The sequence below is a fragment of the Pseudomonas bananamidigenes genome, from assembly GCF_001679645.1.
GTDB classification, from domain to species: Bacteria; Pseudomonadota; Gammaproteobacteria; order Pseudomonadales; family Pseudomonadaceae; genus Aquipseudomonas; species Aquipseudomonas bananamidigenes.
The window spans coordinates 1-56,056 of the sequence record NZ_LRUN01000026.1 but is presented as its reverse complement, the minus strand read 5'-3'; the positions used below and the strand labels follow the sequence as shown (position 1 = coordinate 56,056).

Annotated in this window: 54 protein-coding genes (1 of these 54 cut by a window edge); 25 read left to right on the top strand and 29 right to left on the bottom strand. The window is 61.8% G+C overall.

Annotated elements, in window-relative coordinates; translation table 11 throughout:
* The 4 genes from BBF94_RS10290 to BBF94_RS10275 form a co-directional block, all read left to right on the top strand.
* Positions 1-769, top strand: partial view of a M16 family metallopeptidase gene (locus BBF94_RS10290; RefSeq protein WP_065258933.1) — the 3' portion only. It extends 719 nt beyond the left edge of the window; the window shows 769 of its 1,488 coding nt (coding positions 720-1,488); its start codon lies beyond the left edge, outside the window; the stop codon is at positions 767-769.
* The gene (gene rsmD, locus BBF94_RS10285; RefSeq protein ID WP_065258932.1) at positions 769-1,377 is read left to right on the top strand and encodes a 16S rRNA (guanine(966)-N(2))-methyltransferase RsmD; all 609 of its coding nucleotides are present in this window, start codon (positions 769-771) and stop codon (positions 1,375-1,377) included. Before BBF94_RS10290 ends, rsmD begins: the two co-directional genes overlap by 1 nt.
* Positions 1,378-1,440: 63 nt before the next feature.
* Entirely contained in the window at positions 1,441-2,439 is a 999-nt protein-coding gene (locus tag BBF94_RS10280) for a hydrolase (RefSeq protein ID WP_065258931.1), read from the top strand.
* Positions 2,440-2,443: 4 nt separating this feature from the next.
* Positions 2,444-3,274 (top strand): AraC family transcriptional regulator, encoded by an 831-nt coding sequence (locus tag BBF94_RS10275; RefSeq protein WP_065258930.1) that lies wholly within the window; start codon positions 2,444-2,446, stop codon positions 3,272-3,274.
* A gap of 6 nt (positions 3,275-3,280) precedes the next feature.
* On the opposite strand, the gene BBF94_RS10270 is transcribed toward BBF94_RS10275, so the two are convergent.
* Positions 3,281-4,135 carry a sulfurtransferase gene (locus BBF94_RS10270; RefSeq protein ID WP_065258929.1) on the bottom strand — a complete coding sequence of 285 codons (855 nt, stop codon included), beginning with the start codon at positions 4,133-4,135 and terminating at the stop codon, positions 3,281-3,283.
* 27 nt (positions 4,136-4,162) lie between these two features.
* Entirely contained in the window at positions 4,163-4,834 is a 672-nt protein-coding gene (locus BBF94_RS10265) for a TetR/AcrR family transcriptional regulator (protein WP_065258928.1), read from the bottom strand.
* Positions 4,835-4,972: 138 nt separating this feature from the next.
* Here BBF94_RS10265 and BBF94_RS10260 point away from each other — a divergent pair, with 138 nt between their 5' ends.
* The 5 genes from BBF94_RS10260 to BBF94_RS10240 all read left to right on the top strand — a co-directional run bounded on the left by BBF94_RS10260 (position 4,973) and on the right by BBF94_RS10240 (position 9,558).
* Positions 4,973-6,403 carry a coniferyl aldehyde dehydrogenase gene (locus BBF94_RS10260; protein ID WP_065258927.1) on the top strand — a complete coding sequence of 477 codons (1,431 nt, stop codon included), beginning with the start codon at positions 4,973-4,975 and terminating at the stop codon, positions 6,401-6,403.
* Between the two features lie 24 nt (positions 6,404-6,427).
* Positions 6,428-6,973, top strand: a complete 546-nt coding sequence (locus tag BBF94_RS10255; protein ID WP_065258926.1) for a twin-arginine translocation pathway signal protein — start codon at positions 6,428-6,430, stop codon at positions 6,971-6,973.
* 40 nt (positions 6,974-7,013) lie between these two features.
* Positions 7,014-8,609, top strand: coding sequence for a GMC family oxidoreductase (locus BBF94_RS10250; RefSeq protein ID WP_065258925.1), 1,596 nt, complete (start codon positions 7,014-7,016; stop codon positions 8,607-8,609).
* A 115-nt stretch (positions 8,610-8,724) separates the two neighbouring features.
* Positions 8,725-9,204 carry a pantetheine-phosphate adenylyltransferase gene (gene coaD, locus BBF94_RS10245; RefSeq protein ID WP_003229157.1) on the top strand — a complete coding sequence of 160 codons (480 nt, stop codon included), beginning with the start codon at positions 8,725-8,727 and terminating at the stop codon, positions 9,202-9,204.
* Positions 9,205-9,306: 102 nt separating this feature from the next.
* Entirely contained in the window at positions 9,307-9,558 is a 252-nt protein-coding gene (locus BBF94_RS10240; protein ID WP_003195146.1) for a YfhL family 4Fe-4S dicluster ferredoxin, read from the top strand.
* Between the two features lie 38 nt (positions 9,559-9,596).
* Here BBF94_RS10240 and BBF94_RS10235 read toward each other — a convergent pair whose 3' ends face one another.
* The 3 genes from BBF94_RS10235 to BBF94_RS10225 form a co-directional block, all read right to left on the bottom strand.
* On the bottom strand, positions 9,597-9,920 hold the full coding sequence (locus BBF94_RS10235; RefSeq protein ID WP_065258924.1) for a multidrug transporter: 324 nt from the start codon (positions 9,918-9,920) through the stop codon (positions 9,597-9,599).
* A gap of 67 nt (positions 9,921-9,987) precedes the next feature.
* Positions 9,988-10,800, bottom strand: a complete 813-nt coding sequence (mutM, locus tag BBF94_RS10230) for a bifunctional DNA-formamidopyrimidine glycosylase/DNA-(apurinic or apyrimidinic site) lyase (RefSeq protein WP_065258923.1) — start codon at positions 10,798-10,800, stop codon at positions 9,988-9,990.
* A 27-nt stretch (positions 10,801-10,827) separates the two neighbouring features.
* On the bottom strand, positions 10,828-11,640 hold the full coding sequence (locus BBF94_RS10225; protein ID WP_176704441.1) for an HDOD domain-containing protein: 813 nt from the start codon (positions 11,638-11,640) through the stop codon (positions 10,828-10,830).
* 227 nt (positions 11,641-11,867) lie between these two features.
* Between BBF94_RS10225 and BBF94_RS10220 the strand changes: the two genes are divergently transcribed.
* The 6 genes from BBF94_RS10220 to ilvD all read left to right on the top strand — a co-directional run bounded on the left by BBF94_RS10220 (position 11,868) and on the right by ilvD (position 19,518).
* Positions 11,868-12,407, top strand: a complete 540-nt coding sequence (locus BBF94_RS10220; RefSeq protein WP_065258921.1) for a type 1 glutamine amidotransferase domain-containing protein — start codon at positions 11,868-11,870, stop codon at positions 12,405-12,407.
* A 112-nt stretch (positions 12,408-12,519) separates the two neighbouring features.
* Positions 12,520-13,716, top strand: a complete 1,197-nt coding sequence (locus tag BBF94_RS10215) for a class I SAM-dependent rRNA methyltransferase (RefSeq protein ID WP_065258920.1) — start codon at positions 12,520-12,522, stop codon at positions 13,714-13,716.
* A 442-nt stretch (positions 13,717-14,158) separates the two neighbouring features.
* The gene (locus BBF94_RS10210) at positions 14,159-15,232 is read left to right on the top strand and encodes a SagB family peptide dehydrogenase (protein WP_065258919.1); all 1,074 of its coding nucleotides are present in this window, start codon (positions 14,159-14,161) and stop codon (positions 15,230-15,232) included.
* Complete coding sequence (locus tag BBF94_RS10205) at positions 15,229-16,185, top strand: diiron oxygenase (protein ID WP_065258918.1); 957 nt, start codon at positions 15,229-15,231, stop codon at positions 16,183-16,185. The genes BBF94_RS10210 and BBF94_RS10205 overlap by 4 nt, the downstream gene beginning before the upstream one ends.
* Positions 16,178-17,410 (top strand): multidrug effflux MFS transporter, encoded by a 1,233-nt coding sequence (locus tag BBF94_RS10200; RefSeq protein WP_065258917.1) that lies wholly within the window; start codon positions 16,178-16,180, stop codon positions 17,408-17,410. The genes BBF94_RS10205 and BBF94_RS10200 overlap by 8 nt, the downstream gene beginning before the upstream one ends.
* 266 nt (positions 17,411-17,676) lie before the next feature.
* On the top strand, positions 17,677-19,518 hold the full coding sequence (ilvD, locus tag BBF94_RS10195; RefSeq protein ID WP_065258916.1) for a dihydroxy-acid dehydratase: 1,842 nt from the start codon (positions 17,677-17,679) through the stop codon (positions 19,516-19,518).
* A gap of 192 nt (positions 19,519-19,710) precedes the next feature.
* Here ilvD and BBF94_RS10190 read toward each other — a convergent pair whose 3' ends face one another.
* Positions 19,711-20,772: an HAD family hydrolase gene (locus BBF94_RS10190; protein ID WP_065258915.1), complete on the bottom strand. Its 1,062-nt coding sequence runs from the start codon at positions 20,770-20,772 to the stop codon at positions 19,711-19,713.
* Between the two features lie 241 nt (positions 20,773-21,013).
* On the opposite strand from BBF94_RS10190, the gene BBF94_RS10185 reads away from it, so the two are divergent.
* Complete coding sequence (locus tag BBF94_RS10185) at positions 21,014-22,405, top strand: L-cystine transporter (protein WP_065258914.1); 1,392 nt, start codon at positions 21,014-21,016, stop codon at positions 22,403-22,405.
* A 104-nt stretch (positions 22,406-22,509) separates the two neighbouring features.
* Here the strand turns inward: BBF94_RS10185 and BBF94_RS10180 are convergent, their stop codons facing one another.
* Positions 22,510-23,022 (bottom strand): dihydrofolate reductase, encoded by a 513-nt coding sequence (locus BBF94_RS10180; RefSeq protein ID WP_065258913.1) that lies wholly within the window; start codon positions 23,020-23,022, stop codon positions 22,510-22,512.
* Between the two features lie 85 nt (positions 23,023-23,107).
* On the opposite strand from BBF94_RS10180, the gene BBF94_RS10175 reads away from it, so the two are divergent.
* Positions 23,108-24,481 carry a DUF2868 domain-containing protein gene (locus tag BBF94_RS10175; protein WP_065258912.1) on the top strand — a complete coding sequence of 458 codons (1,374 nt, stop codon included), beginning with the start codon at positions 23,108-23,110 and terminating at the stop codon, positions 24,479-24,481.
* Positions 24,474-25,850: a GTPase/DUF3482 domain-containing protein gene (locus BBF94_RS10170; protein ID WP_065258911.1), complete on the top strand. Its 1,377-nt coding sequence runs from the start codon at positions 24,474-24,476 to the stop codon at positions 25,848-25,850. The genes BBF94_RS10175 and BBF94_RS10170 overlap by 8 nt, the downstream gene beginning before the upstream one ends.
* A gap of 129 nt (positions 25,851-25,979) precedes the next feature.
* Here the strand turns inward: BBF94_RS10170 and BBF94_RS10165 are convergent, their stop codons facing one another.
* From BBF94_RS10165 to BBF94_RS10135, 7 genes are all read right to left on the bottom strand, one after another.
* Positions 25,980-26,537 (bottom strand): phosphonate degradation HD-domain oxygenase, encoded by a 558-nt coding sequence (locus BBF94_RS10165; RefSeq protein ID WP_065258910.1) that lies wholly within the window; start codon positions 26,535-26,537, stop codon positions 25,980-25,982.
* Positions 26,537-27,670, bottom strand: coding sequence for a TIGR03364 family FAD-dependent oxidoreductase (locus BBF94_RS10160; protein WP_065258909.1), 1,134 nt, complete (start codon positions 27,668-27,670; stop codon positions 26,537-26,539). The genes BBF94_RS10165 and BBF94_RS10160 overlap by 1 nt, the downstream gene beginning before the upstream one ends.
* A 153-nt stretch (positions 27,671-27,823) precedes the next feature.
* Positions 27,824-28,849 carry a putative 2-aminoethylphosphonate ABC transporter substrate-binding protein gene (locus BBF94_RS10155; protein WP_065258908.1) on the bottom strand — a complete coding sequence of 342 codons (1,026 nt, stop codon included), beginning with the start codon at positions 28,847-28,849 and terminating at the stop codon, positions 27,824-27,826.
* Positions 28,850-28,884: 35 nt separating this feature from the next.
* Positions 28,885-30,609, bottom strand: coding sequence for a putative 2-aminoethylphosphonate ABC transporter permease subunit (locus BBF94_RS10150; RefSeq protein ID WP_065258907.1), 1,725 nt, complete (start codon positions 30,607-30,609; stop codon positions 28,885-28,887).
* On the bottom strand, positions 30,609-31,685 hold the full coding sequence (locus BBF94_RS10145; protein ID WP_065258906.1) for a putative 2-aminoethylphosphonate ABC transporter ATP-binding protein: 1,077 nt from the start codon (positions 31,683-31,685) through the stop codon (positions 30,609-30,611). Before BBF94_RS10145 ends, BBF94_RS10150 begins: the two co-directional genes overlap by 1 nt.
* Positions 31,686-31,854: 169 nt before the next feature.
* The gene (locus tag BBF94_RS10140; RefSeq protein WP_064600177.1) at positions 31,855-32,718 is read right to left on the bottom strand and encodes a LysR family transcriptional regulator; all 864 of its coding nucleotides are present in this window, start codon (positions 32,716-32,718) and stop codon (positions 31,855-31,857) included.
* Between the two features lie 16 nt (positions 32,719-32,734).
* Entirely contained in the window at positions 32,735-34,990 is a 2,256-nt protein-coding gene (locus BBF94_RS10135) for a heavy metal translocating P-type ATPase (protein ID WP_065258905.1), read from the bottom strand.
* Between the two features lie 84 nt (positions 34,991-35,074).
* Here BBF94_RS10135 and cadR point away from each other — a divergent pair, with 84 nt between their 5' ends.
* Positions 35,075-35,524, top strand: coding sequence for a Cd(II)/Pb(II)-responsive transcriptional regulator (cadR, locus tag BBF94_RS10130; protein ID WP_065258904.1), 450 nt, complete (start codon positions 35,075-35,077; stop codon positions 35,522-35,524).
* 174 nt (positions 35,525-35,698) lie between these two features.
* Here the strand turns inward: cadR and BBF94_RS10125 are convergent, their stop codons facing one another.
* The 3 genes from BBF94_RS10125 to BBF94_RS10115 form a co-directional block, all read right to left on the bottom strand.
* Positions 35,699-36,670, bottom strand: coding sequence for a thymidylate synthase (locus tag BBF94_RS10125; protein ID WP_065258903.1), 972 nt, complete (start codon positions 36,668-36,670; stop codon positions 35,699-35,701).
* A 50-nt stretch (positions 36,671-36,720) separates the two neighbouring features.
* The gene (gene lgt / locus BBF94_RS10120; protein WP_065258902.1) at positions 36,721-37,536 is read right to left on the bottom strand and encodes a prolipoprotein diacylglyceryl transferase; all 816 of its coding nucleotides are present in this window, start codon (positions 37,534-37,536) and stop codon (positions 36,721-36,723) included.
* An 83-nt stretch (positions 37,537-37,619) separates the two neighbouring features.
* Positions 37,620-38,402, bottom strand: coding sequence for a sulfite exporter TauE/SafE family protein (locus BBF94_RS10115; protein WP_065258901.1), 783 nt, complete (start codon positions 38,400-38,402; stop codon positions 37,620-37,622).
* A gap of 130 nt (positions 38,403-38,532) precedes the next feature.
* On the opposite strand from BBF94_RS10115, the gene BBF94_RS10110 reads away from it, so the two are divergent.
* Positions 38,533-39,279 carry an NRDE family protein gene (locus BBF94_RS10110; protein ID WP_065258900.1) on the top strand — a complete coding sequence of 249 codons (747 nt, stop codon included), beginning with the start codon at positions 38,533-38,535 and terminating at the stop codon, positions 39,277-39,279.
* 31 nt (positions 39,280-39,310) lie between these two features.
* Here the strand turns inward: BBF94_RS10110 and ptsP are convergent, their stop codons facing one another.
* Positions 39,311-41,575 carry a phosphoenolpyruvate--protein phosphotransferase gene (gene ptsP, locus BBF94_RS10105; protein ID WP_065258899.1) on the bottom strand — a complete coding sequence of 755 codons (2,265 nt, stop codon included), beginning with the start codon at positions 41,573-41,575 and terminating at the stop codon, positions 39,311-39,313.
* Positions 41,576-41,597: 22 nt separating this feature from the next.
* Positions 41,598-42,077 carry an RNA pyrophosphohydrolase gene (locus BBF94_RS10100; RefSeq protein ID WP_003229203.1) on the bottom strand — a complete coding sequence of 160 codons (480 nt, stop codon included), beginning with the start codon at positions 42,075-42,077 and terminating at the stop codon, positions 41,598-41,600.
* A 143-nt stretch (positions 42,078-42,220) separates the two neighbouring features.
* Between BBF94_RS10100 and BBF94_RS10095 the strand changes: the two genes are divergently transcribed.
* Positions 42,221-42,877, top strand: a complete 657-nt coding sequence (locus BBF94_RS10095; protein WP_065258898.1) for a histidinol-phosphatase — start codon at positions 42,221-42,223, stop codon at positions 42,875-42,877.
* Between the two features lie 135 nt (positions 42,878-43,012).
* Here BBF94_RS10095 and BBF94_RS10090 read toward each other — a convergent pair whose 3' ends face one another.
* A complete protein-coding gene (locus BBF94_RS10090) occupies positions 43,013-43,438 on the bottom strand; it encodes a DUF2269 domain-containing protein (protein WP_065258897.1) in 426 nt (141 codons plus the stop codon).
* A 39-nt stretch (positions 43,439-43,477) separates the two neighbouring features.
* The gene (gene ilvA, locus BBF94_RS10085) at positions 43,478-44,992 is read right to left on the bottom strand and encodes a threonine ammonia-lyase, biosynthetic (RefSeq protein ID WP_065258896.1); all 1,515 of its coding nucleotides are present in this window, start codon (positions 44,990-44,992) and stop codon (positions 43,478-43,480) included.
* A 146-nt stretch (positions 44,993-45,138) separates the two neighbouring features.
* Between ilvA and rpiA the strand changes: the two genes are divergently transcribed.
* Positions 45,139-45,813 (top strand): ribose-5-phosphate isomerase RpiA, encoded by a 675-nt coding sequence (gene rpiA, locus BBF94_RS10080; RefSeq protein ID WP_065258895.1) that lies wholly within the window; start codon positions 45,139-45,141, stop codon positions 45,811-45,813.
* 147 nt (positions 45,814-45,960) lie between these two features.
* Here the strand turns inward: rpiA and BBF94_RS10075 are convergent, their stop codons facing one another.
* The 4 genes from BBF94_RS10075 to BBF94_RS10060 form a co-directional block, all read right to left on the bottom strand.
* Positions 45,961-46,878, bottom strand: coding sequence for an SdiA-regulated domain-containing protein (locus tag BBF94_RS10075; RefSeq protein WP_065258894.1), 918 nt, complete (start codon positions 46,876-46,878; stop codon positions 45,961-45,963).
* 105 nt (positions 46,879-46,983) lie between these two features.
* Positions 46,984-47,907, bottom strand: coding sequence for an SdiA-regulated domain-containing protein (locus BBF94_RS10070; RefSeq protein ID WP_065258893.1), 924 nt, complete (start codon positions 47,905-47,907; stop codon positions 46,984-46,986).
* A 277-nt stretch (positions 47,908-48,184) separates the two neighbouring features.
* Positions 48,185-48,850 carry a fumarylacetoacetate hydrolase family protein gene (locus BBF94_RS10065; RefSeq protein WP_065258892.1) on the bottom strand — a complete coding sequence of 222 codons (666 nt, stop codon included), beginning with the start codon at positions 48,848-48,850 and terminating at the stop codon, positions 48,185-48,187.
* A gap of 40 nt (positions 48,851-48,890) precedes the next feature.
* Positions 48,891-50,285: an FAD-binding oxidoreductase gene (locus BBF94_RS10060; RefSeq protein WP_065258891.1), complete on the bottom strand. Its 1,395-nt coding sequence runs from the start codon at positions 50,283-50,285 to the stop codon at positions 48,891-48,893.
* 204 nt (positions 50,286-50,489) lie between these two features.
* On the opposite strand from BBF94_RS10060, the gene serA reads away from it, so the two are divergent.
* Positions 50,490-51,719, top strand: a complete 1,230-nt coding sequence (gene serA / locus BBF94_RS10055) for a phosphoglycerate dehydrogenase (RefSeq protein ID WP_065258890.1) — start codon at positions 50,490-50,492, stop codon at positions 51,717-51,719.
* Positions 51,720-51,781: 62 nt separating this feature from the next.
* Here serA and BBF94_RS10050 read toward each other — a convergent pair whose 3' ends face one another.
* Positions 51,782-52,207, bottom strand: coding sequence for a DUF4399 domain-containing protein (locus BBF94_RS10050; RefSeq protein ID WP_065258889.1), 426 nt, complete (start codon positions 52,205-52,207; stop codon positions 51,782-51,784).
* Between the two features lie 134 nt (positions 52,208-52,341).
* On the opposite strand from BBF94_RS10050, the gene BBF94_RS10045 reads away from it, so the two are divergent.
* Entirely contained in the window at positions 52,342-52,926 is a 585-nt protein-coding gene (locus BBF94_RS10045) for a transporter substrate-binding domain-containing protein (RefSeq protein ID WP_065258888.1), read from the top strand.
* 119 nt (positions 52,927-53,045) lie between these two features.
* Here the strand turns inward: BBF94_RS10045 and BBF94_RS10040 are convergent, their stop codons facing one another.
* On the bottom strand, positions 53,046-53,531 hold the full coding sequence (locus BBF94_RS10040; protein WP_065258887.1) for a DUF523 domain-containing protein: 486 nt from the start codon (positions 53,529-53,531) through the stop codon (positions 53,046-53,048).
* Position 53,532: 1 nt separating this feature from the next.
* Positions 53,533-54,165, bottom strand: coding sequence for a 2OG-Fe(II) oxygenase (locus tag BBF94_RS10035; protein ID WP_065258886.1), 633 nt, complete (start codon positions 54,163-54,165; stop codon positions 53,533-53,535).
* Positions 54,166-54,273: 108 nt separating this feature from the next.
* On the opposite strand from BBF94_RS10035, the gene BBF94_RS10030 reads away from it, so the two are divergent.
* Positions 54,274-55,026, top strand: a complete 753-nt coding sequence (locus BBF94_RS10030) for a DUF2059 domain-containing protein (RefSeq protein ID WP_065258885.1) — start codon at positions 54,274-54,276, stop codon at positions 55,024-55,026.
* Position 55,027: 1 nt separating this feature from the next.
* Here BBF94_RS10030 and BBF94_RS10025 read toward each other — a convergent pair whose 3' ends face one another.
* Complete coding sequence (locus BBF94_RS10025; RefSeq protein WP_065258884.1) at positions 55,028-55,978, bottom strand: alpha/beta hydrolase; 951 nt, start codon at positions 55,976-55,978, stop codon at positions 55,028-55,030.
* Positions 55,979-56,056: the final 78 nt, after the last annotated feature.

Genomic DNA, 56,056 nt, shown 5'->3' with positions numbered 1-56,056 from the left:
CAAAGCCTATGCGGCCGGCAACGCGGTCATTGCGCTGGTGGGCGATTTGTCCCGCAGTGAAGCCGAGGCGATTGCCAGTCAGGTCTCTGCCGCCCTGCCGAAAGGCCCGGCACTGGCGAAGATCGCCCAGCCGCAGGAGCCGAAGGCCAGCGTCGGCCACATCGAGTTCCCGTCCAAGCAGACCACCCTGATGCTCGCGCAACTGGGCATCGACCGCGACGACCCGGACTACGCCGCGCTGTCGATGGGCAACCAGATCCTGGGTGGGGGTGGTTTCGGCACCCGTTTGATGAGTGAAGTCCGCGAGAAACGCGGCCTGGCCTACGGTGTTTACTCGGCCTTCAGCCCGATGCAGGCACGCGGTCCGTTCATGATCAATCTGCAGACCCGTGCGGAAATGAGCGAAGGCACCCTTAAACTGGTGCAGGACGTGCTCGCCGACTACCTGAAGACCGGTCCGACCCAAAAGGAACTCGACGACGCCAAACGCGAACTGGCCGGCAGCTTCCCGCTGTCCACCGCGAGCAACGCCGACATCGTCGGCCAGCTCGGCGCCATGGGTTTCTACAACCTGCCGCTGAGCTATCTGGACGACTTCATGCGTCAGTCCCAGAGCCTGACGGTCGAGCAGGTGCGCGACGCCCTGAACAAACACCTGAGCACGGACAAAATGGTCATCGTCAGCGCTGGCCCGACCGTGCCGCAAAAGCCGTTACCGGCCCCATCTGACAAACCCGCCGAGCAGCCGCTCGGGGTTCCGGAGCATTAATGGCCAGTCCGAAAAAACCTGCACAAAAACAGCACAACGGCGTGAACCAGTTGCGCATCATCGGCGGCGAATGGCGCAGCCGCAAACTGAGCTTCCCCGATGTGCCGAGCCTGCGCCCGACGCCGGACCGCGTGCGTGAAACCCTGTTCAACTGGCTCGCGCCGTACGTTGCCGGAGCCAAGGTGCTTGATCCGTTCGCCGGCAGCGGCGCGCTGTTTCTGGAGGCGCTGTCCCGTGGCGCAGCCATGGGTCAGGCGCTGGACGCCAGCCACGTTGCGGTCTCCAGCCTGAAAGAACACCTCGGCACCCTGCGCTGCACCAACGGCCAGGTGCAGACCGCCGATGCCTTGCGCTACCTGGAAACCCAGCCTGCAACCGCGTTCGATCTGGTGTTCCTCGACCCGCCGTTCAACCAGAACCTGCTGCCCTCCGCCTGCACGCTGCTGGAAGAACGCCAATGGCTGGCCGACGATGCGTGGATCTACACTGAAAGCGAAACCGCGCCATCGATCCTCGGTCTGCCAGGCAACTGGCGCTTGCACCGCGAGCAAAAATCCGGGCAGGTGTATTACGCGTTGTGGCAACGTATGGCAGTGATCACCGGTTAACCGACCGGCCTGAAAAAGCAGCGGGCTTCAGCCGAGGCTCGCTGCGCTGCATCGAGAGCCATCGTGTCCCTTTCGTCAAAACCGTTCATCCCCGCCTTCGGCCTTGGCAATCCACACCTGCAAACCCTGTGGGGGCCGTTGTGGCGCAAAACCGTGCACCTTGATCGCCAGCGCGAACGACTGTGGCTGGAAGACGGCGATTTCCTCGACCTCGACTGGCACGGCCCGCACAGCGCCGAAGCACCGCTTGTGCTGGTGTTGCACGGGCTGACCGGTTCTTCCAATTCGCCTTACGTCGCCGGCATCCAGGCGGCGCTCGCCGCTCAAGGCTGGGCCAGCGTCGCCCTGAACTGGCGTGGCTGCTCGGGTGAACCGAACCTGTTGCCGCGCAGCTACCACTCCGGCGCCAGCGAAGACCTTGCCGAAACCATTCGCCACCTCAAGGCCAAACGCCCTTTGGCGCCGCTGTATGCGGTCGGCTACTCCCTGGGGGGCAACGTGTTGCTCAAGCATCTGGGGGAATCCGGTAGCGCCAGCGGCGTGCTCGGGGCGGTGGCGGTGTCGGTGCCGTTTCGTCTTGATCAATGTGCCGACCGCATCGGCAAAGGGTTTTCAAAGGTCTATCAAGCGCACTTCATGCGCGAGATGGTGGCCTACATCAAGAACAAGCAACGCCAGTTCCAGCATGACGGCCGCGAGGACGGTCTCGCCGCACTGGCCGCCCTTGGTTCGCTGGAAAACATGCGCACCTTCTGGGATTTCGATGGCCGTGTGACTGCACCATTGAATGGCTTTGTCGATGCCAAGGATTACTATCGCCGCGCGTCGAGCCGCTACTATCTCGGCGAGATCCGAACGCCGACCCTGATCATTCAGGCGGCAGACGATCCGTTCGTGTTCCCGCACAGCCTGCCACAGGCCGGTGAGCTGTCGGCATCGACGCAGTTCGAATTGCAGAACAAGGGCGGGCATGTCGGTTTCGTCGACGGCTCGTTCCGCCAGCCGGGCTATTACCTGGAACGGCGCATTCCCCAATGGCTGGCCGACACGGCGCGCGGCTGACGTCATGAACGATCAGGGCGAATCGATCCGTTTCTGGCAAACCGCGCCGCTGGCCGGCGTCGAACTGCTTTCGGCACGTTACATCGAGCATCGTTTCGCCCCCCATGTTCATGACGGCTACGTGATCGGCATGATCATGGCCGGCGCCCAGCGCTACCGTTACCGCGGTGCCGAACACCTGGCCGGCAGCGGCACGCTGGTGCTGATCAACCCGGATGAATTGCACACCGGCCACAAAGGCACCGAGGACGGCTGGTTGTATCGGGCGTTCTACCCGGACACCTGCAAGATTGCCTCGCTGCTTGAAGAACTGGAATTGCCGACCGCGCCGATGCCGGCCTTCGGCGCGACGCTGTATCGCGATCCGGATCTGGTCAACGGCTTCAGCCAGTTGCACCGCTTGCTGGAAAGCCCCGCCACCGCCCTGCAACAGCAGACGGTGTGGCGCGAAATGATGATGTTGCTGCTGCAACGCCATGCCGCAGTGCGGATCAACGGCAAACCCGGAAAAGAGCACCGCGCAGTGGTGATGGCCAAGGAGTTGCTGCATGCACAACTGGCGGCCCCACCCTCGCTGGAAGAACTGGCCGCGGCGGTGAACCTGTCGCCCTTCCATTTCGCCCGGGTGTTTCGCCGCACTACCGGCATGCCGCCGCACACCTGGCTGATGCAGCAACGGATCGCCCGCGCACGGGGCCTGTTGCAGAGTGGCTGCCTGCCGGTGGAAGTCGCCGCGCAACTGGGGTTTGCCGACCAGAGTCATCTGAGCCGGCAGTTCAAACAGGTTTATGGCGTGGGGCCGGCGGCCTATCGCAGTGCGCGGCTGGAGCGCTGAACGCGCTTACTCGCCGGTGGCGATCCCGCGCGAAGGCTCGTTGATCCACTCGCTCCACGACCCGGCATACAACGTACCCAACGGATAACCCGCCAGACACAGGGCGAACAGGTTGTGACACGCCGTCACCCCGGAGCCGCAGTACGCCACCAGATCGGCCGGCGACCGCTCGCCGAGTTTCGCGGCGAAACGCTGCCTGAGCTGGTCCGCCGGCAGGAAGCGTCCGTCGCTGCCCAGATTGTCGGTGAACGCCGCGCATTGCGCGCCTGGAATGTGCCCGGCTATCGGATCGATCGGCTCCAGTTCGCCCTTGAAGCGCGGCAAGGCGCGGGCATCGAGCAGGGTCAGGCCGGGCTGACCGAGGCGCTGCTGCAATTGCTCGGCGCCGAGCAGCAGTGTTTTGTCCGGATGACCGCTGAAGTTGCCCCGGACCGTTGCCGGCGGATCGAGACTCAGCGGCAGACCGGCCGCGTGCCAGGCCTTGAGCCCGCCATCGAGAATGAACACGCCGTCGCGCTTGCCCAGCCATGCCAGCAACCACCAGGCCCGCGCCGCATAGGCTCCGGGACCGTCGTCATACAGAACCACGTCGCTGTCGTTGTTGATGCCGAATGACTGAAGACGCTCGATCAACGCCGCCGGCTCCGGCAACGGATGACGCCCGGTCACGCCCTTGGTCACCGGGCCGCTGAGGTCGCGCTCCAGATCCGCGAAACTCGCCCCGGCAATGTGCCCTTCGGCATAGCTGCGCTGGCCGTAGTCCGGGTCTTCGAGGGCAAAACGGCAATCGAGAATCACCAGCCCCGGCTGCTCCTTGCGGGCCTCCAGCGTGGTCGGGCTGATCAGTTGTGCAATCGGCATGGCGAACGACTCCTGTGAGCGGATGGGTCAGGACCTTTCTTCGAGGGCCTGGGCCAACGGTACGTAGAATTCTTCGAACAGTGCGTTGACCTCATCGCGGGCCTGCTCGGTGACAAACCCCGCTTCCAGCACCAGCACCTGATACACGCCGCGTTTGATGGCCTGCTCGCTGAGGTGATTGGAGTTCTCCCGGGTCGTACACAGGAAGCGCACCCACGAGGTGAGGATGATCCACGCGTTGAGGGTCAGGGATTCGATCTGCACCCGGTCCATCTTCAGGATGCCGGCGGCGACGAAACCTTCATAGATCGCCGCGCCCTGAATCACGCAACGCTGGGAAAAGCGCCGGTAACGCGCGGCCAGGTCCGGATCGCTGTCGAGCAGGTGCTCGAGATCGCGGTGCAGGAAACGGTAGCGCCACATCGCCGACAGCAGTTCCTTGAGGTAGAAGCGCTTGTCCTCGACGGTCGCGGCACGGCCCTGGGGCGGGCGCAGAAAGCTGTCCACCAGGCTTTCGTACTCACTGAACAGCACGGCGATGATCGCCTGCTTGTTGGGGAAGTGGTAGTACAGATTGCCCGGAGAAATCTCCATGTGGGCGGCGATGTGGTTGGTGCTGATGCTGCGCTCGCCCTGCTGATTGAACAGCTCGAGGCTGTTCTGCACGATGCGCTCGCTGGTTTTGATCCGTGGGGCCATGGCTTGAGCTTTAATTCAGAGTGCGTTGGAGGGCATCTTACGGCCTAACCGGAATTGGATAAAACACAAGGAAGTCATTTGACTTTCTAGAGCATAGACTCTAAAAAGTTCCTCACGATAATAAAACCGGAGCCGACAATGACAGCCGACATCGCCTACCTGCAAACGCTGCAACAGCCGCTGGAGGAGCTCACCCGGTTGTTCGAGGCGCAGCGCGCCGCCTACGCCGCCAACCCGATGCCGCCCGCCGCCCAGCGCCAGCAATGGCTCAAGGCCCTGCGCGATCTGCTGAGCAGCGAACGGCAGGCACTGGTCGAGGCCATCAGTTCGGACTTCAGCCATCGCAGCGCCGATGAAACCCTGCTCGCCGAGCTGATGCCGAGCCTGCACGGCATTCATTACGCCAGTCGGCATATCAATCAGTGGATGAAACCTTCGCGGCGCAAGGTCGGCGTCGCGTTCCAGCCGGCGTCGGCCAAAGTCGTGTACCAGCCGCTGGGCGTAGTGGGTGTCATCGTGCCCTGGAACTACCCGTTGTTCCTGGCCATGGGCCCGTTGACCGGCGCTCTCGCCGCCGGTAACCGTGTGATGCTCAAGCTCAGCGAGTCGACCCCGGCCACCGGTCTGCTGCTCAAGGAATTGCTGGCGCGGATCTTCCCCGAAGACCTGGTCTGCGTGGTGCTCGGCGAGGCCGATGTCGGCGTGGCCTTCTCGAAACTGCGCTTCGATCACCTGCTGTTCACCGGCGCCACCAGCATTGGCAAGCATGTGATGCGTGCCGCGGCTGAAAACCTCACACCGGTGACTCTGGAACTGGGCGGCAAGTCGCCCGCCATCGTCTCCCGCGACGTACCGCTCAAGGACGCCGCCGAACGCATCGCCTTCGGCAAGACCCTCAACGCCGGCCAGACCTGCGTCGCCCCGGATTACGTGCTGGTGCCGCAAGAGCGGGTCGGCGCTTTCGTCGAAGCCTATCGTCAGGCGGTGTGCGGGTTTTATCCGACACTGACCGACAACCCGGACTACACCGCCATCATCAACGAACGCCAACTGGCGCGCCTGAACGGCTACCTCAGCGATGCCACCGGCAAGGGAGCGTTGTTGATTCCGCTGTTCGACCAGGGTCAGGGCCGGCGCATGCCCCACAGCCTGCTGCTGAACGTCAGCGATGAAATGACCGTGATGCAGGACGAAATCTTCGGCCCGCTGCTGCCGATCGTGCCGTATCAGGACCTGGATCAGGCATTCGCTTACATCAATCAGCGGCCTCGTCCTCTGGCGCTTTACTACTTCGGCTACGACAAACGCGAACAGAACCGCGTACTCCATGAAACCCATTCCGGCGGGGTGTGCCTGAACGACACCTTGCTGCACGTGGCTCAGGACGACTTGCCATTCGGCGGCATCGGCCCGTCGGGGATGGGCCACTACCACGGGCATGAAGGCTTCCTGACCTTCAGCAAGGCGAAGAGTGTGCTGGTCAAACAGCGCTTCAACGCGGCAAGGCTGATCTATCCGCCTTACGGCAAATCAATCCAGAAACTGATCCAGAAACTGTTCATTCGCTAACGTCACCGCCGGGTAATAACAACAATGCACCCAAGCCTGACCGAAACACCTGCCTTCTCGCGCCGAGGTCTGCTCAAATTCAGCCTCGGCGCCACGGCTTTCCTCGCCACTGCCGGTCTTGGTGCCAGCCTCAGTGGCTGCTCATCGAGCGTATCGGCCAACGGTTTCAGCACGTTGCGCAGCGGGGATCTGCTGTTTCTGCGCGCCGTGATTCCGGTGATGCTCGAAGGCGCCGTCGCCGGGGGAAAAATGCCCACGGCTGTCGATGACACCTTGAAATCCCTGGACTACAGCCTCGATCACCTGTCACCGGAAATGCTCAAGCTCACCCGGCAATTGTTCGACGTGCTGGGCATGGCCGTGACCCGCGGACCGCTGACCGGCATCTGGGGCAGTTGGGAAAATGCCAGTCCCGAGGCAATCCGGCACTTTCTCGATCGCTGGCAAAACAGTTCGTTGAGCCTTTTGCGCATGGGGCATAGCTCCCTGCTGCAAATGGTGATGATGGCCTGGTACACCCGCGCCGAATCCTGGGCCCATTGCGGCTATCCCGGCCCGCCCACGGTTTAAGTCCCGCGCCGCCCCGAAAAATAATAAGAGAACCTGATCGATGCCCGTACCCGACCCGTTTCGCGAAGGCCTTGCCCGTGGCTGGAAAACCCACAACGGCGCACATTTGACCGACGACCTGGCCCTGGAAGCCGATGTGGCGATCATCGGCAGCGGTGCCGGCGGCGGCACCACGGCGGAAATCCTCAGTGCCGCCGGCTACAGGGTGCTGTTGATCGAAGAAGGCCCGCTCAAGACCAGCAGCGACTTCAAGCTGCTCGAAGACAAGGCCTACAGCAGCCTTTATCAGGAAGGCATCGGGCGCATGAGCAAGGACGGCGCGATCACCATCCTCCAGGGCCGTGCGGTGGGCGGCACCACCCTGATCAACTGGACCTCGAGTTTTCGCACACCTGAACCGACCCTCGAACACTGGGCCAAAGAGCACAACGTCAAAGGCCACAGCCCCGCCGACATGGCGCCGTGGTTCGAAAAAATGGAGCAGCGCCTGGGCGTCGCGCCGTGGATGGTCCCGCCCAACGCCAACAACGACGTGATCCGCAAGGGCTGCGAACAACTCGGCTACAGCTGGCACGTGATCCCGCGCAACGTGCGCGGCTGCTGGAACCTCGGTTACTGCGGCATGGGCTGCCCGACCAACGCCAAGCAATCGATGATGGTCACCACCATTCCGGCGACCCTGGAAAAGGGTGGCGAGCTGCTCTACCTGGCCCGCGCCGAAAAACTGCTGATCAACGGCGACAAGGTGACCGGCCTGCAATGCGTCGCGATGGACGAACGTTGCGTAGAGCCGACCGGGCGGCAGATCACGGTCAAGGCTCGCCATTACGTGCTGGCCGGCGGCGGAATCAACAGCCCTGCCCTGCTGCTGCGCTCGGACGCACCGGATCCGCACAAACGCCTCGGCAAGCGCACGTTCCTGCACCCGGTGAACATGTCCGCCGGGCGCTTCGACGAGGTCATCAACCCGTTTTACGGAGCGCCGCAGTCGATCTACTCCGACCATTTCCAGTGGAAGGACGGCACCACCGGGCCAATGGCTTTCAAACTCGAAGTGCCGCCGTTGCACCCGGCGCTGGCCGCCACCCTGCTCGGCGGCTTCGGCCAGGAAAACGCGCAGCACATGGCGGATCTGCCGCACACCCACGCCATGCTGGCGTTGCTGCGTGACGGTTTTCATCCCGATAGCCAGGGCGGCAGTGTCGAATTGCGTGGTGACGGCTCGCCCGTGCTCGACTATCAGGTTTCGCCCTACGCCTGGGACGGTTTGCGCCGGGCTTTCCACGTCATGGCTGAAATCCAGTTCGCCGGCGGTGCAAAAGCGGTGATGCCGATGCATGCGGATGCGCGCTACGTGAACAGCCTGGCCGAGGCCCGGGCAATGATCGACGGCTTGAGCCTTGAGCTGTACCGCACACGCCTGGGCAGTGCCCATGTCATGGGCGGCTGCGCCATGGGCGAAGACCCGAAAACCGCAGTTACCGACAGCCTTGGCCGCCATCACCAGTTGCGCAATCTGTCGATTCACGACGGCTCGCTGTTCCCTACCAGCATCGGCGCCAACCCGCAGTTGTCGGTGTATGGCCTGACAGCACAACTGGCGACATCCCTCGGCGAACGACTGAAAAACCCTTGAGAAAGCCGAAAATTCGTACTGCCCATCGTGCTTTCTTACCCAAAAGGCGACTTGGCCGACCGGGACGGCTGCGATACCATCCGACTCCCCAACGGATTCCCGCCAGGACGACGCGATGAACCGAGTGTTGTACCCAGGTACCTTCGACCCTATTACCAAGGGCCATGGCGATCTGGTCGAACGCGCCTCGCGCCTGTTCGACCATGTGATCATCGCCGTCGCCGCCAGCCCCAAGAAAAATCCGCTGTTCCCGCTGGAACAACGGGTCGAGCTGGCCCGCGAAGTCACCAAGCACCTGCCGAACGTGGAAGTGGTCGGCTTTTCGACGCTGCTGGCGCATTTCGCCAAGGAACAGAACGCCAATGTGTTCCTGCGCGGCCTGCGTGCGGTGTCGGACTTCGAATACGAATTCCAGCTGGCCAACATGAACCGTCAGTTGGCACCGGATGTGGAAAGTCTGTTTCTCACCCCGTCGGAGCGTTATTCGTTCATTTCTTCGACGCTGGTACGGGAAATCGCGGCCCTGGGCGGCGATATCAGCAAGTTCGTCCACCCGGCGGTGGCCGACGCCCTGACCCTGCGCTTCAAGAAGTAACGACCGTTCAAACGGCGCCCGCGTGCACTGCGGGCGCCAATGCGGCACAATTGCGCGCATTGATTCATAGCGCCCGGGCCTGCCGCCCCGGCTGGAGTAAGCATGTCCCTGATCATCACCGACGATTGCATCAACTGCGACGTCTGCGAACCCGAGTGCCCGAACGCCGCCATTTCCCAGGGCGAAGAAATCTACGTGATCGACCCGAACCTGTGCACCCAGTGCGTCGGCCACTATGACGAGCCGCAGTGCCAGCAGGTCTGCCCGGTGGATTGCATTCCACTGGACGAAGCCCATCCGGAGACTGAAGAACAGTTGATGGAGAAGTACCGCAAGATTACCGGCAAGGCCTGAGTCGCTGACCGCGATCGCAGCACCAGGCTGCGATCGCGTCATTCGCGCTGCTCGAATCCTTCCCCGGTACATCCCAGGCAGCGCACGAACGCCGCTTTCGCCGGCGCCACCACCAGCGCCTCCCCCGCATCGCCGACACCGCCACCCAGGGCGGTAAACGGCAACGACACCACAAACACCCCTGCACCGATCACCGTCGCGGCCACCAGCAGCGGTCGGGCAATCAGCATGTCGCCGATCATGGCGTAGGCCGGTGGATTCTGGATGGTGTAACGCGGATCACCGCTGCCGCCTTCCGTGGCCTGAACGGTCAGACTGGCACACAGCAGCAGTGCGAGAAAAAGGGCTTGCGAGGATTTCATGGCACGATCCTTCGGGCTGAACAGTGAGACAACTCACTATAGACCGTAGGACTTTTTCAGCGTCCCGTCAGGTCTGGCAGCGCGGACAGAAAACGCTGGCCCGCTGCCCCAGCTTCACTTCCCGCAGACCCGTACCGCAAACCTTGCAGTGCTCGCCACCGCGGCCATAGACAAACAGCTCCTGCTGGAAATACCCCGGCTGCCCGTCGCCGCCGATGAAATCGCGCAACGTGGTGCCGCCGCGCTCGATGGCGGCGGCGAGGATGCGTTTGATCTCGATCGCCAGCTTCAAGTAGCGCGCCCGGGAAATGCCTCTGGCCTCGCGGCGCGGATCAATGCCGGCGGCAAACAATGCCTCGGTCGCATAGATATTGCCGACGCCCACCACCACCGCGTTATCCATGATGAACGGCTTGACCGCCATAGAACGCCCACGGGACAGCTGGAACAGCCGTTCGCCATCGAACAGATCGGTCAACGGTTCCGGCCCCAGGCGAATCAACAGTTCATGATTGAGCGGGTCGTTGCTCCAGAGCATCGCGCCGAAACGCCGTGGATCGGTGTAGCGCAGGGCCAGACCGGATTCCAGTTCGATGTCGACATGCTCATGCCTGGCCGCCGGCATTCCGACCTCGACCAGCCGCAAATTGCCCGACATGCCCAAATGGCTGATCAACGTACCGGCTTCGGCGTTGATCAGCAGGTACTTGGCGCGCCGCTCGACCAGCACGATGCGCTGCCCGGACAGGCGCACATCGAGGTCCTCGGGAATCGGCCAGCGCAGCCGCCGGTCACGCACGATCACCCGGCTGACCCGCTGGCCTTCGAGGTGCGGGGCGATGCCGCGACGGGTGGTTTCGACTTCCGGCAATTCAGGCATGAGCGTCTCGAATCATGAATGTCTTGATCAGTGTGCGCCGAGTTCGCGGATCGTTTGCTTCAAGGTTTCGAAGTCGTAGTCCGACAGACCGATGTATTCAAGCACCAGCGGCCCGACAGCGTGCCACTCGAAATCTTCGCTCTGATTGCCCAGCACCCGGTACGACGAACAGATGTGCTCGGCCATTTTCAGGATCGCCAGCAGGTTTTTCATCTGGGTATTGCGCGAAGTGTCGTCGCTGAAGATGGCCATGGCGTTGTGATGGTTCGCGATGGCCGCGCTGACGTGCTCCGGCAGGCGCCAGGACTTGGCGGTGTAGTAGCCGACCACCGAGTGATTGGTGTTGTAGACATCGTTCTCGGTGTCCACCACCCGGCGTTCGGCACCCGCATCGGCATAGGCCTTTTCGAGCGTCGTCATGTAATCCGGGAAACGCTGAAGCATCAGCGGCACACCGCAGTCATGGAACAGGCCCAGGGCATAGGCCTCGTCGCAGGCTTCGGTACCGACGCGCTTGGCCAGGGTCAGGCAGGTCATGGCCACGTCCTGGGCGGTATCCCAGAAACGGTTGAGGGTGACGATGGTGTCGTCGTTCATTTCGCCCTTGATCGACTGCGCGTTGATCAGGTTGATGATCGAGCGGCTGCCCAACAGGTTCACCGCGCGCTTGATCGAAGTGATCTTGTTGCTCAGACCGTAATACGGCGAATTGACGATTTTCAGCAGCGAACCGGACAGGCCGGGGTCCTGGGAGATCAGCTTGGCGATCGTCTCCAGATCCGGGTCCGGCATGTACTGCTCCATTTGCAGATCCACCATGATCTGCGGCTGCGCCGGCACGCTGATGCCCTGCAGGGACTGTTGAATCTGTTCGGTGGTCAGCTCTTGGGACATAAGTACACACTCTTGGACAGGCGGCGATTCTAACCCCTAAAAACCGACGAACGACACATCAGTGGGCAATTCGCAGGAACTTTCACTTTTCCCCGGCCTTCGGAATCTGTAGGGCCCGGAACAGTTCTACATCTGTCTCGGGCAGCAATCCCAACAGACTCAGGAGCTTGACGATGGCAAATTCTCTCGGCAGCAAGCGCGTCGCTTTTCTGGTAACCGATGGTTTCGAGCAAGTTGAACTGACCGGTCCCAAACAGGCACTCGAGCAGGCTGGAGCGCAGGTTGACATCCTTTCTGCCGAAACCGGCAGCGTCAAAGGCTGGAACCACGATAAACCTGCGGACGATTTCAAGGTCGACCAGACTTTCCAGGGCGCAAGCATCGATCAGTACGACGCCGTGGTGCTCCCGGGCGGCGTGCAGAACTCTGACACCATCCGCATCGACCAGGACGCGCAACATCTGGTCAAGACCGGTGTCTCCGCCGGCAAACCGATCGCGGTGATCTGTCACGGCAGCTGGCTGCTGATTTCGGCCGGACTGGTCAATGGCAAGACCATGACCAGCTACAAGACACTCAAGGACGATCTGGTCAATGCGGGGGTGAACTGGGTCGATCAGGAAGTCGTAAAAGACGGCAACCTGATCAGCAGCCGCCAACCGGACGATATTCCGGCATTCAGCAAAGCGCTGATTGACGCGCTGTCGGCATAGAGCACAGGCGGGTGGACCTGCTTGTGACGAGGTCCGCCGCGTTTCATCGCACGCCAAACCCGGCACAAGGCGCAACACGGTATACTCCCGCTCTTTTTTTCGGAGCGACGTCATGTCCCTGCCTAGCCTGCGCCTCAAAGCCAACGCCGACCGTCGCCTGCGCGCCGGCCATCTGTGGGTCTACAGCAACGAAATCGACGTGGCCGCCACCCCGTTGCACGGCTTCAAGGCCGGCGACCAGGCGGTCCTCGAGGCCGCCGGCGGCAAGCCGCTGGGGATCGTGGCCATGAGCCCGAACAACCTGATCTGCGCCCGCCTGCTGTCGCGTGACATCAAACTGCCGCTGGACAAGTCGCTGCTGGTGCATCGCCTGAACGTGGCCCTGTCCCTGCGCGAACGCCTGTTCGACAAGCCGTTTTATCGCCTGGTCTACGGTGATTCCGACCTGCTGCCAGGCCTGGTGGTCGACCGTTTCGGCGACATTCTTGTGGTGCAGCTCGCCTCGGCGACCATGGAAGCCCATAAAGAAGACGTGATCGCTGCGCTGACCCAAGTGCTCAAGCCAAGCGGCATTCTGTTCAAGAACGACTCCGCCGCCCGTGATGCCGAAGGTCTGGAGCGTTACGTCGAAACCGTGTTCGGCGTCGTGCCCGAGTGGGTGCCGCTGGAAGAGAACGGCGTGAAGTTCGAAGCGCCAGTGATCGGTGGCCAGAAAACCGGCTGGTTCTACGACCACCGCATGAACCGCGCGCGCCTGGCCCCTTACGTGAAGGGCAAGCGGGTTCTGGACCTCTACAGCTACATTGGCGGCTGGGGCGTACAGGCCGGCGCTTTCGGTGCCAGCGAAGTGTTCTGCGTCGACGCATCCGGTTTCGCCCTCGACGGCGTCGAGCGCAATGCCGCGCTGAACGGCTTCGCCGACAAGATGACCTGCATCGAAGGCGACGTCTTCGAGGCCCTGAAGGAGCTCAAGGCCGGCGAAGAGCGCTTCGACGTGATCGTGGCCGACCCGCCTGCGTTCATCAAGCGCAAGAAGGACATGAAGAACGGTGAAGGCGCCTACCGCCGCTTGAACGAACAGGCCATGCGCCTGTTGACCAAGGACGGCATTCTCGTCAGTGCATCCTGCTCGATGCACCTGCCCGAGGACGATCTGCAGAACATCCTGCTGACCAGCGCCCGTCACCTGGACCGCAACATTCAATTGCTGGAGCGCGGCGGTCAGGGCCCGGACCACCCGGTGCACCCGGCCATTGCGGAAACCCGCTACATCAAGAGCATCACCTGCCGTCTGCTGCCAAACAGCTGACAGAGGCACGGCACTGAAGCGGTGTGAAGGGGAACCCACGGGTTCCCCTTCTTTTTGTCTCCCACTTTCCTTTCCTACATTTATCGTCCTGCGGTCTTGCAGGATATTTCCTTAAAAACTTATTTACTGAAATTTAACTTACACACCAACTTCCAGCCGAAGATCACTCCGACAAAATTACTGGATAATTCCTACTTAATATCTGCTTGCGATTAATCCATTGCAAACTATTATTAAGTCGTCACCACGAAGGTGGCATCCACTAACACGAAGCAACAATGAACAAGGAGTTCAATCATGAAAGCAATTACTCTGGAATCCCGCACCCTCGCAAACCTGGCTTTTCTGGTTGCACCTAAAGCCCGTTAAGTAAGGTGGGCGCTGGGTATCGCCGGCTATCCAGCGCCTCTGAAATGACAATCCAGAGCAGCGTGCCCCTGACATGCATATAAATCCTTATTTATTCATACTCCCCCAATCACCCGGCCTGATAGTCTGGAACTACAAAGATCACAGCCAGCACGAACTTGGCGTTGAATACTCGACTCGACTGACGCAACTTATTCATGAGCCGAACTCATTCGACAAGAACAACCCTATAGACATACAACTATTGAATGCCGGGATACTGACCCCTTCAAAAGTCGCAACGCCCGACTGGGGTTGGGATGAACTATCGAAGATCTACCATATCGGTACTCGGGACATTCCCTGCGAGCAGCCCCCCCAAAACATTCAGGAATGGTCCAGGCAGTATCTCGAACATTGCAGCGCCGTACTTGCCACTTCGCCACCGACCGATCCCCATGGGCATGACGATCCCGACAGGCTCATCGCACTCCCGGCACCAACGGCACTGAATGACGACAGCCTGTTGAACTCACTCACCCGGCGAAAAACCTGCCGGTCCTTCACCGGCGCCGCCGTGTCGCTGGACGATGTCGGCAGCCTGCTTTACCTGTCACTCGGCTATTTGCGAGAACGGGCTGCCGACCGCGACGACACCATCGCCAAAGGACTTGGTGCGCGTCGCAGCAGCCCGTCCGGTGGCGGGCTCAATGCCTGCGCGGGCTACGCGGTGGTTCAGAATGTCGCCGGGCTCGCCCCGGGCCTGTACGCCTATCACCCAGCCGAACACGCCTTGAGCTTCATCGGCACCTTGCCCGACACCCCACCCGGCAATTTGCTGGGGGGACAGCACTTCATCAACAACCTGCCATTGGGGCTGTTCATCACAGCCCGGTTCGATCGTCTCTGGTGGAAATACGCGCATTCACGCGCCTATCGAATGGCATTCGTCGAAGCCGGGCATCTTTCACAGACGTTTCAACTGGTCGCTACGGCTCTGGGCATGGGCACCTGGCTGACGGGGGCATTTTCCGATACCCAGGTCGAGAGGCTGCTGAAACTCGACAACAATGCGGAGCAACCCCTGTTCTTCATCGGATGCGGGGAAAGCGACGGCCAGGCGATGTGTCAGGAAATGCGCGATCTGCTGCGTGAGGTGCAGACATGAACGCTACCGCCCTGGAACCAGCCTTTCAGTTCACCCTGAGCGACTGGAACACGCGTGCCTCGGTACGTACCAGCATCCACGATTACCGCCTGCCGGATGACGTGATGCAACAACTGGAAACCCGTCACTGGTTCCCACCGGCATTTCTGCCCTATCTCGCCCACCCGGCCATCGAGGCGGCAGGTCGTTCGGTGTTGCACCGGCTCACAGCCCGGCATCTGGTGCACTTTCTCGATTACACCACTTTGCTCGAACACCGTATCGTCAATCGCGCCGTGGAGGTCATTGTCCACGGTGAACTGCCGGTCGATGTCCCGCTCTCCATGAAAACCGCTGCACTTCAGCTTTACACCGATGAGGGTTACCACGCCCTGTTCTCCCATCAGGTCGCAGAACAGATCGCCGGGATCTACGCCATCAGCGGTCGCCCGGTAATGCCCAGGCGAATCACCCGGATGGAAGCGCTGATCGCCAAAAGCCCTCATGCGCAACGACCGCTGACAGCGTTCCTGCTCGGTTTCGTCTCGGAAACCATCATCGCCCGGGAACTGCTCGATGTCTGCCGGGACAATCTGGTGTCCGGAGTCAACGACATGCTGCGCGATCACCTCACCGACGAAGCCCGCCACAGTCGCTATTTCACTGAAGCATTCCGCTACCTCTGGCGGCATCTGGATCCGCAACACCAGACGTTCGCGGCCACCACCCTCCTGGAAATCATCAAGACCTTCTTCGAAGCCGATGAGCCGTGGCTTCGAAAAAGCCTGGGCGACGCCGGCATTGCCGACAGCACCGTGCACGAAATACTCGACGAACTGACCACCGAGCAAGCCAACCGACGACGCGCCCGGACCGGCAGCATTGCCACATTGAATGCACTGAAAAAGGCAGGTTTTTTCGCCGAACCCCAAATCCGGATACTTTTCGCCAAGGCAGGACTGATTGATGGATAAAGGAAATTCCGCAGTGGCGCCCCGACAGCGTCGCGCAGCCGTCAGCCTGTTACTGGCGATGGTATTGCTGGGCGTATTCCCGCTGGATGTCATGCTGCCTTCGTTCCCGGCGCTGGCCGAACACTTTCGCAGCGATCCGGCCGACATCGCGCTGTCCATCAGCCTGTTCGCCGTCGGTATCGCTTTCGCCCAGCTGCTGATCGGGCCACTGTCGGACGTGATCGGGCGCAAGGGGCTGCTGCTCGCCGGCATGAGCGTTTCCATGCTCGGCGCCCTCGGCTGTGTCATGACGGCTGATTATTCGCTGTTTCTGATGTTCCGGGTCGTTCAGGCACTGGGCTGCGGTTGCTTTGTACTGTCCCAGGCGCTGGTCCAGGACCTGTTCGAAGGCGAGGAACGTGATCGACTGCGAATCCTGATGGTCACCGCCGGCGGGATTTTCATCTCGATATCGCCGCTTGCCGGTACGTTCCTGCAGGCGACACTGGGCTGGCGCGGCAGTTTCTGGGTATTCATCGCGTTATCAGCCGTCGTGCTGTTCAAGGCCTGGCTGATTCTGGAGAACACCCGACCGGCCACCCGCGGTACACGCACAAACTTTCTCAAGGCTTACCGACGGGTCCTGGGAGATTTCGATTTTGTCGGCTACTGGCTGATTTCGGCATTTGCGTTCGCCTGCCATTTTTCCTTCATCGTGATCTCACCACTGATCTTCATGGAGCGGTTGCAACTGTCCGCCTACGAATTCTCCCTGATCCTGCTGATTTACGGTGCGGCCTATGTCGCCGGTGGCGTCCTCGCCAGCGTGCTGAGCAGGCGCATCACCAGTGGCCGGCAGATCGTCGTCGGCCTTAGCCTGATCCTCTTTGCCGGGGTGACCCTGCTGTACCTGTCGTCGAACTTCACACTGGCTCCGGCTACCGTGCTGATCCCGATGCTGATCTGCACCGCCGGTACCACCATCGCCCGGCCGGCCGCCACGTCCCGGGCCATGAGCCTGTTTCCGGACAGCGCCGGGACCTCGGCTTCGGCCGGCAGCACGATCATTTTCATCTGCGGCGGCCTGATCAGTGCACTGATCAGCCTGAGCCCGACCCATCTGCAATCCACAATGGGTTACGCGTTTGTGGTGCTCGGTGGCGCGGCGCTCGCCTTGAACAGCCGGATCAGCCGTCGCGCCCAAGGCCTGCGCGCCAATGCCATTGTGCAACCGGGCGGTGATTGAACCTGCCGGTCGTCATTCCGCACGCGGCGTCTACACGGCAACCACGTTTTGCGCCATTCCCTCCTGACGCCAGCGGTGTAGAATCGCGAGATTCATCGCCATTCATCCCCGGCGGGTTTATGAGCTCAGGCTGAGACCAGCGGCGATCCCGCAACGTCATCGGCAACATCAGGACACACGGCCATTTCTGAGTGTTCCAGACGTCAATAGAAGCTCACTCCCTTTTTGCACCTGATTAGTAAGTGATTAGCCGCCCGGAGTGCTCCATGCCAGATTACCGCTCGAAAACATCCACCCACGGCCGCAACATGGCCGGCGCCCGCGCACTGTGGCGCGCCACCGGGATGAAGGATGACGACTTCAAGAAGCCGATCATCGCGATTGCCAACTCTTTCACCCAGTTCGTCCCGGGCCATGTGCACCTGAAGGACCTGGGCCAGCTGGTTGCCCGCGAGATCGAACGCGCCGGTGGCGTTGCGAAAGAATTCAACACCATCGCCGTTGACGACGGCATCGCCATGGGCCACGACGGCATGCTGTATTCGCTGCCGAGCCGCGAGATCATCGCCGACTCCGTCGAGTACATGGTCAACGCCCACTGCGCCGACGCCATCGTCTGTATCTCCAACTGCGACAAGATCACCCCGGGCATGCTGATGGCCGCCCTGCGCCTGAACATTCCGGTGATCTTCGTTTCCGGCGGCCCGATGGAAGCCGGCAAGACCAAACTGGCCAGCCACGGTCTCGACCTCGTCGACGCCATGGTCATCGCCGCCGACTCCAGCGCTTCTGACGAGAAGGTTGCCGAGTACGAGCGCAGTGCCTGCCCGACCTGCGGTTCGTGCTCCGGCATGTTCACCGCGAACTCGATGAACTGCCTGACCGAAGCCCTGGGCCTCGCCCTGCCGGGCAACGGTTCGACCCTGGCCACCCACAGCGACCGCGAACAGCTCTTTCTGCAGGCCGGCCGCACCATCGTCGAACTGTGCAAACGCTACTACGGCGAGAACGACGAGTCGGTACTGCCGCGCAACATCGCCAACTTCAAGGCGTTCGAGAACGCGATGATGCTCGACATCGCCATGGGCGGTTCGACCAACACCATCCTGCACTTGCTGGCCGCCGCCCAGGAAGCCGAGATCGACTTCGACCTGCGTGACATCGATCGTCTGTCGCGCAAGGTGCCGCAACTGTGCAAGGTCGCGCCGAACATCCAGAAGTACCACATGGAAGACGTACACCGCGCCGGCGGCATCTTCAGCATCCTCGGTTCGCTGGCCCGTGGCGGCCTGCTGCACACCGACCTGCCGACCGTGCACAGCCGCAGCATGGAAGAAGCCATCGCCAGGTGGGACATCACCCAGACCGACGATGAAGCCGTGCACCATTTCTTCAAGGCAGGCCCGGCCGGCATTCCGACGCAAACCGCGTTCAGCCAGTCGACCCGCTGGGAAACCCTGGACGACGACCGTGAAAACGGCTGCATCCGCAGCGTTGAACATGCCTACTCGAAAGAGGGTGGTCTGGCCGTGCTGTACGGCAACATCGCTCTCGACGGCTGCGTGGTGAAAACCGCCGGCGTCGACGAGTCGATCCACGTCTTCGAAGGCAACGCGAAGATCTTCGAAAGCCAGGACAGCGCCGTGCGCGGCATCCTCGCCGACGAAGTGAAGGAAGGCGACATCGTCATCATTCGCTATGAAGGCCCGAAAGGCGGCCCGGGCATGCAGGAAATGCTCTACCCGACGTCTTACCTGAAGTCCAAGGGCCTGGGCAAAGCCTGCGCCTTGCTGACCGATGGCCGTTTCTCCGGTGGTACGTCCGGCCTGTCCATCGGCCACGCTTCGCCAGAGGCTGCGGCCGGCGGTGCAATCGGCCTGGTACAGGACGGTGACAAGGTGCTGATCGACATTCCGAACCGCTCGATCAACCTGTTGATCAGCGACGAAGAACTGGCGGCACGCCGGGTCGAGCAAGACAAGAAGGGCTGGAAACCGGTCGAGAAGCGTCCACGCAAAGTGACCACCGCCCTCAAGGCCTACGCCCTGCTGGCCACCAGCGCCGACAAGGGTGCGGTGCGTAACAAGGCAATGCTTGACGGGCTGTAAGGGTCAAATCGCAGAAACAAAAATGCCCCGCCAAGTGCGGGGCATTTTTTTCCAGCCGATTTAGCCGATTGATCGTTCCCACGCTCTGCGTGGGAATGCCTCAAGGGACGCTCTGCGTCCAGTGACGCGGAGCGTCACGGGCTGCGTTCCCACGCGGACGGTTCGACGTGGGAACGATCATCGTAGAAAGGTTTACTGAATCTCTTCCGGCTTCACGATCACCCAGTTCTTGTCCGCCGTCACCGGCAGACCTTCCTTGGCCTGAGCTGCCGCATGCTTGGCCATCATGCCGTTGAGCTGGGTCATGTACTTGTCCTTGCGGTTGACCCACAAGTGGATACCGCCCTTGGCCACGTCCACATCGTGGAACAGCATGTAGCCGTCGCTGCTCGGGGTGTCACCGCCCACCAGCACCGGTTTTTTCCATTCGTCGATGTAGGTCAGGATCGCCGCGTGCTTGCCGGCCATCCAGGTTGCCGGTGTCCACAGGTAAGGCGTCAGCTCCAGGCCGAGGTTGGCCTTTTCGTCATACTTGCCGGCGGTGATCTGCTTGCGTGCGGTGGTCAGTTCGCCGGTCTCGCGGTTCTTCAGCAACGTGGTCACGCCAATCACGTTCTGCGGTTTGACGTTGTAGCCGTACTTCGGATCGGCCGCGACCATGCGCACCAGTTCTTCGGAGGCGGCTGTCATCACGTAAACCTCGATACCGTTCTCCATCAGCTTGTTGTACAGCTCGGCCTGGCCGGTGAAGACCTTCGGCGGCTGAACATCGATGTTCTTCACCACATCACCCTCGTAATAGGTCGCCGGTACCGGCTTGCCCGAGGCCATCAGTTCGTCGACGTAGCCTTTGAGTTCCTTGAGGGTGAAACCGGAGAACACCTGCGCCACCCACGGGTAGCAGACCATGTCGTCGACTTCGCAGAGGCGATAGTAGTAGCTGAACAGGCTTTCCTTGTGGTCGGCGGTGTCCTTGAACGGCATCAGTTTCAGCGACGGGTCGAGCTTGTCACGGGTGATCAGGCCCTTGTTTTCCATGAACGGCAGCAGCGACTCTTCGAGGTCATAGCGATAACTGGTGTTGTCCATGTCGAACACCGCGTAGTTACCCTTGTTGGCGTTGGCCGCGATCATCGCGTCGAGCGCCTTGGCCTGATCTGCCGGCCAGTGTTTCAGGTCGGTGGCGAATGCCTGAGTGGCCAGGCCCATTCCCACAGTCAGTGCGACAACCAGAAATTTCGGTGTGAACTTCATCGACGCTTTCTCCCCGGGTCAAAGAAATCGACGCTAACAAATAAATGTGACAGTCCTCGTCTGTCAGCGACCGTCCACGTCCGTTTCACGCCAGCTGCATCCCCGAGAGCGACACCCGCTTATTCCAAAAACGACGGACGACCTTTGATTTCGGTATTAAATCATTGGAAATCAAGCTGTTAGGCTTGCCGGTTCGCAACAGCCCCGGAAGGTTGTTGGCACAGTCTTTTCTGGAGTCCCCATGAATCTGCCTCTGATTCTCAACTTGCTGGTGTTCCTCGCCCTGCTCTTCGGTCTGGCGCAAACCCGTCACACCTCGTGGAGCCTGGCGAAAAAAGTCCTGCTCGCCCTGGTGCTGGGCGTGGTATTCGGCGTCGCGCTGCACTCGATCTACGGTGCCGGCAACCCGGTGCTGAAAGCCTCGATCGGCTGGTTCGACCTGGTGGGCAACGGTTACGTGCAACTGCTGCAGATGATCGTGATCCCGCTGGTGTTCGCCTCGATCCTCAGCGCCGTGGCCCGTCTGCACAATGCTTCGTCGCTGGGCAAGATCAGTTTCCTGACCATCGGCACGCTTTTGTTCACCACCGCGATTGCCGCGCTGATCGGCATCGGCCTGACCAACCTGTTCGGCCTGACCGCCGAAGGCCTGGTCGCCGGGACGCAGGAAATGGCCCGTCTGCAAACCATTCAGACCGACTACGCCGGCAAGGTCGCCGACCTCAATGTGCCGCAATTGCTGCTGTCGTTCATCCCGCAGAACCCGTTCGCCGACCTGGCGCGTGCCAAGCCGACTTCGATCATCAGTGTGGTGATCTTCGCCGCGTTCATGGGGGTTGCCGCGCTGCAACTGCTCAAGGATGACGCCGAGAAAGGTCAGAAAGTGATCAACGCCATCGACACCCTGCAAGCCTGGGTGATGCGTCTGGTGCGTCTGGTGATGAAGCTGACTCCGTACGGCGTGCTGGCGCTGATGACCAAAGTGGTGGCCGGTTCCAACCTGCAGGACATCATCAAGCTCGGCAGTTTCGTGGTGGTGTCTTACCTCGGCCTGGGCCTGATGTTCGTGGTGCACGGCTTGCTGGTGTCGGCGGCCGGGATCAACCCGCTGCGCTTCTTCCGCAAGATCTGGCCGGTGCTGACCTTTGCCTTCACCAGCCGCTCCAGCGCCGCCAGCATTCCGCTGAGCATCGAAGCGCAGACCCGGCGTCTGGGCATTCCGCAATCGGTTGCCAGCTTCGCCGCCTCGTTCGGCGCGACCATCGGCCAGAACGGCTGCGCCGGTCTGTACCCGGCGATGCTGGCGGTGATGGTTGCGCCAACCGTGGGTATCAACCCGCTGGATCCGCTGTGGATCGCGACGCTGGTGGCGATCGTGACCCTGAGTTCGGCCGGTGTGGCAGGCGTGGGCGGCGGTGCGACTTTCGCCGCGCTGATCGTGCTGCCGGCCATGGGTTTGCCGGTTTCGCTGGTGGCGTTGCTGATTTCGGTCGAGCCGTTGATCGACATGGGCCGTACGGCGCTGAACGTGAGTGGTTCGATCACCGCTGGCGCGATTACCAGTCAGGTGATGCAGCAGACCGACAAGGCACTGCTGGAAGCCGATGAGCATGCGGAGCTTGCTCAGGCTTGATTGACCTTCGTGGCGAGGGAGCTTGCTCCCGCTGGGTTGCGAAGCGACCCTGATATTTTGGGGCGCCATGCAGCCCGGCGGGAGCAAGCTCCCTCGCCACAGTTCTAAGCCTTTTCCCAGACTTCGAAGTGGTAAGCCGGTTTGTCGCCTTCAGCCGGATTCGGCACGTTCGACACCCGTTTCCACTGGTTCAGATCGAACTCCGGAAACCACGCATCCCCTTCCGGGCTCAGCGCCACACGGGTCAGATACAGACGATCCGCCTGCTCCAGCCCTTGCGCATACAGTTGCGCCCCGCCAATCAGCATCAACTCGTCGACGCCCTGCTCTTTCGCCCATTCTTCGGCGCGAACCACGGCGGCTTCCAGCGACGGATAGACTTCCGCACCTTCGAGCACCAGATCCTGCTGACGGCTGACTACGATGTTCAAACGGCCCGGCAATGGGCGACCCAGTGAATCCCAGGTCTTGCGGCCCATGATGATCGGTTTGCCGAGCGTCGTGGCCTTGAAGTATTTGAAGTCTCCCGGCAGGTGCCAGGGCATGCTGTTGTCGACGCCGATCACGCGGTTTTCACCGAGGGCTGCGATCAGGCTGAGGGGGAGTGATTTAGTCATGCCGGCGAGGATACCAGAGCCGTGCTTACCCCGATAAGCGCCACAGCGGTTATGCTCACGGCTCAATCAAGCATCGGGATGCCGCGTGACTGAACTGACTCCATTGCAAAACCTCTGGCTCACCGAAACCGTGCGCCTGCGCGAAGAACACGCAGGCCCATTGGACGATCAGGAAGCCAATCGTCTGGCCCGTGCGGCCGGTGGCGATCTGTCGGGACGCATTCAACGCCGCGCCCTGTGGCTGGCCGAGCGCGATGGCCTGACCTCGGCACTCAAGCACTGGCTGCAGGGCGCACGACTGGCGCTGGTGCTGCTGGCGATCCTCGCCGTGTTGAGCGGCGCGGGTCTGGCCTTCGCCGCACTGGGCCAGACGCCGGTCAATGTGTTCTGGGCCCTGGGCAGCCTGCTCGGGCTGAATCTGATTTTGCTGTTGAGCTGGGTGCTTGGGCTGATTTTTGCCGGCGAACATGGCGCCACTCTGGGTCGCCTGTGGCTGTGGCTCAGTGAAAAACTCGCCCGCGATGCCAAGGCTGCGCAACTGGCGCCGGCCCTGCTGCTGATGTTGCAACGTCAGAAACTCAATCGCTGGGCACTCGGTACGCTGGTCAATGGCCTGTGGTTGCTGGCGATGCTCAGCACGCTGGTTTTGCTGCTGACGCTGATGGCGACCCGGCGCTACGGCTTCGTCTGGGAAACCACGATTCTCAGTGCCGACACGTTCATCGACATGACCCGGGCCCTCGGCGCATTGCCGGCGCTGCTGGGCTTCAACGTACCCACCGTGGACATGATCCGCGCCAGCGGCGACACCGCGCTGAACATCGAAAGCGCCCGTCAGGCCTGGGCGACATGGCTGGTCGGCGTGCTGGTGGTGTACGGCGTGCTGCCTCGCCTGCTGTTGGCGCTGTTCTGCTTCTGGCGCTGGAGCCGCGGTAAAGCCGCGTTGCGTCTGGACCTGAACCTGCCAGGCTACGCCCAGTTGCGCGAGCGCCTGATGCCGACCAGCGAACGCCTCGGCGTCACCGACCCCGAGCCTGCGCAATTGCACCGCGTCGAAAGCGCCGTCGGCGAGCTCGCCAGCGATGGCGCGTTGCTGGTGGCGATCGAACTCGACGATCAACACCCGTGGCCACCGGCACTGCCGAAAAACGTCGGCAACGCCGGTATCCTCGACAGCCGTGAATCGCGCAACAAACTGCTCGAACAGCTCAGCCGCTTTCCGCCGGCGCGACTGGCAATTGCCTGTGACCCCAGGCGTTCGCCGGATCGCGGCAGTCTGGCGCTGATCGCCGAGCTGGCGCGCAGTGCCGCCGCAACCCGCATCTGGCTGTTGCAGGCGCCGCCAGGACAAGCCCTGGACGCCGAGCGCCTCGGTGACTGGCAGGTCGCGCTGCAACAGCTGGAACTCTCATTTGCCGATAGCGCCCCGTTGAACTGGCTGGAGCACGGACATGACTGATGCCTGGAAAGCGCCGCTGAAACTGGCGGTGGTCGGCCACACCAATGTCGGCAAGACTTCGCTGCTGCGCACTCTGACCCGCGATGTCGGTTTTGGTGAAGTGTCCCATCGCCCGAGCACCACGCGGCATGTCGAAGGTGCGCGGTTATCGGTGGATGGCGAGCCGTTGCTCGACCTCTACGACACGCCCGGTCTGGAAGACGCCATCGCCCTGCTGGATTTTCTCGAGCGTCTGGAACGACCGGGCGAACGCCTCGACGGCCCGGCGCGATTGGCGCGGTTTCTCGACGGCAGCGAGGCACGCCAGCGTTTTGAACAGGAAGCCAAGGTGCTGCGGCAACTGCTCGACTCCGACGCCGGCCTGTATGTAATCGACGCCCGCGAACCGGTGTTGGCCAAGTATCGCGATGAACTGCAAGTGCTGGCCGGCTGCGGCAAGCCGCTGCTTCCGGTGCTGAATTTCGTCAGCAGTGCCAACCACCGCGAGCCGGACTGGCGTGAAGCGCTGGCGCGTCTGGGACTGCATGCGTTGGTGCGTTTCGACAGCGTTGCCCCGCCGGAAGATGGCGAGCGACGACTGTATGAAAGCCTTGCCCTGTTGCTGGAAAACGCCCGCCCACAACTTGAACGCCTGATCGCCGATCAACAGGCCCAACGTCTCGCCCGCGAGCAAAGCGCCGCACGCCTGATCGCCGAACTGTTGATCGACTGCGCCGCGTGCCGGCGCAGCGTGGCGAGCAACGCCGAGCAGGAACAACAGGCCATCAGCGAACTGCGCAAAGCCGTGCGCCAACGCGAACAACGCTGTGTAGAAGCGCTGCTCAAGCTCTACGCCTTCCGCCCGCAGGACGCTGCCGCCAGCGATCTGCCGCTGCTCGACGGGCGTTGGGGCGATGACCTGTTCAACCCGGAAACCCTCAAGCAACTGGGCGTGCGGGTCGGCGGCGGGATCGCGGCCGGCGCGGCAGCCGGCGCCGGGGTGGACCTGCTGGTGGGCGGCATCACCCTCGGCGCCGCTGCGCTGGCCGGTGCAATTGCCGGCGGCGCCCTGCAAACCGCCCGCAGTTATGGCAATCGCCTGCTCGGCAAGATCAAAGGGCAGCGAGAACTGACGGTCGACGACAACGTGCTGCGCCTGTTGGCATTGCGTCAGCGGCAACTGCTGCAGGCGCTGAATGCCCGAGGCCATGCGGCGATGGATGCCGTTCAAGTGGCGACACCGCAGGACAAGACCTGGCGCGAAGGCAAGTTACCCGAAGCGTTGAACAAGGCCCGGGCCCATCCGCAGTGGTCTTCGCTCAATCCCCATCCGAAGCTGAATCAGGCTGAGCGGCAGGAGCAGATTGAGTTGCTGGCCACAGAGCTTTAGTGCCTGATCCATCGTCTTCGCGAGCAAGCTCGCTCCCACAGGTACTTTGAGCGTTCACAGGGTCTGTGTTTACCAAAGACCTTTGTGGGAGCGAGCTTGCTCGCGAATGCAGCACCTCGATCCAAAGACTTACGCAGCAAGCAGCCGCGCCGCTTTGTCTTTGAGAACGCCCAGATCCATCACCGGTACGTCCATCTCCTTCGCCAGTTCATCCCACTGGCGCATCCGCAGACTGACGGCGCACAGCGGATCCTGCTCGAACGCATCGGCTTCAGCCTCGGTCATCACCCCGCCCTGATACTCCAGGGTGCGGCGGCTGGCTTCGCTCAAGCGCTCGTAGTAGCCGGTTTCCCTGAGCGTCAGATAACGCTTGGCCTGGACGTGATACTCCACCAGCCGCGCCAGGCGTTCGCTGAATCCGGCCTCACGCAAATAGTCCGCACCCAGTCGTTCGTGGCTGACGATGCCGTAACCGCCCATGTTTTCCGCGCCTTCGGCACACAAGTGACCGATGTCGTGGAAGAACGCAGCGAGCACCACCTCATCGTCAAAGCCTTCGGCGATGGCCAGTTGCGCGGCCTGGGACATGTGCTCGATCTGCGACACCGGTTCGCCGATGTAGTCACTGGCGCCAAAGCGCTCATAGAGGCCGAATACCCGGTCGATGACTTGCCCGTGACTCGACATCAGTTCCCTCCAAAAAGCTGTGCAACATTGCGCTCGGCCATGGCCGGGCCGACGCTCATGCCGACGCCGCTGTGCATCAGCGCCACGCTCAGCCCCGGCGCCGGACGCAGGAACGAAAACGGCCCTGGCCCCCGGGAACCATAGACACCCTGCCAGCGCTCGACCACTTGCACCTTGCAGCCGAGGGTCTGTTCGGCCAGTTCGAGCATCCAGTTGTCGACCTGCTCGGCGTTGAACGGCGAAGGATCGCTGCCGTAATGGTGTGAATCACCGATGATCAGTTCGCCATAAGGCGTCGGGCTGATCAGCAGGTGAATGCCGTTTTCCGGCAAGTGCGGTTGCTCGCGCAGGATCTGCGCCTGTACTGCCGCCGCTTCCGGCAAGTCAGCGAAAGCGCCGTAATGCACGCAGCTGAGGCCGGTGAGTAAGGCGTGTTGCAGGTTCAGGTCCATCTGCGGCCGGGCGCGAAGCATTTGCAGACGGCAGATTTGCGGGCCGAGAGCGGCAATCGGCTCGGCCAGCAAGGTCTGATAATCGTGGCCGGAACAGACGATGATTTGCTCGGCAGTGAAGATCCCGGCGGTGCTGTGCAGGCGCCCCGGTTCGACATCGCGCACCAGCGTCGAGAAGTGAAACTCGACGCCGAGCTCACGGCGCAGGTATTCGATCAGCGCTGGAATCGCCTCCCTGGAATACAGCTGTTGATCGTCCAGGCCATGCAGAGCGGCGCGGTGATGACTGAACTGGCCGCCATACAGATCGCGCATCGCGGCACCGCGCAGCAACTCGACGCGGTAGTCATGCTCAACAGCGCGTCCGGCACAGAAGGCTTCGAGCAAATGTTCCTCGGCTTCGGTACGGGCAAACAGGTACGAACCATTGCGCTTGAGTTGCAGGCCGGCGAGCTGCGCCCACTGGCCCCAGATTTCGCGGCTGACCTTGGCCAGTTCAAGCATCGGACCCGGTGGCTGACCGGTGACCAGTGCCTGGCCGAAGTTGCGTACCGAGGCGCCAATAGGCGTGGCAGTGCGCTCGAAAACCGTGACCTTTAGACCGCGTCTGGCGGCGGCATAAGCGTGGGACAGGCCGAGGATGCCGGCACCGACGATCAGCAAGTCTTTGTGATGAGTCATAGGGCAATCCCGGTTTTGTGGCGAGAGAGCTTGCTCCCGCTCGGCTGCGCAGCCGTCGTGAATTCAGCAGGTGTAGAGTGCCCGTTTGCAGAATTCGGGACCGCTTCGCGCTCCAGCGGGAGCAAGCTCCCTCGCCACAGATGTGTGAGTTAGTTATTTGGCGGCGACTTTCTCGGACTTGCCGTCATAGCGCTTGCGCCATTCGCTCAGGATCTCGTCGCGGTTCTTCGAGGCCCAGGCAAAGTCGTTCTTGATCAGGCGCTGTTCGTAGTCGGCCGGCAGTTCGGTCTGCGGCTTGGCGATGCCCGGCTGGGCGAGAACGGCGAAGTTTTCCTTGTACAGATCCATCGCCGGGGCGCTGGCGGAGAAGTCGGCCAGTTTCTTCGCGGCTTCTTCATGCGGCGTGCCTTTGATCACGGCAGTCGCTTCGATCTCCCAGCCCAGGCCTTCTTTCGGCAGGATGATGTCCAGCGGTGCACCCTGACGCTTCAACTGAACAGCTGGATATTCAAAGGAAATCCCGATCGGGAACTCACCGGCCGCCGCCAGTTTGCAAGGCTTGGAACCGGAGTGAACGTACTGGCCGATGTTCTGGTGCAGACCGTCCATGTAGGCCCAGCCCTGCTTCTCGCCGAAGGTTTGCAGCCAGGCGCTGACGTCGAGGAAACCGGTACCGGACGACGCCGGGTTCGGCATCACGATCTTGCCTTTGTACTCAGGCTTGGTCAGGTCCTGCCAGCTCACCGGTTTGCTCAGGCCCTGCTTCTCGGCCTCGACAGTGTTGAAGCAAATGGTCGCGGCCCAGACGTCCATGCCGACCCAGGCTGGCGGGTTGGCGGCGTCACGGTAGTTCGCGCCGATCTTGCCCAGATCCTTCGGCGCGTAGCTTTGCAGCATGCCTTGCTGGTCGAGGATCGCCAGGCTCGACGCCGCCAGGCCCCACACCGCGTCAGCCTGCGGACGTGCCTTTTCGGCCAGCAGTTTGGCGGTGATGATCCCGGTGGAATCGCGCACCCACTTGATCTCGATGTCCGGGTTGGCCTTTTCGAACGCTTCCTTATAGCTCTTGAGCTGTTCGGCTTCGAGGGCGGTGTACACCGTCAACTCGGTTTTCGCCGCGAAGGCATTCAGGCTGAAAGTAGCGAGCACAGCAGCGGCCAGGGCCATAGGCTTGAACATGATCGTTTTCCTGTCTTGAGTTGAGGTTGGGAAAATCAGTGGCCGGGCGCCGTTTGCCGCCAGGCCTGGGAACGGCGCAGCAAGCCGCGCGAAGCCCACGCCAGCAGCAACGACACGCCCGCCGAGGTGAACAGAATCAGGGCCGACATCGCCGCCGCACCGCCGACGTTGCCGGCGTCATCCATGTTCAGCACCGCCACCGCGGCGAGGATGGTGTCGGGGCTGTAAAGGAAGATCGCTGCGGAAACGGTGGTCATGGCCGAGACGAACAGGTAGCGCACGATGTCCAGCAGTGCCGGCAGGCAGATCGGCACGGTGACCCGCAGGTAATGCCGGTACAGCGGTGCCTTGAGCGACAGCGCGGCGGCTTCGAACTCGGCGTCGAGCTGGCGCAGCGCGGTGGTGGCGGTCATCTGCGCGGTGGTCAGATAGTGAGCAATGGTGCAGACGATCAGCAGCGTCATGCTCCCGTACAGCACATGCAGCGGGTTACCGGTCAGGTTGAAAAAGAAGACGTAACCCAGCCCCAGCACCAGTCCCGGCACCGCCATCGGTACGAAACTGAGCATGCGTAGCGTCAGATTCAGTCCGCGCTGGCTGCGGGTCTTTTCCATCAGGTAGGCGCCGGTGAAGATCAGCACGCTGCCGATCAACGCCGTGCCCAGCGCCATCTTCAGACTGTTGCCGTAGGCCAGCCAGCCACCGCCGGCGGTCTCGTTGAACTGATAGTGGTTGAGCGACAGCGACAGGTTGTACGGCCAGAACTTCACCAGCGACGAGAACACCGCCATGCCGAACACCAGCAGCAACGCCGCGCTGATCAGCAGGACGATGGCCAGATAACAGGCATCGCGCTTCTTTGATGGCGCCGGTTTGAATACCTGGGCGCGACCGCTCATGGAGTCGCCGTGACGACGACGCAGCCAGGCATCGACACCGAAGCTGAACAGCGCCGGCAGCAGCAGAACCATGCCGATCAACGCACCGCGACCGAATTGCTGCTGGCCGACCACCGCTTTGTAGGCTTCCAGCGCCAGCACCTGATAGTCGCCACCGACCACCACCGGCACGCCGAAATCGGTGATGGTCAGGGTGAAGACGAGGCAGAACGCGGCGAACACCGCCTGGCGAGTTGCCGGCCAGGTGATGCTGCGAAAGGCCTTCGCCGGACTGGCGCCCATGCTCGACGCGGCGTCGAACAGTCGCGCATCCGCCAACGACAGCGCCGACAGCAAAATCATCAAGGCGTGTGGGAAGGTGTAGATCACTTCACCCAGAACAATCCCCCAGAAACCGTAGATGTTGTCCGAGAGCAGCCCGCGCAACAGGCCCTGATTGCCGAACAGATAGACCAGCGCGATTCCCGGCAGCATCGACGGCGCCATCAACGGCAGCAGCGAAATCCCGCGCCAGATGCCTTTGCCGGGAATCAACGTGCGTTGCAGGGCGTAGGCAAACAGATAGGCCAGCGGTACGACGATGGCGGCGACGCTGAGGGAAACCTTCAGGCTGTTGCCGAGCAGCCAATGGAAGTTGTCGCTGGTCACCAGTTCCTTTGCGGCCAGCCAGCCGCCGCCCTGCCCGGCTTCGCTGCTGAAGCCGCGCCAGAAGATCGCCAGCAATGGCAACAGCACCGCCACACCGATCAGCGCCAGCAACAGAAGTTTGCCGCCGAGGACGAAGATCCGGTCGCCGACCTCGGCCCCGGACACCTGCCGTGCCTGCTTGTGCGGTAGCGGCAGCGCCATGTTCGCGCTCATCAGGCAAACACCTGCAGGCTGCGCGGCGGCAGCGCGACCATGATCTGCCGGGCACCGAGGCGCGGCATGGCTTCCGGCGCCAGTTCGGCGAGCAAGGCATGACCGGGCAATTGATCGAGCTCGAAGCTCATGCGGCAGCGGTTGCCGAGGAAGGTGATCTCGCGGACCTTGGCCGGGAACAGGTTTTCTTCATGCACCAGCGGATTGACGTTGATCGCTTCCGGGCGGCAGAACAACCGGCCCGACGGGCTGTGGACGCTGCCGTCGGCCAGGCGCAGGTTCATCCCGCCGACCTTGGCGTGGCTGTCGCTGCTGCGCTGGAACGGCAGCCAGTTACCCTGGCCGACGAATTCGGCCACGAACGGCGTGGCCGGGCGGTTGTAGATTTCCTGAGGGGTGGCGTACTGCTCGACCTTGCCGTTGTTCATCACGGCGATGCGGTCGGCCATCAGCATGGCTTCGTCCTGATTGTGGGTGACCATCAGGGTGGTGATGCCGAGGTTACGTTGCAGTTGACGCAGCTCGGTGCACAAATGCTCGCGAACCCGTGCGTCGAGGGCCGACATCGGTTCGTCGAGCAACAGCAGCGACGGTGCCGGCGCCAGGGCCCGGGCCAGTGCCACCCGCTGCTGCTGGCCGCCGGACAACTGGCCCGGGTACTTTTTCTCACTGCCGCTGAGGCCGACCAGTTCCAGCATCTGACCGACGCGACGGCGTACTTCGTCGCGACCGCTGCCGGCGAGGCCGTAGGCAATGTTCGCTTCGACAGTCAGATTGGGGAACAGCGCGTAGGACTGGAACAGGATGCCGTAGTCCCGAGCCTGTGGCGCGAGGTGGGAAACGTCGCGCTCGCCCAGGTACAACTCGCCACTGTCCTGCTTCTCCAGACCAGCGATGCAGCGCAGCAACGTGGTCTTGCCGCAGCCCGACGGGCCCAGCAGACACACCAGCTCACCGGCCGCGACATCGAGAGAGACGTTATCCAGCGCCGTGAAGGCGCCGAAGCGCTTCTGCACGCCGCGCACTTTCATGGGTGCGCCGGGGTTGGTCAGGGCAGTTGCGATTGCAGGGTTCATGGACAGGCCTCATCAAGCAGATGAGACGAATCCTAGAGTTGTAATGCGTCGGTCATATGGCAACGAGGCAAAATCGACCGATAGTGGTATTCGGGGATTTTGGTTCGCCTCAGATCGCGGATCGTTCCCACGCGGAGCGTGGGAACGATCATTAGTGGTATTCAGGGAATCAGGCCGGGGACATTTCCTGTGCCAGTCCAAGAAATGCCGCCGGCAAGCGCGCATTCTTGCGCTCTTTGAGACAGTAGAGGTATTCCGGAATCTGCGGCGCATTCTCCAGGGTCAGCACCCGCAACTGCGGATCGTGCGGCACTTCCTGACGGGCAATGATGCTGATGCCGATATTGCGCAGCACCGCCTCGCGGATCGATTCGCGGCTGCCGATTTCCAGCAACGGGCCGAAACTGACCCCGGCGCTGGCCAGCAATTCTTCGGTGAGCCGCCGAGTGGTCGAACCCGGTTCGCGCATCAACAGGGTATGTCCGGCCAAGGCGCTCAGCGTCACGTGGTCGTGCGCCGCCAGCGGATGATTGCGATGCACCGCCAGCACCAGCGGATCGCTGCCGAGCACCCGGCGGATCAGCCGAGCATCATCGAGCAACTGGGAGGACGCCGCGACATCCACCCGATAATCCTCCAGCGCTTCGAGCACTTGCTGTGAATTGCCGATTTCCACCGACACTTCCACCTGCGGCAGGCGCTCGCGGAAGGTCTTCACCAGATCGAGGATGTAATACGGCGCGGTGGCAGCGATGCGCAGGGTGCCCTGCACCTGGCCGCTGTTGCGCAGGAAGAACTCGATATCCGCCTCCTGCTGCAACAGCGCCTTGACCATCGGCAACAGCCGCGCGCCTTCGTCGCTGACACTCAGGCGCCGGCCACCTCGATAGAACAGCTCCACCGAATACTGGCTTTCCAGGTTGCGGATCTGGGTGGTCACGGTCGGTTGACTAAGGCCGAGCTTTTTCGCCGCCAGGGTGATACTGCCCAGACGGGCCACCATGTAAAACGCTTTCAGCTCGGCACTCAGCACAACCGTCCCTCTTCCTCTATTTGCGCAACAGGCGCAAACCGTTGAACACCACCAGCAGGCTGACGCCCATGTCGGCGAACACCGCCATCCACATGGTGGCGAGCCCGGCGAAGGTTACCCCAAGAAAGATCGCTTTGATCACCAGCGCCAGTGCGATGTTCTGTTTCAGAATAGCGGCGGTATGGCGCGACAGGCTGATGAAGGCCGGAATCTTGCGCAGATCGTCGTCCATCAGGGCGACATCAGCGGTCTCGATGGCCGTATCGGTACCGGCCGCCGCCATCGCAAAACCGATCTCCGCCCGAGCCAGCGCCGGCGCATCGTTGATGCCGTCGCCGACCATGCCTACCCGACGGCCCTGCGCGTACAAGTCCTCGATGGCTTGCAGTTTGTCGCTCGGCAACAAGTCGCCCTTGGCCTGATCGATGCCGACCTGCGCCGCGATCGCCTGCGCGGTGTGGACGTTGTCGCCGGTGAGCATCAGGGTTTTCACGCCCAGATCATGCAACTGACGTATCGCCTCGCGGCTGGTTTCCTTGACCGTGTCAGCCACGGCGAACAGCGCCAGCGGGCCGGAGCGGTCGAGCAGCAACACCACGGACTTGCCCTGTTTCTCCAGCGCAAACAGTTTTTCTTCCAGTTGCGGCGAGCACAGGCCCAGCTCTTCGACCAATCGATGGTTGCCCAAGTGATAAGCCTGGCCGTTGACCTCGCCTTTTACGCCGCGTCCGGCCAGCGCTTCGAAGTTATCCACAGCCAGCGTCGCGAAACCTTTATCCACAGCCGCATTGGCGATGGCCAGCGAGACCGGGTGATCGGAACGCCCGGCCAGTGCGGCGGCAATCGCCGGGGCCGTGGCGTCGGCGGTCGGGTCGAGGGACAGGTAGTCGGTCTGCACCGGTTTGCCGTGGGTGATGGTGCCGGTCTTGTCGAGGGCCAGATAGTCGAGCTTGAAACCGCCCTCCAGGTACACGCCGCCCTTGACCAGAATGCCTTTGCGCGCCGCCGCCGCGAGGCCGCTGACGATGGTCACCGGGGTGGAAATCACCAATGCACACGGGCAAGCGACCACCAGCAGCACCAGCGCGCGATAGATCCAGTCGAACCACGCGGCGCCCATGAACAGCGGCGGGATGATCGCCACGGCCAGGGCCAGAACGAAGACCACCGGGGTGTAGATTTTCGAGAACTGATCGACGAAGCGCTGGGTCGGCGCCCGTGCACCTTGCGCCTGTTCCACGGCGTGGATGATCCGCGCCAGAGTGGAATTGTTCGCCGCTGCGGTCACGGTGTATTCCAGCGAACCGGCCTGGTTGATGGTGCCGGCGAACACTTTGTCGCCGACGGTTTTCTCCACCGGCAGGCTTTCTCCGGTAATCGGCGCCTGATCGATGGTCGAACTGCCGCTGACGACTTCACCGTCCAGGGCGATGCGCTCGCCCGGTTTTACCCGCACACGGGCGCCGAGATCGATGCTTTTCACATCCAGTTCGACCCAGTTGCCGTCAGCCTGCAACACAGTCGCCTGTTCTGGCGTCATCTGCATCAAACCACTGATGGCGTTGCGTGCGCGGTCCAGCGAGCGCGCTTCGATCAGCTCGGCCACGGTGAACAGGAACATCACCATCGCCGCTTCCGGCCACTGGCCGATCAACACCGCACCGGTCACGGCGATGCTCATCAGGGCGTTGATGTTGAGGTTGCGGTTCTTCAGGGCGATCCAGCCCTTCTTGTAGGTGGTGAGGCCGCCGCTGAGGATCGAGATCAACGCGATGATCGCCACCACCCAGGTCGGGGCGGCGCTGGTGAAGTGGATCACTTCGGCCGCGAGCGCACCGACGCCGGACAGCGCCAGCGGCCACCAGTGTTTTTTCACCGGGGCGACGGCCGGAGCATCAACGCCCGCCTCCAGCGGCTCGGCCTGCATCCCGAGGGATTTGATCGCGTCGATGATCGGCGAGGTGTCCGGCAGATTGTGAGTCACGCCGAGCACGCGGTTGATCAGGTTGAATTCCAGCTGCTGGATCCCGGCCAGTTTGCCGAGCTTGTTCTGGATCAGCGTCTGTTCCGTCGGGCAGTCCATTGCTTCGATGCGGAAACTGCTCACCCGGGCGTCGGCGCTTTTCGCCTCGCTCAGTCGAATCAGCGACGGGGCCGCGGCTTTTGATGCACAGCAGGCATCAGCGCCGTGGTTGTGTTTATGCACAGGCTGCAATGTGTGGCTGTGGTCGTGTTCCGCGTGGGATTTGTGGGTGTGCCGGGAATCGCTCATTGGTCGCGTCCATGAAGGTGCCTGTTGCCAAGTAAAGACCCTGTAGCCACTATAGGGTCAAGCACCCTTTTGGAGATTGCCGTCATGAAGATCGGAGAACTGGCGAAACAGACCGATTGCGCCGTGGAAACCATCCGCTACTACGAGCGCGAAAACCTGCTGCCGGAACCGGCCCGCAGCGATGGCAACTACCGCGTCTACACCCAGGCCCACGCCGAGCGCCTGACCTTCATCCGCAACTGCCGCACCCTCGACATGACCCTCGAAGAAATCCGCAGCCTGCTCGCCTTGCGCGACAGCCCGCAGGATCAGTGCGAAAGCGTGAATGCGCTGATCGATGAGCACATCCAGCACGTCAAGGCGCGGATCGACGGGTTGTTGGCGTTGCAGACGCAACTGCTCGACCTGCGCCAGCGTTGTGGCGAAGGGCCGGAAGCGGATCAGTGCGGGATATTGCAGCGGCTGGAAGTAAGTGGCGGGGTTGTGGCGACGGAGATCGAGCATTCCCATGTGGGCCGAAGCCACGGCCACTGACAACACCACAACATCGCTCGTTCCCACGCTCTGCGTGGGAATGAATCCCGTGACGCTCTGCGTCACTTTGGACGCAGAGCGTCCATGGCGGCATTCCCACGCGGAGCGTGGGAACGATCTGAACAAAACACTGAGGGAGCCATTTGGCTCCCTCAGCGTTTTGTCACTCGCGCATCAGACCGCCATCGGCGCAGTCATCGGCGCATGGTGCTCGTAGCCTTCCAGCGAAAAGTCGCTCGGCTCCACCCGTTCCAGCCATTCCGGTTGGTACACGCCTGTCTTGGCAAACTCCGGCACGCGATCCGAGATCTTCAGCTTCGGCATGGCAAACGGCTCGCGCTTGAGCTGTTCGTTGAGCATGTCCAGGTGGTTTTCGTAGACGTGGGCGTCGCCGATGAAATAGGTGAACCAGCGCGGCGTGTAGCCGGTCAGGCGACCGATCAGGCTCAGCAGCGCAGCGCCTTCGGTGAGGTTGAACGGCGTACCCAGACCCAGGTCGTTGGAGCGGATGTAGAGGGTCAGAGAGATCTCTTTGGTCTCGACGTTCGGGTGGAACTGGTACAGCAGATGGCACGGCGGCAGGGCCATTTCATCGAGCTGGGCGCAGTTCCAGCCGTGGAACAGGATGCGGCGGCTGCCCGGATCCTTGATGATCGTGTCGACGCACTGGCGCACCTGATCGATGGCTTTGTACAGCACCACGTAGGCCTGGCCGTCTTCTTCGCCCTGGGCAATCTGCTTGTAGCCGTTGCTCAGGGTTTGTTCGATGGCGGCGGTGTTGCTCAGCGGGATCTGCTTGTACGCCGGCCATTTGCGCCATTGCACACCGTAGATCTCGCCGAGGTCGTCTTCACCCTGGCGGAACGGGTTGGCCAGCCACTGGGCGTTTTCGTTGGCGTTCTGATCCCAGACCTTGCAGCCCAGCGCACGGAATCCGGCCGCGTTGTTCACCCCGCGCAGAAAGCCGCACATCTCGCCGATGGCCGATTTGAAGGCCATCTTGCGGGTGGTGATCGCCGGGAAACCTTCCTGCAGATCGAAGCGCAGCATCGCGCCCGGAAAGCTGATGGTGTTCACGCCGGTACGGTTGGCCTGTTTGGTGCCGTTGTTGATGACGTGCGACACCAGATCGAGATATTGCTTCATGAGTTACCTGTGTCCTTGAGCCCCGGCCAACTGCGCCGGGGTCCGAATATTTAAGCTGTCGGGGCAACCGGCGCCGACGGGGCACGACGGTAGGCCAGCCAGATCAGGAACAGCCCGCCGATGATCATCGGCACGCAGAGGATCTGACCCATGGTCAGCCAGTTCCAGGCCAGGTAGCCCAGTTGCGCGTCCGGTACGCGGACGAATTCGACAATGAAACGGAAGATGCCATAGAACAGCGCGAACATGCCCGATACCGCCATGGTCGGGCGCGGTTTGCGCGAGAACAGCCAGAGAATCAGGAACAGCGCCACGCCTTCGAGCGCGAACTGATACAGCTGCGACGGGTGACGCGGCAGTTGCGCCGGGTCGCTGAACGGCGGGAACACCATGGCCCACGGCACGTCGGTGGCCTTGCCCCACAGCTCGGCGTTGATGAAGTTGCCGATACGCCCGGCGCCCAGACCGATCGGCACCATCGGCGCAACGAAGTCCATCAGCTGGAAGAACGACTTGCCGTTACGCTTGCCGAACCACAGCGCCGCCAGCATCACGCCGATGAAACCGCCGTGGAACGACATGCCGCCCTTCCACACCTCGAAAATCAGCGTCGGGTTGGCGATGTAGGCGCTCAGATCGTAGAACAGCACATAGCCCAGTCGCCCGCCGACAATCACGCCCATCGACAGCCAGAACACCAGGTCGGAGAGTTTCTCCTTGGTCCAGGTCGGATCGAAACGGTTGAGCCGGCGCGACGCCAGCAGCCATGCGCCGCCAATGCCGACCAGGTACATCAGGCCGTACCAGTGGATTTTCAGCGGACCGATGGCCAGGGCCACCGGATCGATCTGCGGGTAAGGCAGCATTGCGAGTCCTCGTTAGCGTTCAAATCTTCAAAATTCCCGGGCGACGCTGCCACCTCAGGATTAAGCCAGGATTGTGGACCTGCTCAGAACAAAAAGCTCAGCCCCACGCAGAACAGCAAAGCGGCGAACAGCCGTTTCAGCAACTTCGGCGACAGCCTGTGTGCCAGCCGCGCGCCGAGACGGGCGAATACCATGCTGGTCAGGGCAATGCCGAGCAACGCCGGCAGATACACAAACCCGAGACTATGGGCCGGCAGCAATGGATCATGCCAGCCCAGAATCATGAAACTTATTGCACTTGCCACGGCGATCGGCAGCCCACAGGCCGACGAAGTCGCCACCGCCTGCTGCATCGGTACGCTGCGCCAGGTCAGGAACGGCACGGTCAGCGAGCCGCCGCCGATGCCGAAAATCGCCGAGGCCCAGCCGATCACACTGCCGGCCACGGTCAGGCCGAGTTTGCCGGGAACCGTCCGGCTGGCCCTGGGTTTGATGTCCAGCGCCAGCTGTGCCGCAATCACCAGGGCAAACACGCCGATGATCTTTTGCAGGTTGGGCCCGGAGATCGCCTCGGCGGTCAGCGCGCCGAAACCGGCACCGAGCAGGATACCGACGGTCATCCAGGCGAAAATCGACCAGCGTACCGCCCCGCGCCGATGATGTTCACGCACGGCATTGACCGAGGTAAAGATGATCGTCGCCAGCGATGTGCCGACGGCCAGGTGGGTCAGGATCGACGGATCGAAGCCCTGCAAGGTGAAACTGAACACCAGCACCGGAACGATGATGATCCCGCCGCCCACTCCGAACAGCCCCGCCAGTACGCCTGCGCAGGCACCCAGCGCCAGATAGAGCAGAAATTCCATGACTGCCTCCAGAGGCGCATCCCAAAACCGGAGCGGCATGGTAACGGATGGATACCCTTCGGCTCCACTGGCGATGGATGCACGGACGATGTCTGCGTAGAGTGGGCAAAAAACACACAAGGACCACCTTATGTGCCTGATCGTTTTCGCCTGGCGGCCGGGACATGCCCTGCCGCTGATCGTCGCGGCCAACCGTGACGAGTTCTACGCCCGGCCCAGCCTGCCGCTGGCCCAGTGGCCCGAATCGCCGCAGGTTTACGCCGGAAGGGATCTGGAAGCTGGCGGCACCTGGCTCGGCCTCGGCGAGAACGGGCGCTTCGCTGCACTGACCAACATCCGCGATCCGCATCAACCGCCGGCACGGCGCTCCCGGGGCGAACTGGTGGCGGGTTTTCTGACCGGCAACCTGTCGATCGATGACTACTTGTCCGACGTTGTCGCCCGTTCGCCGGAATATGCCGGGTTCAACCTGCTGCTGGGTAACGCCCACGAGCTGTGGCACTTCAACGCGCGGTCTTCGGAACCAGTGATGTTGCAACCGGGTATCTATGGGCTGTCAAACGCCGGACTGGATACGCCGTGGCCGAAACTGCTCAAGGCCAAGGCGGCATTGAGTGCGGTACTGGATGATCCGCAGCCCGAACAATTGCTGGCGCTGCTGGGCGATGCGCAGACGGCACCGTTCGCCGAGCTGCCGGATACCGGCGTGGGGCTGGCGACCGAGTCGTTGCTGTCGAGTGTGTTCATTGCCAGCCAGAGTTACGGGACCCGGGCAAGTACGGCGCTGATCGTGCAGGCGGACGGGACGCGGCGGATGGTGGAGCGCAGTTTCGGGCCGTATGGCGGGCATTTGGGGGAAGTGGAGATCAATCTCTGAAGATCGCAGCCCGAAGGCTGCGATCTTCTGTTCAGAGCGGTTTGACCGTCCGCGATAACCCGAGACTCTTCAACGCCAGTTGCAGCGAGCTGTGGATTACCTGCGGGTTGTCGATGGTCATCAGTTCCGCCAACAGATCCTTCGCCTTGCTCAGATTGAGCTGACGCAGCATCCACTTCACTTTCGGCAGGTTGGTGGCGTTCATCGACAGGCTGTCGAATCCCATTGCCATCAACAGCACGGCGGCTGCCGGATCACCGGCCATCTCGCCGCAGATGCTCACCGGCTTGCCTTCGGCATGGGCGTCGCGCACCACGATCTGCAAGGCTTGCAGCACCGCCGGGTGCAGGTAGTCATAGAGATCCGCCACCCGTGGGTTGTTGCGGTCCACGGCCAGCAGATACTGGGTCAGGTCGTTGGAGCCGACCGACAGGAAGTCCACCATCCGTGCCAGCTCTCTGGTCTGGTAGACCGCCGCCGGAATCTCGATCATCACGCCCACCGGCGGCATCGGCACATCGGTGCCTTCGTCGCGCACTTCGCCCCAGGCCCGGTGGATCAGGTGCAACGCTTCTTCGAGTTCGTGGATGCCGGAGATCATCGGCAACAGGATCCGCAGGTTGTTCAGGCCTTCGCTGGCCTTGAGCATGGCGCGGGTCTGCACCAAAAAGATTTCCGGGTGATCGAGGGTGACGCGAATCCCGCGCCAGCCAAGGAACGGGTTGTCTTCCTTGATCGGGAAGTACGACAGCGCCTTGTCACCGCCGATGTCCAGCGTACGCATGGTCACCGGCTGCGGGTGGAACGCGGCGAGCTGTTCGCGGTAGATCGCCAGCTGTTCCTTCTCGCTCGGGAAGCGCTGGTTGATCATGAACGGCACTTCGGTGCGGTACAGGCCGACGCCTTCGGCACCACGCTTCTGCGCCCGCGCCACGTCCGCCAGCAGACCGGTGTTGACCCACAGCGGCATGCGATGGCCATCGAGGGTCACGCACGGCAGGTCGCGCAGGGTGTCGAGCCCCAGCGCCAGCTGTTTCTCTTCTTCCACCACGTCGGCGAATTGCTTGATCAGCACTTCGCTCGGGTTGGTGTAGATTTCGCCCTTGATCCCGTCGACGATCATCGGGATGCCATCGACCTTGGCGTACGGCAAGTCGACTACACCCATCACCGTCGGAATACCCATGGCCCGGGCCAGGATCGCGACGTGAGAGTTACCCGAACCCAGTACCGAGACCAACCCCACCAGCTTGCCTTCCGGCACTTCACCGAGCTGGGTGGCGGTCAGTTCTTCACTGACCAGGATGGTGTTGTCGGGGAAAACCATGTTGGTCGTGCGGTCTTCCTGCAGGTAGGCCAGCAGACGGCGACCGAGGTCACGCACATCCGACGCCCGCTCACGCAGGTATTCATCGTCCATCAATTCGAAACGGTTGACGTGATCGGTAACCACCTGACGCAGCGCGCCCTGGGCCCACTGGCCCGTCTTGATCACGGTTTTGACTTCGTTACCGAGGGACGCGTCATCGAGCATCATCTGGTACACGTCGAACAACGCGCGCTCTTCGGGACGCAACTGGGTGGCCAGTTTGGTCGACAGGTTGCGCATGTCGGCGCGCACGCCTTCAAGCGCCTTCTTGAACAGTTTTATTTCGGCATCGATATCGTCGACAGATTTGTCTGGCACGACATCGAGGTCGGCCGGCGGCAGCATGACCACCGCCGTACCGACCGCCGCGCCCGGCGAACCCGGTACGCCGACGAACTTGGCTTCCTGGATGCCCTTGCCCTGCCGGCCCAGGCCACGGATCGACCCGGTGGCCTCGGCATGGGCGATCACGCCGGCCAGCTGCGCGCTCATGGTCACGAGGAAGGCTTCTTCACCTTCATCGAACTGGCGGCGTTCTTTCTGCTGGATGACCAACACGCCGACGACGCGGCGGTGGTGAATGATCGGCGCCCCGAGGAACGAGGCGTAGCGCTCCTCGCCCGTTTCGGCGAAGTAGCGGTAGCGCGGGTGATCCGCGGCGTTTTCGAGGTTCAGGGGTTCTTCACGCGTGCCGACCAGGCCGACCAGACCTTCGTTGGGTGCCATGCTGACCTTGCCGATCGAGCGCTTGTTCAAGCCCTCGGTGGCCATCAGGACGAAGCGGTTGGTCTCGGGGTCGAGCAGATAGACCGAGCAGACCTGGCTGCCCATGGCCTCTTTGACGCGCAATACAATAATCCCCAACGCCGCCTTGAGATCCTTGGCGGAGTTAACTTCCTGGACGATCTTGCGCAGCGTATTGAGCATGGCTCGGGGTCGAACTCCGTCGTCAGTCGCGCGCTAAAAGGCGCGGGGCAAGCTCTTTGAGAGCGCGGCGATACACTTCGCGCTTGAATGTCACCACCTGGCCCAACGGATACCAATAGCTGACCCAGCGCCAGCCATCGAACTCCGGTTTACCGGTCAAATCCATCCGCACCCGCTGCTCGTTGGAGATCAGGCGCAGGAGAAACCATTTCTGTTTCTGGCCGATGCACAGCGGCTGACTGTGGGTTCGCACTAGACGTTGCGGCAAACGATAGCGCAACCAGCCCCGGGTACAGGCGAGAATTTCAACATCTTCGCGTTCCAGGCCCACTTCTTCGTTCAGCTCGCGGTACAAGGCGTCTTCCGGCGTTTCCTCGGGATTGATTCCCCCTTGCGGAAACTGCCAGGCATCCTGATTGATACGGCGAGCCCATAGCACCTGGCCGGCGTCATTCGTCAGAATGATCCCGACATTAGGACGGAAACCATCGGGGTCGATCACGGCAACAACCTCGCAAACGCATGTCGCCGCATTGTTCCACAAAGATTGTGAAGGCGGCAACGAAGGTTCCGAGCTTATGTGCACTCTTGTGAAAAGACCGTATTCTTGTGGCCTTTTTACTGACTTTTCAGCGGGTAACTGCAATGCGCCTGGCTTTATTCGATCTGGACAACACCCTTCTCGGCGGCGACAGCGATCACGCCTGGGGCGACTATCTGTGCGAGCGCGGCTTCCTCGACCCGATCGCCTACAAGGCGCGCAACGACGAGTTCTATCAGGATTACCTGGCGGGCAAGCTGGATAACGCCGCCTACCTGAACTTCTGCCTGGAAATCCTCGGCCGCACCGAGATGGCCGTACTCGAACAATGGCACAGCGATTACATGCGCGACTGCATCGAACCCATCGTGCTGCCGAAGGCGCTGGAGTTGCTGAAAAAGCACCGCGACGCCGGCGACAAACTGGTGATCATCACCGCCACCAACCGCTTCGTCACCGCCCCGATTGCCGTGCGCCTGGGCGTCGAAACCCTGATCGCCACCGAGTGCGAGATGCAGGATGGCCGCTACACCGGGCGCAGCACCGATGTGCCGTGTTTCCGCGAAGGCAAGGTGACGCGCCTGAACCGCTGGCTGGAAGAGACCGGGCATACGCTGCAAGACAGCTATTTCTACAGCGACTCGATGAATGATCTGCCGCTGCTGGAACAGGTGGCGAATCCGGTGGCTGTTGATCCGGATCCGAATCTGCGGACCGAAGCCGAAAAGCGCGGCTGGCCAGTGATTTCGCTGCGCGACTGATGTCGTCATCGCTGGCAAGTCGAATCGTCGCACCGCAGCTCCCACAGAGTTATGCGTCGATCACATTATCGTGGTCTGGAGAAAATCCTGTGGGAGCGAGCTTGCTCGCGATTGGGGTGAACTCGGTCCAAAGTCCTAAATCGGCTTTGCGCCCATCAAACCGGCAATCGCCACAAAGCAGACAAAACCGAACAACGCCAGTGCAAGGCTGAACCTGCCGACACCACCCGGCGTCTTGCGCAGGCGGTTCAGGCGCACCAGCAGCCAGAACCACGCCAGCGCCGCCACGGTATACAGCACGCTGGAAGCCAGAATCCACGTCTGCCCCAGCGGCCAGCCCACCAGATGCACCATCCACCAGCCGGTGAACGGCATGCTCAGCAGCGCCAGCCCCATCAGCAACCAGAGGAATACCCGTGGTCGCTGCAGGGTGCGGCTGCCCGCGGTCGCATCACCCTTGCGCCGAGCGAGCAGCACCCAGATACCCAACCCCAGTGCACTCGCCAGCAAAACCACCGTTGCGACCACGTGTGCCGTTTTCAGGGCAGTCAGCGTTTCCATTGTCGAATTTCCTTATGGCCTGCCCATCAGCGTAGCCCGTCAGCCAAGAAACAGCTTATAGGCCGGATTGTCGCTTTCATCCCAGTACGGGTAGCCGATTTCCGCCAGCGCGGCGGGCACCAGATGCCGTTCCTCGTGCGGCACTTGCAGACCGGCAACCACACGGCCGTCCGCCGCACCGTGGTTGCGGTAGTGGAACATCGAGATGTTCCAGCGCCCGCCAAGCTTGTTGAGGAAGTTGAACAGCGCGCCCGGACGTTCCGGAAACTCGAAGCGCAGCACCACTTCATCGACCACCTGCGCCGCGCGTCCGCCGACCATGTGGCGGATGTGCAGCTTGGCCAGTTCGTTATCGGTCAGGTCGAGTACCGGGAAGCCCTGCTCGGTCAGGCTCGCCAGCAGTGCGCTGCGCGGATCGTTTTCCGGGTGGGTCTGCACGCCGACGAAGATGTGTGCTTCGCTGCCGGTGTTGTAGCGGTAGTTGAATTCGGTGATCTGGCGCTTGCCGATGGCTTCGCAGAACGCCTTGAAGCTGCCGGCCTGTTCCGGGATGGTCACGGCGATGATCGCTTCGCGGCCCTCACCCAGCTCGGCGCGCTCGGCGACGTGGCGCAGGCGGTCGAAGTTGACGTTGGCCCCGGAGTCGATGGCCACGAACGTCTTGCCGCTGACGCCACGCTGTTCGACGTACTTCTTGATCCCGGCCACGCCCAGGGCGCCGGCCGGTTCGGTGATCGAACGGGTGTCGTCGTAGATGTCCTTGATCGCCGCACAGATCTCGTCGGTGCTGACGGTGATCACTTCATCGACGTAATCCTTGCAGATATCGAAGGTGTGCTGGCCGATCTGCGCCACTGCCACACCATCGGCGAAGATGCCCACGGTCGGCAGCACCACGCGCTCGCCCGCCGCCAGCGCCGCTTGCAGGCAGTTGGAATCGTCAGGCTCGACGCCAATGACCTTGATGTCCGGGCGCAGGTATTTCACATACGCCGCAATGCCGGCGATCAGACCGCCGCCGCCCACCGGCACGAAGATCGCGTCCAGTGGCTGCGGGTGCTGGCGCAGGATTTCCATCGCCACGGTGCCCTGCCCGGCAATGGTGTGCGGATCGTCATACGGGTGGATGTAGACGTAGCCTTTTTCATCGACCAGTTTCAGCGAGTAGGCCAGGGCTTCCGGGAACGAATCGCCGTGCAGCACCACCTTGCCGCCACGGGAACGCACGCCTTCGACCTTGATCTCCGGAGTGGTCTTGGGCATCACGATGGTCGCCTTCACGCCCAGTACTTTCGCCGCCAGGGCCAGGCCCTGGGCATGGTTGCCCGCCGAGGCGGTGACGACGCCACGAGCACGCTCTTCGTCAGTCAGTTGAGTCAGCTTGTTGTAGGCGCCGCGAATCTTGAACGAGAACACCGGCTGCAAGTCTTCGCGCTTGAGCCAGATGTCATTGCCCAGCCGCTCGGAGAGCTGGCGAGCGTTCTGCAGCGGGGTTTCTACGGCAACGTCATAAACGCGCGAGGTGAGGATCTTCTTGACGTACTGTTCGAGCATCGGAAAGCATCACTGGCGATTGGGCGGGACCAACGAGTCTAACCCGGCTTTCGGCCGGACGACCACACGATTGCAGAGGTTTTAGCCCCGCTTGCGGCTATAATGCCGGCCTTTCCGTTCTTCCCTTGCCCGCTTCCGGAGCCCGCATGACCCAGGATCAACTCAAACAGGCCGTGGCCCAGGCCGCCGTCGACTTCATCCTTCCGAAACTCGACGACAAGAGCATCATCGGCGTCGGCACCGGCTCCACCGCCAACTGCTTCATCGACGCCCTGGCCCGGCACAAGAGCGCGTTCGATGGCGCCGTCGCCAGTTCCGAAGCCACTGCCGCACGCCTCAAGGGCCACGGGATTCCGGTGTACGAACTGAACACGGTCAGCGACCTTGAGTTCTACATCGACGGCGCCGACGAAAGCGACGCGCACCTGAACCTGATCAAGGGCGGCGGCGCAGCCCTGACCCGCGAGAAGATCGTCGCAGCCGTGGCCAAGACCTTCATCTGCATCGCCGACGGCAGCAAACTGGTGCCGGTGCTCGGTGCCTTCCCGCTGCCGGTCGAGGTGATCCCGATGGCCCGCAGCCACGTCGCCCGCCAACTGGTGAAACTGGGCGGCGACCCGGTCTACCGCGAAGGTGTGCTGACCGACAACGGCAATATCATTCTCGATGTGCACAACCTGCAGATCACCAACCCGGTGGAGCTGGAAGCGCAGATCAATGCGATCGTCGGCGTGGTCACCAACGGCCTGTTCGCGGCGCGCCCGGCGGATCTGTTGTTGCTGGGTACTTCCGAAGGTGTGAAAACGCTGAAGGCTGAATAAGCCGAAACTACCCACATCTTTGTGGGCAGATGAAAAAACCTGTGGGAGCTAGCTTGCTAGCGATAGCGGTGTGACAGTCGACATGTTTGGCGACTGCCCCTCCCTCATCGCGAGCAAGCTCGCTCCCACAGTGTTTTGGGGTTTTGGTTAGTTCTGCGCAGGCTTCTTGAAGACGTAGAACAGATTCGGCTCGCTCACCAGATACAACGTCCCGTCATCATCCATCGCGATACCTTCCGCCTGCGGCACGGTTTTCTTCAGCCCTTGCCGACCACCGCTCAACGACATCGTGCTCAATGGGCGCCCGTCCACATCCAGTTCCAGAATCAGCCGCGACTCGTCCGACAGCGCCAGCAGATGGCCGCTGCGCTCGTCGTATTGCAGACTCGACAGGTCGCGCACAAACATTCCGGCATCACGCTTGGGATTGTTGATCACGTGCACCGCATAGGATTTTTCCGGGTTGAAGTGGGGAAAACCATGCACTTCGTAGATCAGCATGGGATCGCGCTCCTTGGCCACGAACAGGCGCTTGCCCACCGAGTCGTAAGCCAGTCCTTCAAACCCTTTGTTGCCGCTCATGTGCACGCCCAACGTCATCTGCTCGGCATCCGCCGCATCGAGGAACGTCGTGTCCTGCTCCAGATGAATCTTGATCAGACGCTGCTGACGCTCGTCGCTGATGACGTAGGTATCGGCGCTGATAAACTCGACCGCCTCCGCATCGCCAAATCCGATCAACGCGACACGCCGCAGGATCCGGCCGTCCAGTGACAGTTCGATCAGCTCGGCGTTCTTGTTGGTGACGGTGAACAGAGTCTTGCGCACCGGATCGTAGGTCAGCGCCGAGACGTCATCGTTCAGCCCTTCGATGACCCGGCCCTCGATGGCCACGTGGTACTGATCCAGATTGATCGCTTCGATGCGATGGGGCTGCCAGTGACTTTGCAGGTTGAACCAGGCGCGCTCGAACAGGCGCAGGTATTGGCCTATCGCAATCAATGCGAGCAGGGCAATGACCGAAAGGATGATCAGAAATGGCTTGGGGCGGGCAAGTCGACGCATTCGGGCTGGGCTCGGATCAAAACAGGCGGATGAAATATCACGCCTGTCTGAATCGAAGCTTAAAGGCCCCTTGCCCCGGTCGACAACCTTGCAGCGGCGGGCAGGTTATTTCTGCTTTTCGAAGCGGTAGAACAGGTTCGGCTCGCTGACCATGTACAGCGTGCCCTGCTCGTCCATGGTCACGCCTTCGGCGCGGGGAATGGTTTTCTTCAGACCGTTGAAACCACCGAGCAGGGTCATGAAGCTGACTTGCTCGCCCTTCTCGTCCAGCTCCAGCAGCAGGTGCGAATCGGCGGACAGCACCAGGGTATGACCGGTGCGCGGATCGACGGCCAGCGCCGACAGATTGCGGATGTCCAGCTCGTCGTTCGGCAGCTTCTGCTTGTCACCGTTGAGGGTCTGGCTGCCGTCGCTTTTCCAGGTGAACAGTGCCGGTGGACGTTCTTCGCCCAGCAGCAACTGTTGATTGCGCGGATCCCACGCAATCGCTTCGAAGGCCTTGTTCTGGTCTTGCGACGGGCCGAGGTCGTATTTCGGGAAATCGTCGCGCTTAAGCTCGCGGGTAGCGGCGTCGACTTTCACGATGGATAACATGTGCTCACGCTCATCGACGATCGCCAGCAGGCCGTTGCCCAGCACCGTCACGCCTTCCGGGTTGCTCCAGCCCACCAGCGGCATCTTGCGCAGCACATCGCCCTGCAAGGTCAGCTCGACCAGGAACGGGTTCTTGCCCATCACCGAAAACAGGGTCTTGCTCTGCGAATCGTAGGACAGGTCCGAGGCCTCGTCCTTTTCCATGCCCGGCAGCAATTTGCCGTCGATCACCACCCGATAGTCCGGCAACCAGATGCTGGCCGTGCGTTCGGCCGGGCTCTCGAAGCGCTCGCGCAGCCAGAGCAGGCCCCGGTCATCCCAATGCATCGCGTGCGCCAGACCGTAAGCGGCAGCGACTGCCAGCAACAGCCAGTAATACCAGCGCAGGGCGAAACGTGAGCGACGAGCAGGATTGAGCTGAGTTTGAGATGGCATCGAAGGACGTGTTCCGAAAATTCAGGCTATGGGTAATAGCACAAAGAGGCCGGCTCAGACGCCAGAATGACCGGAATTATCCGGACAGGATGTGAAAAAAACGGCAAATGGCGGGATTGCCTTATGCCTTTGCGGGCGGCACAACATAAACAAATGTGGGAGCGAGCTTGCTCCGGGCGGCGATCCGACGAATGTGATAGATCAGTTAACGACGATGTCGACTGACCTGACGCATTCGCGAGCAAGCTCGCTCCCACAGTTTTTCTCAGAGTTGCAGTCAGCGCACGCTGCTGGTAAAGCGGCTGGCGCCCGGCAGTTCCAGCACGATCTCATCACCAACGTTCAGCGGCCCGACGCCCACCGGCGTGCCGGTCAGGATCACATCACCGGCCTGCAGCGAGAAGCAGCCGGCCATGTGCTGGATCATCGGCACGATCGGGTTGAGCATCGCGCTGCTGTTGCCGTCCTGGCGCACTTCGCCGTTGATGGTCAGGCGGATGCCGATGTCAGTGAGGTCAGGGAAGGTGCTGCCGACCACGAACGGAGCAATCACCGCCGCGCCATCGAACGACTTGGCGATTTCCCACGGCAGGCCCTTGGACTTGAGCTCGGCCTGCTTGTCGCGCAGGGTCAGGTCCAGCGCGGGGGCGAAACCGGAGATCGCGTCCAGCACCTCCTCACGGCTCGGTTTGGTCGACAAAGGCTTGCCGATCAATACCGCGATTTCCGCTTCGTAATGCACGGAGCCGCGCTCGGTCGGAATGCTGAAGCCGCCTTCCAGCGGCACCACGCAACTGCCCGGCTTGATGAACAGCAGCGGTTCGGTAGGGACCGGGTTATCCAGCTCCTTGGCGTGTTCGGCGTAGTTACGGCCGATGCACACGACTTTCCCCAGCGGAAAATGAATCCGCGTACCGTCGACATACTGGTGCTGATAGCTCATTACCGACTCCTGCCTTCATTGATTCATCAGGGATTGCAGATCAAACCGCGAAGATCTTGCCCGGGTTCATGATGCCGTTCGGGTCGAACACCGCCTTGACCGCTTTCATGTATTCGATTTCCACCGGCGAGCGGCTGTAGGTCAAGTAATCGCGCTTGGTCATGCCTACACCGTGTTCGGCGGAGATCGACCCGTTGTACTTCTCGACGGTTTCGAACACCCACTTGTTGACGGTGGCGCATTTGGCGAAAAACTCGTCCTTGCTCAGGTTATCCGGCTTGAGGATGTTCAGGTGCAGGTTGCCGTCGCCGATGTGGCCGAACCAGACGATTTCGAAATCCGGATAGTGTTTGCCGACGATCGCATCGATTTCCCGCAGGAACGCGGGGACTTTCGAGACAGTGACGGAGATATCGTTCTTGTACGGCGTCCAGTGGGAGATGGTTTCGGAGATGTACTCGCGCAGCTTCCACAGGTTCTGCAACTGGGTTTCGCTCTGGCTCATCACGCCGTCCAGCACCCAGCCCTGCTCCACGCAGTGTTCGAAGATTTCCAGGGCGCTGTTGGCCACCTCTTCGGTGGTCGCCTCGAATTCCAGCAAGGCGTAGAACGGACAGTCGGTCTCGAACGGCGCCGGGACATCGCCACGGCCCATGACCTTGGCCAGAGCCTTGTCGGAGAAGAACTCGAACGCGGTCAGATCGAGCTTGCCCTGAAAGGCGTGCAGCACCGGCATGATCGAGTCGAAATCGGCGGTGCCGAGGACCATCGCCGTGAGGTTTTTCGGTGCGCGATCCAGCCGCATGGTGGCTTCGACCACAAATCCAAGGGTGCCTTCGGCGCCGATGAACAGCTGGCGCAGGTCGTAACCTGTGGCGTTCTTGATCAGGTCCTTGTTCAGTTCCAGCACGTCGCCCTTGCCGGTAACTACTTTAATGCCCGCCACCCAGTTGCGGGTCATGCCGTAGCGAATGACCTTGATCCCGCCGGCATTGGTACCGATATTGCCGCCAATCTGGCTGGAACCGGCGGAAGCGAAATCAACCGGATAGTACAGGTGATGTTCTTCGGCAGCGTTCTGCAGTTGCTCGGTGACCACGCCCGGCTGGCACACGGCGGTACGGTCGGTGAGGTTGATGTCGAGAATCCGGTTCATATAGTCGAACGACACGACCACTTCGCCATGGGCGGCCACGGCAGCGGCGGAAAGCCCGGTGCGCCCGCCCGATGGCACCAGCGCCACTTTATGTTCGTTGGCCCAGCGGACGATGGCCTGCACTTGCTCGATGGTCTTGGGAAACACGATGGCGCTCGGCGCCGGGGCGAAATGCTTGGTCCAATCCTTGCCGTACGCGTTCAGGGAGTCGGCGTCGGTCAGGACCTTGCCGGGTTCGACCAGGGTCTTCAGTTCATCAATCAGGGCAGGATTGGTCATCGACAGAACTCTCGAACAATTCATGGTCATCCTGAGAACGCTTCACGTCGCAGGAATGAGTGATTAGCGGGGCGGCTATGCTAGCATACCGACCCCGCAGGCCAGTGCCCAAGGCCTGTTCTGCGGTGACGGCTTTCTTGTCGTCCAGGTCAATGTCTGTTGACCATTTCCTGCCATTTTTCTCCGGGATACAGGTTTACGCAGATGAGCAAGACTTCTCTCGATAAGAGCAAGATCAAGTTCCTTCTTCTCGAAGGCGTCCACCAATCGGCTGTCGACGTCCTCAAGGCGGCGGGCTACACCAGCATCGAATACCTGACTGGCTCCCTGCCGGAAGACCAGCTCAAGGAAAAGATCGCTGACGCTCACTTCATCGGCATTCGTTCGCGCACCCAACTGACCGAAGAGATCTTCGATCACGCGAAGAAGCTGGTGGCCGTCGGCTGTTTCTGCATCGGCACCAACCAGGTCGACCTGGAAGCGGCCCGCGAGCGCGGCATCGCCGTGTTCAACGCACCGTACTCCAACACCCGCTCCGTGGCCGAGCTGGTGCTGGCCGAAGCGATCCTGCTGCTGCGCGGCATCCCCGAGAAAAACGCTTCCTGCCACCGTGGCGGCTGGATCAAGTCCGCAGCCAACTCCTTCGAGATCCGTGGCAAGAAACTGGGCATCGTCGGCTACGGCTCGATCGGTACTCAGCTGTCGGTCCTGGCTGAAGGTCTGGGCATGCAGGTGTTCTTCTACGACACCGTGACCAAGCTGCCGCTGGGCAACGCGACCCAGGTCGGCAACCTGCACGAGCTGCTGGGCATGTCCGACATCGTCACCCTGCACGTTCCGGAAACCGCTGCGACCCAGTGGATGATCGGCGAGAAGGAAATCCGCGCCATCAAGAAGGGCGGCATCCTGATCAACGCGGCACGCGGCACCGTGGTCGAGCTGGAGCACCTGGCCGCCGCGATCAAGGACAAGCACCTGATCGGCGCCGCCATCGACGTGTTCCCGGTCGAGCCGCGTTCCAACGACGAAGAGTTCGAAAGCCCGCTGCGCGGCCTGGACAACGTGATCCTGACCCCGCATATCGGCGGCTCCACCGCTGAAGCGCAGGCCAACATCGGTCTGGAAGTGGCAGAGAAACTGGTCAAGTACAGCGACAACGGTACGTCGGTATCGTCGGTGAACTTCCCGGAAGTGGCACTGCCGGCTCACCCTGGCAAGCACCGCCTGCTGCACATCCACGAAAACATTCCAGGTGTGATGAGCGAGATCAACAAGGTCTTCGCCGAAAACGGCATCAACATCTCCGGTCAGTTCCTGCAGACCAACGAAAAGGTTGGCTACGTGGTGATCGACGTCGACGCCGAGTACTCGGAGCTGGCGCAAGAGAAGCTGCAACACGTCAACGGCACCATCCGTAGCCGTGTGTTGTTCTGATCCGGCGCTGAGCGAAAAAAAAAGGGAGCCTTCGGGCTCCCTTTTTCATGCACGCGAAAACGTCATTCGACGTTGACGGTGATCTTCTTCGACACGATCGGCGGATCGAACGCCATGTGACCGCTGTCACCCAGCTCCAGTTGCAGGGTGTGCTTGCCCGGCGCGAGTTTGATGTCGGCCTGGGTCTGGGCCTTGCCGAAGTGCATGTGGTTGGCGTCGGTCGGCACCACCGCGCCGGCCGGAACGATGTCCTTGGCGTCGATCAGCAGATGGTGGTGACCGGTGTTCGGTGTGACATCACCGGCCGGCGCGAGCGCGACATCCTTGGTACCGAACTTGACGGTGAAGGTCTGCGAAACCGTGGCACCGTCCTCGGGAGAAACGATGAACACCTCGGCACCTTTCGGCGCCGGCGTGGCCGCACTGGCCAGCACCGAAGCGCCCATCAGTAACCCGGCCAATACAGCACGTGACATGATTGTTTTCATTCTCTTCTCCAGTTTTTCCGTAAAATCCGTGCGGTCATGACAACTTCATGACCATTCGTTGTCGAAGGCACTCGACAACCATAGCAAAGCGAGCCTGACCAACAGGCCGCGACAATGATTTCAAAGGAGTGACCATGCGCCTTCTGCCTGGCCTGATCTGCCTGCTTCCCCTTTTGAGCCCTCTGGCTCACGCCGAACTGCTTGATGACGTCAACGACCGAGGCGAATTGCGCATCGCCCTTGAGGCTAATACACCGCCCTTCAATTTCAAGGATGACGACACCCTCACAGGGTTCGAGGTCGAGCTGGGGCAACAACTGGCCCGCGAACTGGATGTACGCGCCGATTTCATCGTCACCGACGAGGCCGATATGTTTCAGGGCGTCGAAAGCGGCAAGTACGACGTCGCGCTCAACCACATAGCACTGACCCCGGAACTCAAGGATCGTTTCGACGTGAGCGAGCCTTACACACAGGTCAATGCGCAGTTGCTGGCGAAAAAGGATGAGCAGCCCCGCCCGCTGGTGCTGATCCAGACCCTGACGGAAGAGAAGCCGAAGGTCGGCCCGCCGGTGAATCTGGCGATTCCGTTTCAGAAGGGCAACCCGGCGTTTCACGCGAGCCTTGAGAATGCGTTGCAGCGGATCAGGGCAGACGGGCGGCTGGAGGCGTTGTCGCAGAAGTGGTTGAGCGTGCAGGCCTCTGAAGACCTGAAGTGAACACAATTTCCATGTGGGAGCGAGCCTGCTCGCGAAAGCGACCTGTCAGCCACCAATACCGATACTGACAAAGTGCAATCGCGAGCAGGCTCGCTCCCACAGTGTTTTCTGGCGTGTAATTAATTGAGTTGTGTCAGGGCATGTGCAGCCTGCGGCAGTTCGAGTTCGCTGAAGACTTGCACCCCATGGCGCTTCAGCAATGCGGCAGTCACCCCTTCGCCACGCACCTTCACGCCACTGAACGTCCCGTCATAGGTCAACAGGTTCCCGCAGGAAGGACTGTTGGCCTTGAGCACCGCCACGCGAATTCCGTGTTTTCGCACCAGCTCCAATGCCTGCCGGGCGCCATCGAGAAACTGTGCACTGACGTCCTCGCCTTCAGTGGTGATCACCGCCGCAAGGCCATCGAGCACTTCACCGCCCTGCCCGCCCGGGATCTCCGCCGCCGCCCGGGGTGTCGGCAAACCGCCGGCCACTTCCGGGCACAGCGGTACGACGCGACCTTCGGCGATCCACTGTTCCAGCAGGTCGAACGGCCCGCTGGCGCCACCGTCGTAACGCACGCGGTGACCCAGCAGGCAGCGGCTCACGAGGATCCTGTGCATCTCAGAACGGCTCGTTGCCACGACGACGGAACCAGCCGGTCAGCGACAACCGCTCACGGCTGGCCGGCAATACTTCGTGAGGCACTTCGCCGGAAAGAAACACCACCAGGCAGCCACCGGTGGGTTGCACGTCATGGACCCGATCACCTTCCAGATACATGCGCAACTGCCCGCCATCCTCCGGCAGCCAGCCGTCGTTGAGGTAGATCACTGCCGAGACCATGCGCCGGTCATCGTCGCGAAAACGGTCGACATGCTTGCGGTAAAACGCACCCGGCGGGTACAGGGCGAAATGGCATTCGAAGTCTTCCAGACCGAGGAACAGTCCTCGATTGAGGGCCTCGCGCAGGCTGTTCATCAGGTTCAGATAACGGTCACTGGCCTCGGCCTGACCCGGATCGATCCATTGGATATGGTCGCCACGAATGCCCTCGCGGACCTCCGTAAACGGCCCGCGCCCGACGCCCGCCGGCGCCAGTTCACCTTCGGCCTCGCGTTTGCGGCACTCGGCGGCCAGCGCGCGGGTCAGATCCGCAGGCAGGAAAATGTTCTGCTGCGACCAGCCACGCTCGGCCAGGTCGTCGACGATACGTAACAGCAGCGGGTGTTCAGAGGATATTTGCATGGCGCGCATAGTATGCCTGCGGCAAGAATTCCGACAGAGCCACGCGGCGGCTTGATACGAATTCTCGACAAGTACCGGCACCGCACGGAGAATAGTCCGCTGCCGACAGGAGTCCCTATGCGCCGTTTGCTTTTTTCACTGTTGATGTTCTGCGTTTTGCCCGCCTGGGCAGACGGCCACGACCAGTTGTACAAGGTCGCCGGCTGGCCGGACCAACGCGCGCATTTCAATGACGCCCTGAGCGCCGCGCAACAGCGTTACCAGAGCAGCCTGCCGCCGGCGGTGTTTCAGGCGCTGGTGAACAACAGCAACCAGCGCTTCGCCCCTCAGGCCGTGGACCAGCGCGCCGAGGCGCAACTGCGCAGAAACCTCGCCGATCCGAAGCCGGCCCTCGCATTTTTCCAGTCGCCGCTGGGCAAGAAGATCGTCGCCGCCGAACTGCTGGCGACCCGTCGCGATCAATTGGCGAAAAACGCCAGGGGTCTGCCGAAGATGCAGGCCAGCGACAGCCGCCTGCTGATCATCGGCCATCTCGCCCAGGCCCTGCCCGCCCGCGAGGCTGGCGCCGAAGTCAGCCTGGCGATTGCCGGCGTGGCGGCAGACAGCCTGAGTTCGATGATCCCCGGCCTGCTCGGCGGCGGTCAGGCCCAGGGGATGCTGAACAGTCAACGTCAGCGCCTGATGGATCAGATCGGTGCCGACCTGAACAACACGCTGCTGTATGTCTATCGCGACCTGACGGACGAAGAGCTGGAAGAGTTCGCGACCTTTGCCGAATCCACCGAAGGCAAAGCCTACTATCAGGCGGCGCTGGCAGCGATTCGCGCCGGGCTGGCCGTCGGCCAGAGCACCTCGAACCCAAGCCAGTGATCTAGGAATTGCGGCCCTTGATCCGCTTGCTCAAGAACTCGAAATACTCCTCGCGCATCGGTGCCGTTTCATTGGCCAGGTGATGCCGCGCATCGGCCATCAGCAGAATCTGCGGCCGGTCGAACTTCCACTTCATCACTTGCAGGTTGTGTTGCCAGTCCACGGTCATGTCCGCCTGGCCCTGAACGATCAGGGGCCGACGCGGGCTCTTCTTCGCGTATTCCACCCGTTTGATCCAGCGTGACAACGCCCCGACCCACGCCGTCGGCAAACGCTTGGGCTGTAGCGGGTCCGCTTGCAGGAACGGCAGGAAATCCGGGTCGTTGGAGTTCTCGCTGAAACGCCGGGCGATGCCCCGCACGAAAGGCCGCAGCAGGTAATAACTGAACTGCGACCAGCCCCAGGCCCGTGGCCGCACCAGCGGTGCCAGCAAAATCAGCTGGCCCTGGGCCGGGCTGTTCTCACCGTGATTGAGCACATGGTCGACAATGATCGCCCCGCCGGTACTTTGCCCGCACAGGTGCCACGGCTGCGGCAGGGCAATCGAGCGAGCCTCGGCGAACAGGCCTTGCAGCGCATCCTGATACTCGGAGAAATCGCGGATGCTCGCCCGTGGCCCGCTCGACAGACCATGCCCGGGCAAGTCACAGGCAATCACCGCAAACCCCAGATCCAGCGCCCACTCGATCACATGCCGATAGAGGCCGGTGTGATCGTAAAAACCGTGCACCAGAAACAGCGTGGCCCTGGCCGTTTCCGCCGGCCACCAGCAATGGCTGACCAGTTCATAACCATCGACGTCGAACCGGCCCATGCCGCGCCAGACATCGCGCTCCGGGAAGTCGGTCTTGTAGAACCGCTGATACGCTTTCGCCTCCTCGGACAACGGCTGCCACTCGGCCAACGGCTTGAGGCTCGCGCGCAGATGATCGGGATCGAAAGCAACAGACATGGGCAATTCCAGAACGGTAAACAGACTTTATCGGCCTGCGATATTCATCTGTAGAAGCAAGCATGGCAAGCTTGGGGG

What these genes read in the sequence shown, in the direction of transcription:
- BBF94_RS10240 (WP_003195146.1), top strand. Translation starts at nt 9,307, where the DNA reads ATGTCCCTGATCATCACCGACGATTGCATCAACTGCGACGTCTGCGAA.
- BBF94_RS10155 (WP_065258908.1), bottom strand. Translation starts at nt 28,849, where the DNA reads ATGTTCAAGCCTATGGCCCTGGCCGCTGCTGTGCTCGCTACTTTCAGC.
- BBF94_RS10075 (WP_065258894.1), bottom strand. Translation starts at nt 46,878, where the DNA reads ATGCGTCGACTTGCCCGCCCCAAGCCATTTCTGATCATCCTTTCGGTC.
- BBF94_RS10255 (WP_065258926.1), top strand. Translation starts at nt 6,428, where the DNA reads ATGCACCCAAGCCTGACCGAAACACCTGCCTTCTCGCGCCGAGGTCTG.
- BBF94_RS10250 (WP_065258925.1), top strand. Translation starts at nt 7,014, where the DNA reads ATGCCCGTACCCGACCCGTTTCGCGAAGGCCTTGCCCGTGGCTGGAAA.
- BBF94_RS10150 (WP_065258907.1), bottom strand. Translation starts at nt 30,609, where the DNA reads ATGAGCGCGAACATGGCGCTGCCGCTACCGCACAAGCAGGCACGGCAG.
- BBF94_RS10135 (WP_065258905.1), bottom strand. Translation starts at nt 34,990, where the DNA reads ATGAGCGATTCCCGGCACACCCACAAATCCCACGCGGAACACGACCAC.
- BBF94_RS10030 (WP_065258885.1), top strand. Translation starts at nt 54,274, where the DNA reads ATGCGCCGTTTGCTTTTTTCACTGTTGATGTTCTGCGTTTTGCCCGCC.
- BBF94_RS10220 (WP_065258921.1), top strand. Translation starts at nt 11,868, where the DNA reads ATGGCAAATTCTCTCGGCAGCAAGCGCGTCGCTTTTCTGGTAACCGAT.
- BBF94_RS10090 (WP_065258897.1), bottom strand. Translation starts at nt 43,438, where the DNA reads ATGGAAACGCTGACTGCCCTGAAAACGGCACACGTGGTCGCAACGGTG.
- BBF94_RS10235 (WP_065258924.1), bottom strand. Translation starts at nt 9,920, where the DNA reads ATGAAATCCTCGCAAGCCCTTTTTCTCGCACTGCTGCTGTGTGCCAGT.
- BBF94_RS10035 (WP_065258886.1), bottom strand. Translation starts at nt 54,165, where the DNA reads ATGCGCGCCATGCAAATATCCTCTGAACACCCGCTGCTGTTACGTATC.
- BBF94_RS10205 (WP_065258918.1), top strand. Translation starts at nt 15,229, where the DNA reads ATGAACGCTACCGCCCTGGAACCAGCCTTTCAGTTCACCCTGAGCGAC.
- rpiA (WP_065258895.1), top strand. Translation starts at nt 45,139, where the DNA reads ATGACCCAGGATCAACTCAAACAGGCCGTGGCCCAGGCCGCCGTCGAC.
- BBF94_RS10025 (WP_065258884.1), bottom strand. Translation starts at nt 55,978, where the DNA reads ATGTCTGTTGCTTTCGATCCCGATCATCTGCGCGCGAGCCTCAAGCCG.
- ilvA (WP_065258896.1), bottom strand. Translation starts at nt 44,992, where the DNA reads ATGCTCGAACAGTACGTCAAGAAGATCCTCACCTCGCGCGTTTATGAC.
- BBF94_RS10270 (WP_065258929.1), bottom strand. Translation starts at nt 4,135, where the DNA reads ATGCCGATTGCACAACTGATCAGCCCGACCACGCTGGAGGCCCGCAAG.
- coaD (WP_003229157.1), top strand. Translation starts at nt 8,725, where the DNA reads ATGAACCGAGTGTTGTACCCAGGTACCTTCGACCCTATTACCAAGGGC.
- BBF94_RS10095 (WP_065258898.1), top strand. Translation starts at nt 42,221, where the DNA reads ATGCGCCTGGCTTTATTCGATCTGGACAACACCCTTCTCGGCGGCGAC.
- BBF94_RS10265 (WP_065258928.1), bottom strand. Translation starts at nt 4,834, where the DNA reads ATGGCCCCACGGATCAAAACCAGCGAGCGCATCGTGCAGAACAGCCTC.
- BBF94_RS10200 (WP_065258917.1), top strand. Translation starts at nt 16,178, where the DNA reads ATGGATAAAGGAAATTCCGCAGTGGCGCCCCGACAGCGTCGCGCAGCC.
- rsmD (WP_065258932.1), top strand. Translation starts at nt 769, where the DNA reads ATGGCCAGTCCGAAAAAACCTGCACAAAAACAGCACAACGGCGTGAAC.
- BBF94_RS10060 (WP_065258891.1), bottom strand. Translation starts at nt 50,285, where the DNA reads ATGACCAATCCTGCCCTGATTGATGAACTGAAGACCCTGGTCGAACCC.
- BBF94_RS10170 (WP_065258911.1), top strand. Translation starts at nt 24,474, where the DNA reads ATGACTGATGCCTGGAAAGCGCCGCTGAAACTGGCGGTGGTCGGCCAC.
- ptsP (WP_065258899.1), bottom strand. Translation starts at nt 41,575, where the DNA reads ATGCTCAATACGCTGCGCAAGATCGTCCAGGAAGTTAACTCCGCCAAG.
- cadR (WP_065258904.1), top strand. Translation starts at nt 35,075, where the DNA reads ATGAAGATCGGAGAACTGGCGAAACAGACCGATTGCGCCGTGGAAACC.
- BBF94_RS10040 (WP_065258887.1), bottom strand. Translation starts at nt 53,531, where the DNA reads ATGCACAGGATCCTCGTGAGCCGCTGCCTGCTGGGTCACCGCGTGCGT.
- BBF94_RS10125 (WP_065258903.1), bottom strand. Translation starts at nt 36,670, where the DNA reads ATGAAGCAATATCTCGATCTGGTGTCGCACGTCATCAACAACGGCACC.
- BBF94_RS10190 (WP_065258915.1), bottom strand. Translation starts at nt 20,772, where the DNA reads ATGAAGTTCACACCGAAATTTCTGGTTGTCGCACTGACTGTGGGAATG.
- BBF94_RS10260 (WP_065258927.1), top strand. Translation starts at nt 4,973, where the DNA reads ATGACAGCCGACATCGCCTACCTGCAAACGCTGCAACAGCCGCTGGAG.
- BBF94_RS10160 (WP_065258909.1), bottom strand. Translation starts at nt 27,670, where the DNA reads ATGACTCATCACAAAGACTTGCTGATCGTCGGTGCCGGCATCCTCGGC.
- BBF94_RS10070 (WP_065258893.1), bottom strand. Translation starts at nt 47,907, where the DNA reads ATGCCATCTCAAACTCAGCTCAATCCTGCTCGTCGCTCACGTTTCGCC.
- BBF94_RS10115 (WP_065258901.1), bottom strand. Translation starts at nt 38,402, where the DNA reads ATGGAATTTCTGCTCTATCTGGCGCTGGGTGCCTGCGCAGGCGTACTG.
- BBF94_RS10210 (WP_065258919.1), top strand. Translation starts at nt 14,159, where the DNA reads ATGCATATAAATCCTTATTTATTCATACTCCCCCAATCACCCGGCCTG.
- BBF94_RS10275 (WP_065258930.1), top strand. Translation starts at nt 2,444, where the DNA reads ATGAACGATCAGGGCGAATCGATCCGTTTCTGGCAAACCGCGCCGCTG.
- BBF94_RS10050 (WP_065258889.1), bottom strand. Translation starts at nt 52,207, where the DNA reads ATGAAAACAATCATGTCACGTGCTGTATTGGCCGGGTTACTGATGGGC.
- BBF94_RS10145 (WP_065258906.1), bottom strand. Translation starts at nt 31,685, where the DNA reads ATGAACCCTGCAATCGCAACTGCCCTGACCAACCCCGGCGCACCCATG.
- mutM (WP_065258923.1), bottom strand. Translation starts at nt 10,800, where the DNA reads ATGCCTGAATTGCCGGAAGTCGAAACCACCCGTCGCGGCATCGCCCCG.
- serA (WP_065258890.1), top strand. Translation starts at nt 50,490, where the DNA reads ATGAGCAAGACTTCTCTCGATAAGAGCAAGATCAAGTTCCTTCTTCTC.
- BBF94_RS10185 (WP_065258914.1), top strand. Translation starts at nt 21,014, where the DNA reads ATGAATCTGCCTCTGATTCTCAACTTGCTGGTGTTCCTCGCCCTGCTC.
- BBF94_RS10180 (WP_065258913.1), bottom strand. Translation starts at nt 23,022, where the DNA reads ATGACTAAATCACTCCCCCTCAGCCTGATCGCAGCCCTCGGTGAAAAC.
- BBF94_RS10045 (WP_065258888.1), top strand. Translation starts at nt 52,342, where the DNA reads ATGCGCCTTCTGCCTGGCCTGATCTGCCTGCTTCCCCTTTTGAGCCCT.
- ilvD (WP_065258916.1), top strand. Translation starts at nt 17,677, where the DNA reads ATGCCAGATTACCGCTCGAAAACATCCACCCACGGCCGCAACATGGCC.
- BBF94_RS10065 (WP_065258892.1), bottom strand. Translation starts at nt 48,850, where the DNA reads ATGAGCTATCAGCACCAGTATGTCGACGGTACGCGGATTCATTTTCCG.
- BBF94_RS10165 (WP_065258910.1), bottom strand. Translation starts at nt 26,537, where the DNA reads ATGTCGAGTCACGGGCAAGTCATCGACCGGGTATTCGGCCTCTATGAG.
- lgt (WP_065258902.1), bottom strand. Translation starts at nt 37,536, where the DNA reads ATGCTGCCTTACCCGCAGATCGATCCGGTGGCCCTGGCCATCGGTCCG.
- BBF94_RS10110 (WP_065258900.1), top strand. Translation starts at nt 38,533, where the DNA reads ATGTGCCTGATCGTTTTCGCCTGGCGGCCGGGACATGCCCTGCCGCTG.
- BBF94_RS10215 (WP_065258920.1), top strand. Translation starts at nt 12,520, where the DNA reads ATGTCCCTGCCTAGCCTGCGCCTCAAAGCCAACGCCGACCGTCGCCTG.